The sequence below is a fragment of the Streptomyces sp. SAJ15 genome (assembly GCF_007595705.1).
Lineage (GTDB): Bacteria > Actinomycetota > Actinomycetes > Streptomycetales > Streptomycetaceae > Streptomyces.
The window spans coordinates 1-51,881 of the sequence record NZ_NISY01000024.1; the positions used below are offsets into that span (position 1 = coordinate 1).

Genomic DNA, 51,881 nt, shown 5'->3' on the forward strand with positions numbered 1-51,881 from the left:
GTACCGGGCATCGGGACGGGCCTGGTGCCGGACGGGGTGTTCAGCGTCTTCGCGCGTTTGCGGGGGCGGGTGGACGGCGCCAGCGAGAAGACCCTGCACGCCCTGGAGCGCGGCGGGCTGGCCGGGGGAGGGTGGGGTAGCCAGCCGGGAATCGTGCCGGGCGCCACCGCTGGCCGGGGGATCTGGCGGGGAGAGGCCCGGCGTGTCGCAGCCCGCACGCTGCTGGGCGCCGTGAACCTACCGGGCAGCGGCCCTTGAAGGTCGTGCCCGGGAGCCGGGGAGAGCTCGACGCTCTCACCCCCTACGCCGTCCCAACCGCCTCCCGCGTCCCGGAACACAAAATATTGACGGAACGTAACTGCTAGATCACCAGTTGTCAGGGGGTTTCGCCAACACCACGGTCTCGAACCCCTCGAAGAACCCCAGCAGAGCCGGATGACCGGCCGTCCGGGTCCCCTGCCTGGATCTGTTCTCGCTGCCCTGGCGCCGGCTGCGGTCCCCGCGCCCGCGGCGCCGCGGGCGGGCTACGGGCTGACGGGCGCTGGCAGCACGCGTTTCCTGGAAGGGCGCCCACGCCCGGCCTGCGAGGGCATCGAGGTCAGCATGGGAGGAGACCAGCAGGGCCAGTTCCTCCGCCCAGGCCCGCAGTCGGCACGGGTCCGGGCAGGCCACGTCGACCAGCGTCCAGTCCTCGCCGTCGGGCCCGCGATCTGCAGGCGACGCCTGCGAACCGTGTTGCGTTAGGAGCTCTAAGCGGGAAAGAGCGAAGGCGAGCGCTCGGCCCGCGGTAGCGCCGGTTGCCGCATCAGATGGTGCTGGTGCGCCTGCGCGAGCTGCAACGACGCACGACGGCTGCGGCTAACCAGACGCTACCTGCCGACCAACGACATCAACCGACAAGACAGTAACGAGAAGAGGTCTCACCATGTGGAACAAGTGCCAGCGCTGCAAGGGCGATGGAAAGTGCACCACCTGCGATGGCTCCGGCTACCGAGGTGTGTGGAAGTGCGACAGCTGCCGGGGCAGCGGCGACTGCAAGGCGTGCGACGGCCGCGGCTGAGCTGACCACCTTGGGATGACCTGCGCTCCCTGAATGAAGGGCTCCCCGCCAGCTCGACCGGCGGGGAGCCCCCAGGCTCGTCTCTCCTGTTCATCGGCGTCCACGTCGGCCGGGTCGAGCAGAGCGCGAACCAGCCCGCCGAAAGCGTGAGTCCCCCGGGGCCGGTGTGCCCGCTCCAGCTCCGTGACCAGCGAATACGCGGTCCTACTCGTGGGGCATCCGGGATTCCCCGCACCGGGGAGCCCTCTGCTCCATCGTCCTCGTCGTCCAGCCTGGGGGCGTCCGGGTCGCGCAGCGGGCGCAGGCCGCGGGCCGGGACGGACAATGCCGGTTTCAGACTGACGGGCACACGGAGGGCGGCGGACGACGGGGGATGGTTGTTCGCCCGTCCACCGGTTGCGGTCATGTTCTAATCGCCGGATGGCGAAGATCGAATCAGGGCTGATACGACGTTGGCTGAGCGGCTGGACCGTGGCTCGCTCCCTGCCCGAGGCCGAGCCGGTCGAGTCAGCTGGGGACGGCCTGCGGTCCAAGTGCGACCAACCCGGCCGTGAGGTCGAGGTGTTCGCGCTGCGTGCGGATGAGGAGCCCGAGTCCTTGGCACGGCTGGCGGCAGCCGTCGCCGCCGCGCAGCAGATCACCTGGCTCACGGTTCCTACGCTGCGCCCAGGCGCCGTCGAAGCCGTCGTCAGCGCTGCCGGACTGGAGTTGCTCCACCGGTCCGAGTGGTTCATGACGACCGATCTGACCGAGCACCCGCAGCACGCGCCCGCCGCGCCGTACGAGCGCGAGGTCCGCACGGAGGGAGCAGTCACGGTCGTCTCCCTCCATGGCCCCTCCGGAGAGGTTGCGGCGCGCGGCGCCATCGCCGTGGTCGGCGCCGATGCGATCGCCGATCGCATCGAGACGGACCCGGCGCACCGCCGACGCGGCCTGGGCCGCGCCATGATGAGCGCTCTGGCGGAGGCCGCCGTGGCCCACGGCGCCCGTACTGGTCTTCTCATTGCCAGTGAGGAAGGCCAGCGCCTCTACTCCTCCCTGGGCTGGCACCACGAAGCCGACGTCCTGATCGCCCAGGGGCCGGTGGTTCCCTCCAACAAGTAGGACGCCCCCGCTTCTTCGCCGCGGCCTCCGGGGTGACCATCGCCGTGTGCCCGCAGTCGGGCTGCTGAGGTCCCAGCAGCGGAACCATCCGCCGCGGCCGCCCGCACAGCTGCCCGACGACTCGCCCAGCAGCGTCGTCGCACTCTCACCGCCCAGCTCGCCGAGCTCAAGCGTCAGCACCGCGACGAGGTCCGGGCCCTGCGACAGGCCCTCGAAGCCGCCCAGAGCGAGAACCTCGAACTGCGACGCCGCCTCGGCCCCGGCATACCGCCCACTCCAAGACCGCCTGACACCGATCTCTTGCAGACGCGTCCGCAAGCGTTCTACCTGCACGAACGGCACCCGTTCACTCGTTTGCCCCGGATACCCTCTGCACCACCCGGTACATGGGCGCGGCGGTAACCCAGCTGCGGGTGAACGATTTCGACGTCCGCGACCAGGACGTGGCCCGCCTCTCGCCGTTCGTACGGCATCACGTCAACATGCTCGGCCGGTACTGGTTCCAGCTGCCCGACCTGCCTGGCGGCCTGCGCCTGCTGCGGGCCCCCGATACCGCCGATGATGGGTAGGAAGGTGCATCAGCATTCTCGGTGGCGGAATTGGTCGTGCGGCTTGGGCTTCGGGCCATACCGGGCACGGGGACAGTGGTGGACCTGGCTCAGATGCCGGGTCCCGGGTTCTGGCTGCCCGCGGCGGTGTTGTCGGTGCCGGTCTCGGTCGGCGGCGCTTCGACGGGGAAGAGGATCGGGCTGATCAGGTACTGCGTGCGGTCGGGTGATGGCTCGTTGGCCAGGTGGGGGGCGATTGCCTCCCGCATCCCGTCGATCATCCCGTGCAGTTCCCCAGGGCTGAGCCAGACGGCATGCTGCCGGTAGCCGACCTGGTCGGCTACCGGGTCGGCTGTGCCGCGGTCGAGATACGCGGTGAATTCGGCAGTCAGGACCGCCAGAGCGGCGGCGAATGCGCTGCGATGGTCGTCGAGCGAGAGTGAATTGGCCGTTGCTGTATTGATCCCCGCGCGGTCGCGGCGCAGCCGGTAGCGGCGCTCGACCGCGCCGCGCACGCGCCGCTCCCGGGCGACTTCCAGGACCCCGCCGGCTGCGAGTAGGTCGACGTGCCGGTAGACCGTGGCCTTCGAGACGTCCCGGATGCGGTCGCACAGGTCGGCGGTGGTCAGTTCCCTACCGCCGCGCATCGCATGAACCACTCGCAACCGCACCGGGTGGGCCAAGAGTTCGAAAGCATCCATCCCTCAATGATCTCACGTCATGCTACCGTTCGCATCCATTGAGAAAGGTTGTGATGGGATGCCCGACGGCTCTGCGACAGAGTCCATGACCGGCCCAGAACTCGCTTGGATGCCACCGCCCTATGCCGAGCCCGACCGCTTCAGCGAGCACGAGGTCACCATCGGCACCGGCCCATTGGCGGTCTCAGGCACGGTGAGCGTCCCCCGCGGGAAGGCGCCCGGCCCCGGCGTTGTGCTGCTCGCCGGTGGCGGACCGTTCGACCGCGACGAGACCAGCGGGCCGAACAAACCACTCAAGGACCTGGCCTGGGGACTCGCCAGCCGCGGGACGACGGTGCTGCGCTTCGACAAGGCGACATACGCCCACCGCGATGTGGCCGCGGCATCGGACCTGACGATGACGCAGGAATACGTACCGCATGCCGTCGACGCGATCGGCCTGCTCCGTAGCCACCGCTCGGTGGACCCCGAGCGGGTCTTCGTCCTCGGACACAGCATGGGCGGCAAGGTCGCCCCCGCCGTCGCCGTCGCCGCACCCACGGTGGCGGGCCTGGTGATCATGGCCGGTGACACACAGCCGATGCAGCACGCCGCTGTCCGCGTCGTCAGCTACCTCGCCACCGTGCTCCCCGACCAGTTCCCACCCGCGGTCATCGAAACCTTCCAGCGGCAGGCCGCCCTGGTCGACAGCGCGGAGCTCACGACCTCGACCCCCGCAGCGGATCTGCCGTTCGGGCTGTCCGCGCCGTACTGGCTCGAACTGCGTGACTACGACCCGGTCGCAATCGCGGCCGGACTCAGCAAGCCGATGCTCATCCTCCAAGGAGGACGCGACTACCAGGTCACCGTCGCCAACGACCTGGTGCGATGGCGGACCGGCCTGGCCGGCCACCCGGAAGCCGATATCCGTGTTTACGAAGCCGACAACCACCTGTTCTTCCCCGGCGCGGGACCATCCACCCCCGCCGAATACGGCACTCCCCAGCATGTCGACCCCGCCGTCATTGCCGACATCGCCCACTGGCTCAGCCACGGCCAGAGATGAGCGTTCGCGCCGACTGTGAGCCAGCGGTCGGCAGCCTCCTGCACCAGCACACTGCCGACCCCGCGTACCAAGGGATGTGCCCCGCTCGCCCTCGCGACAGCGCCGACAGGCCGGGTACCGCCGAATTCAACGCCTGTCGTCGCTCGGCGCGAGCAAACTGGTGACCTCGGCGATCGCCTCTGCGGGAAATAGCGTCGGACGATCTCCGACTTCTTGTGCCGCGACTTGGCCATGAGCATCAGCAGGCTCGCCCCTCTCTCGCCGAGGTGGGTCAGGCCGGAGTGCCGCCACTCGGGCAGATCCCAGCCCGTGCCCGGCCCACCACCGCGGGCGGTCTGTTTCGTCCACAGCATCCGGGCCTGCCCGTACGAAGTCCGGCGGGGTGAGCCGCTTTGCCCAGGCAAGGGCCGCGGAAGGCGACCGCCTGGCGGCGGCCAGCCTCCTGACAACCCTCCTGAGCGGCGCCCTGGCCCCTACCTCAGTGGGCGGCCAGCCGGTCGGCGCCGCACGCCGGGCACGCCTTCGCCCCGGGCCGGCGCAGCGCGCGGGCGGCCTGGGCGGTGGTCAGCTCGGCGGGGCCCTGGATGGTGAAACAGCTGGAGTGGTGGACGATCGTGCGCGGCGGCGCATCACGGGGCCGGCGGGGCTCCTCGACCGACCAGCGCTCGGCGTCGGTCTCTACCGGCGCCGGGGACTCGCTGGGCCGCGACGGCCGCCGCAGGCGCGGGCGATTGTTGCCACCGCATGGGTGCGTGGGCGTAGGGTTCCCATTCGTACATGCGTTGGTCGCGGTGGATGACGATGAGGTCGGCTGCGGTGCCGGCGGGTGCCGGGGAATAGCGGCGAGGGCCCTTTGGGTTCACCGCCTTCGGGCGTACAGTCGGTGCCTACTTGAAGGGGCACTCGCCACCACTGGCCACTGCCCCTTCTCTTTGTCCCGTTCACGGCAAGGTGTGCGGGCCCTACTGTTCTCGCTCTCCCGCCATCCGGCGCCTACTCGGCGACTCCGAGCACGGTGGCCGCGACGGCGCCGCGACGGACCCCGCCGGACGGCTACCGCCGCGCCATCGAAGCCCACCGTGCTGCCGCGCAGCCGTCTGCGCTCGATCACGGCAGGATAGGTCAGCGCTGGCGTGCTGGGCGCTGGGGCGGGTTCAGACGGTCCGGCATGTGGCTGGAGTGCTGCTGGACTGGGTACGCCTCCGCGTGCCACGTTTCGAAGCTGCTGGGGACCCGGCTTCGAGGAGGGCTGGAAATGCTGGTGACGGAGTTCAGCACGGAGGTCGTGGAAGCGCCGGAACGGTTCGCGCTGTGGAAGGAAGCCACAGCGCAGTTGCCGTGCAACCGGCTGCGGAGCAACGATCGCGACGACTTCAGAGCCAAGGTACGCGTTTTGGGCCTGGGCGAGGTCAAGGTGTGCGCGGCGGCCTTTCCGCATCTGGAAGTCATGCAGACAGCGAAGATGATCCGGTAGGCCGACCCCGAGGTGTATTTAATCAACTACTTTCTTGGTGATGGGAAGGGGACCTTCTCCCAGGCCGGGGTGACACGGCGTTGCGTGCCCGTGACGTCGTGGTGCTGGACAGTAGCCGCCCTTACCACGCCCAACGCCACAACCTGCCGGACGGCTTGTCTCAATTCACCGTGCAGTGTCCTCGCCAGATGCTGCCGCTGCCGGAGAAGACGGTGCAGAGCCTGCTCGCCGTCCCGATCAGCGGGCGCGGCGGCATGGGCGGAGTGTTCACCCGCTGGCTGGCCGACCTCAACGCGCGCGCCGGTGAATTGGCCCCCGCCGACATTCCCACCCTCGCCTCGGTCACCCTGGACCTCCTGGCATCCACACTCGCGCACCACCTGGACGCCGAGAAGGAGCTGACCCCCGAGACCCGCCGGAATGCCCTGCGGACACAGATCAACGCCTTCGTCGAGCAGCACCTCCCCAACCCGGACATGACCCCCCAGACGATCGCGGACGCCCACCACATCTCCCTGCGCCATCTCCAGCAGCTACTCGCTGAGCACGACATATCGCCGGCCGCCTGGATACGCCGCCGTCTGGAACGCTGCCGCCTCGACCTGGCCAATCCCCGCCTGAACGCCCGCCCGATCCAGGCCATCGCCGCTCGCTGGGGCTTCACCGACCCCACCCACTTCAGCCGCCTGTTCCGATCCACCTACGGGATACCACCGCGGGACTACCGAAACCTGCCACCCGCGCCGTGCGCGAATCGTCAACAACCCTGCGCGGAATGACAAGGTCAGCACTATGCCGCCCGGGCACTCTGGGTTCCGAAGGCCTCTCCATCAGGGGAGGGCCAGATGAGTCTCGACTGCCCGGAGCAAGGGCAGTCGTGCCTGCCGCTGCGAGCCGTCGGGATTACACGGCATGCTCCCGGCGTAGTGGCCTACGGGTTTGCGGCAGGCACTCCCACGCACACGTTGAAGGGAGCACGCATGATACTCCGGAAGCTCGTACCCGCCGCGGCTCTGGGCGCTGCGCTCATCAGTGGCTTCGCTGTTCCGGCGCAGGCAGCCACGACAGCAGACCACATCCAGAAGAGCAGTTCCTGCGCCACCTCACAGGCCGCTCGGGCAGCAGCCGCCGAGAAGATCTCCGAAGCAAAGACGCCATCTCCGACCGGTTGCCAGCCCGGCCCCCGCTGGCACTACATCGATGAGTACTTCTGGGCCAGCGACTGCGCCGAAGCCGGCAGCAACGGCATAGAGAGCGGTCATTGGAGGTCGTTCCGGTGCACGTGCGGTGGCGCTTTTTCGGACTATCAGCTCTGGGTGCGCTGACACACGCTCGGGAGCTCGACCCCGGTGCGGGGCTGGTCCTCGTTCCGCCACCGGCATCCCGCCGGATCAGCGAGGGCTGTCACGCCCCTGCGCCGCGCCACTACTGCCGTGCCCGCCTCGGATGCCATGGTGATCATGCTAGGGCCTGACCCATCGGACAGGCCCTGGGCGCCGGACGCGGTGTCCATTGCCTGGCGGAGCAGCTCCACGGTGGAGGCGATCGCGGCTGCCGTCTCCTCGTCGCCAGCCGTGTGGGATGCGTCCTCCAGCAGCACGACGGCGGCCTGGAGGACGCGACGTGGACCGGGACCGTGCGCAGCGCGGCAAGCGCCGCCGTGGCTTGGTCGGCCGGGGTGGCGCTGGCGGTCTGGGGAATTAGGGTGCTGACGCCGCGTCCGAGCGCGCGGGACTGCTGTGAGGGGGGCGTGGTCACGGTGCAAGTCTCCCAGCCCGGTGCGGGGGTGGGCGATGGGGTGCCGTAGCGCGGGTTCGTCAGCATGAACCGCAGGTCCGTGACAGACTCTTTCTCCAGACCCCGGGCCGCCGGCGGCGACACCGGGGCCGCTGCCGCCGGCGTGGTCACCGACCACGCGGCTACGACCCGGCGCCTCGGTCCCCACGTCCTACTGCCCGCCCCACTGAGGCGGAGCGGGCGTTGGCGTGGCGCAGATTCCGAGGCGGGGACGTAAAAACGTCCGTGTTCCCGGCCGGTTGCCGACCGAGAACACGGACACGTGTTCGGGGAATTACTGGATCAACTTTCCCTTGTCGAAGTCTTCGACAAGGCTCGACGCGAAGATTGTCCCGGCCAGCCATCCATCCTTGTCGGGCCCGTCGACCGGAATTACCAGCCGCCTTCGCGTGAGGGGTTCTGGAGCTCCCAGGCTGGTGACGATGGCTTCTGCCCAGATCCCGTGGGTGTCCTCGCGGAAGGTGATCTGCTGCAAGGCAAGAGTGCCTTCATCGGGTCCTCCTGCCAGTTGCGCCTCTACCTCGTCCTTGAATTCCCTGAGGTAGTCCGCGTAGGAGTGCAGCATATCTCTACTGTTTTCAGCATCCACAATCGTAATAGTAGGCGGTGATGATGCCGACAGGGCGGTGATCATGTGAGCGAGAGTCGACGCGCTCCGTGAAGACCACCTTCATCGCGTTCGCGTGGATGTTGCGGAAAGTGTGGCTTCGCAGCTTGCAGGTGATCTTGCTGCCCTTGGTTTCACACTTGCCGCGATCGAGGGTTGAATCGATGTCGGCCTTCATGTTCGACCAGCTGGAGATCTGGCCATCATGCCCGGACTCGATGTGGCGCTTGCCGAAACCGTCGATGCTCCCTGCGTCCTTCTGGCCCTCCCGGAGGGGTGCGTCTTCGCCATCCGGCCCGATGAACGTGGTGTAGATGCTCCAACTAATCGGGTTGGGATTGGTCGCTGCCTGCGCGGGCAGGGCGGATGCTCCTGCAGTGAAGATAGCTGCAGTTGCCGCGACGAGTGCTAAGCGTATGCGGGAAGTGCCGCGCATTGATTCCCCCTTGCGTCGTTACCGTCTTGTTTGCCTATTGGCAGCCCGAAACACCCTTTCAGCTGCACCAGCACAGGGAAAGTAACTATTGAGTCGTAACTGATGGAGCCTCTGCCTGGGCTCCTGTCGATAGGTTCGTCGAGGCAAGGCATGCTGACCAGGGGAGTTTACGTGGAGCGGAGAATCTGTTTACTCACTCTCGCCGAAACTGGAAATTTGCGGCTCGCCACGACTCGGCCATCGTCGACTCCGGTCTGTCCGTACTTCCTCCACGGCCTAGACGGCCAGGCTGCGCACCTGTTCTGCTACGGTGAGTGACCGATGCCTACCAGATCACTACCCTCGGGCGACGATCGCCGTCACCAGCGCGATCAGTAACCCCATGCCGGTCAGGCCGACGATCAGCGGCTGGGTCCAGTCGGGATGACGGTGTGCCAGGTAGACGAGACTGCCGAAAACGATCCCGCCGACCAGGACGAGCAGCAGGATGACGAGCAGTGTGAGCGTGGTCATTTGCGGAGGCTCCCCTTGCCTGCGATAGCACCTGCGGCTCGCCTCTCCCTGTTGACTGTCGGGCATCCGCGGCCGGCGGCACCGGGTGGAGGTCGTCGGCTCTGCCGCGGCGGCGCTGGTTCGCCAGCCACTTGGGCAGCGGCATCGGTGGATCGCTGAAGTGGAGCAGCCGGCGCGGGCCGGTCCGGGTCTGCTTGTGCTGTCCCTCGCCGCGGATGCGGAGAAGCTGGTCGCATCCGCGGCGGGCGGGGTCTTACCGGCTGGTTGAGGCGGCGCAGAGTTCGGCTGCGAGGTCGGGGTCGGGTCTGGGGATTTGGCCGAAGTCGTCGTCGTTGTGGACTTCCAGGCGCCCTACGGCGTCGGCGAGGGGGCTGTTGAAGACTTGCCAGCGGGCGCTGATCTGGGAGGTTGCCTCGGGGTTGAGGGCGCTGAGCAGGGCGTGGAGGTCTTCCAGTTCCTGGATGTCGGCGGCGGGGTCGTGGGGGTTGTCGGTGAGGTCGCCGTCGACGGGTGTGGGTGGGTGGTCGAACCTCCAGTCTCCGCGGTCTTCCCTGTAGAGGGTGGTGGCTTGGGTGTGCCATTGGCTGGCCAGGTGCGGTTCGGCGTGCTGGAGGTGGTGGAGGTAGAGGCAGTGGGCGGCGGTGACGGAGTCGGCGCCGGCGGCGAACTGCCACCAGAACTGGGCGGCCTCGTGCCGGTCGGCCAGGTAGAGCAGGCACGCGAACGCCAGCGCGCCCTGGGGTTCGATGGTGGCGCGGTCGTCGACGAGGAGGGCCATGGCGGCGATCGCCGACCGGTCGCGTACGACGTGGGAGGACAGGGCCTCCAGCTGGCTGGAGGCGCGTGCGTGCAAGGCGGTGCGCCGCACGGGCCAGGCGCCGCCGGCCAGGGCGTCGCGGTCGGCCGCGCCGCTGGTGGTGCGGATCCACTGGGCGCGCTGTTCCATGGCCGAGGCGCGGCCCCAAACCACGCGGCGGGCGATCCGGTCCAGCATTGCCCGCTCGTCGAAGTCGGCGTACTCCTCGGCCAGCACTTCCGCGCCTACCAGCGCCTGGTCGAACGAGTGCCGGCTGGGCTTGCGGTCCATGCTGCTCACACTCCCTCGTTCTCGTTCCAGTCGATTCCCAGCTCACGGGCCAGACGGCGGCGCGCTCCGCGGATGTGGGAGCGGACGGTGGCGCGGGTGATGCCCATGATGTGCGCTACCCGGGGTGTGGTGTAGCCCAGCACAAAGCGGAGGACGACCACGTCGTAGTGGCGCTCCGGCAGTCGGGCGATCGCGGCGTACAGGCCCAGTCGCGACTCCAACGACTCCATGCGCATGCGGGTCACGCCGCGGACCGCCGCGAACGCGGCGGTCTCCACCAGGGCGACTCCGCGGCCGCGCTCTTCGATGCGGCGGCTGATCTCTTCTTTCAGCGCCGCCATGGCGTAGCCGGCCACGCTGGGCTGCTGGAGGGCCAGGCCCCATTCCTGAGCCAGCTGGGTGAAGACGTCCTCCACCACCTGTTCGGCCTCGGTTCGGCTGCCCAGCTGGATGTGGGCGTAGCGCAGGTAGGCGTGTACGTGCTGGGAGTAGAAGGCGCGGAAGTCGACCGGCAGCACGGCCGCCAGGTCCTCACGCACCACCGGCTCTTCCCATGGATCAGGCTGATGCGTCGTCACAGGGCCGGCACCTCCGTACGCTCCACACCGCACCAGGCGGTCGCGGAGCTGAGGCTGTCTGTCATCTTGATCTTTCCTCCCCGTATGCGGGTCGGTGCCAGCAGCCACGCTGGCACCAGGAGCCCTGAACTCCCACTGCCAGCTAATCGGATCTGAACACGTAACGTGCACGAGGCGTGACGCAAAGCGCGCATGGGTCGCGGCACGCGCCCCCAGCAGGGGTCGCGCGCCCCGTATCGATACACGCACCCGCCCGCCGGCATCGCGAGCTACCCATGCCGACCTTCCGTTACCTGCGGCCCCGCTCACCCCTGTCGCCTAGTCCAGGGACCATCGCACCCGCTCGCTGTCGGGGCTGGGAGACTTCTCCGGTGACCACAGCCCCCTCTCAGCAGCCCCGTGACCGCGCGCTCGGCCGCGGAGTCAACAGCCTGATTCCGCAGGCCGCCACGACCACGCCAGCCGATCAGGCCACATCCGCCCTCGCAGGGCTGCGCACCGTCCCGGTTCATGTGGGTGTCCTGCGGGCCGCCGTCGTTCTGCTGGAGGAGGCCTCCCGTACCGCCGACGACGACACGAAAACCGTGATCACGTCCACCGTGGAGCTGCTACACGAGGCGATCGGTAAGACGTGCTCCTAGACCAGAAGATTCAGGTCAGGACTACAAGGCACAGGACCTGGGGTGGCGCGTTGTATCCCCGCAGGGCGCCTCGAGGTTCCTTGCCTGAACAGGCCCGCTCGGCTCACGGTGCCGCCCTGGGCTATCCCGATGCTCCGCCGGACGTCGGCATGACGCCGAGCTGCTGAAGGAAGCCAAGGAGGTCTTTGTCTGACCACTTTTCAGCTAGCTTGCCGTTCTCGATGCGATGAATCACCGTCGCGGTCATCGTGATCGGCTTACCGGTGGCAGGAATGCCCGGGAGATCCTTTTCATGTACTCCGCGGGCCGTCAGCCGAGTGACGACCTTGTCGCCCTCCGCGATCTGGTCTTCGATTGCGTGGGTTCCGGGTGTGGCGTCCCAGAACAGGCGGAACGCCTGCTTGAGCCCCTCGCGACCGGGTGCGAGACCTGGAAACGGTGGTGGCGAGTGGTCCTTGTAGTCTTCGGCCACGAGCTCGTCCATGGCATCCAGATGGCCCTCGTCAATCTCCTGGTAGAAGCGGCGAACCAGCCTCTTGTTCTCCTCTGCGGACACCGGAACCTCTCTACGTGTCGCTTCATGGCGCCGGAACAGCACATACAGCCCGGAGCGTCACCCATCGGCCCCATGTCCATGTCCATGACCTGCCGGCACACCGCGGACATTCACTCAGAAGCGGCTACGCAGGCGACTCCGCGCACCGAATGGCAGGCGACCGTTGCCTGATGTGGCGAGCAAGAGCTCGTCCAGCTCGACGCACCGGCCGCTGCGGACCGTGGCCGCCGACGACCCGGCCGCTGGGCGTCCGCGGCGTCGTCGTCCGCGCCGATCGTGACCGCTTCGCCCTGTGCGAGTGAGTAGAAGACGGTGCCGCTGATCAGCGTGTGAGGAGGCGCTCGGCGCCGCATGCCGGGCACGCCTCCGCCCCAGGGCGGCGAAGGGCCGCGAGGGCCTGGGCGGTGGTCAGCTTGGCCGGGCCCCGAGCGGTGAAGCACCCGTCGCGGTGGACGATCGTCCGCGGCGGCGCATCAGCAGAGCGGCGGGGCTCTTCGACCGACCAGCGCTCGGTGTCGCCGGCGGCGTCCGGCCGCGGGCGAGCGTGTCGGCTGCCGGTCCGGGCACGGGCGATCACTGCGGGGTGCCGCCGGAGCGGCACCCCTTCATACGACACGCCAGGTACAGGTGCCACATGGCTGGCGGGAGCGGTGAAGGTGACGTCCGCCGGCTCGGCCACGTCACGTCCACCGACCTCGGCGCCGGCCCACAGGGCCACCTCACACTCGTAGAACCAGAGCCCCTCCCGGCCCTGCCACCGACGCAGGAGTCGACCGGTGATCTCCTGCCCGTCAGGGAGACGGACACGCACCGGAGGCGCCGATGGACGGCCGACCTGGTCCTCGCCCTGCCCCGTCCCCGAGGGCCCGCGCATGACCGCTACGCCTCCGCGGCTTCGTCGGTCGGCTGCTCGTGGGCGTGTTTGATGGCCATCCTCGCCTCGACCAGGTCCGAGCCCGTCAGCTTGTTCCAGAGGGGATCGCATACGACGGCGACGGTCAGTTCCTTCTCGCGCCCACGCAGAGCGGCGACGGCCTGCTTCTCCTCGTCGGTCCAGCCCGGGGAGGCGGGGCGCTCGGAGCGGCCCCAACGGTCAGCCGGGTCGCTCCAGCCGTCGTGGGGCTCGACGGACCACGGCAGCGAGCTCAGCAGCGCGGACAGCTCGGCCCGGACCTGGTGGAGCTGGAGCTGGGCGTCGCGGAGAGCATCAGGAAAGTCGTACGTTTGAGCCACACCAAAATCATACGCCCGTTCGATTAAGGGCCGGCTCCCAACCGGTGCGACCGTCGACCTTCAAGCAGGTCTCACCGCCTCCACGTATGTGGACGCGGGCGTCTCGGGGTAGGCATTGGGGCGGGTTCCATTCGGACTAACTCCCCTATTTCGAGGGCTAGTTCGTCTCAGAATCCCCTGTTAGGTGTGATCTCACCATGGTGGGATCAACGTCATGAAGAGATTCACTGCGGTGGCCACCACGGTCGTGACCGCGGCGACCTTGCTGGCCGGCACTGCGCACTCCGCGCAGGCCCGACCGGGTCCGGACCCGATGCCTGACTGGGACAAGAGAGTCCACTGCCGGGAGGAGGACCCTGAGGGACGCGACATCGTCACCCGATGGGGCAATGGCGAGCTGGGCTGGAAGCACTTCACCTACCGCCACAACATCCGCAAATGTGGGATCCTCGGCGCGGCCATTCGAGGCAAGGTCGACCGCGACGACCACCACGGGCGCCTGGAATACGACGGCGTCGCCATCAGGACAGGGCCCAAGCCAGCGCAGGTCGATTTCGTTGTCATCGTCCAGTACACGCGTCGCACCAAGGACAAGAGGTACGACGCCGGTAAGGGACAGAAGATCGGCGTCGTCAACGCCTTCTGCCGTAACCAACCGCGCAACAAGTGCCCTGCTTGGATGAACGAGTGACCCACCTCGAAGACGTAGAGCAGCAGGCGGCCGTCAGCCGTCTGCTGCTCTACTACCTGAACGCACCTATCGCCGAGGGCTGCCGCCTGCGCGGAGTCCTGCCCGCCCCCGCCGCCGCACGGATCGCCGTCCACGCCGGCGACGACGAGAGCGGCGCCACCTTCCTCTACGAGATCCCCCACGACACCGTGGCCCCCGCCTTCATCCCCGGCATCCTGCGCACGGCATTGGCCGGAACCCAGCACTACAGCAGCGACGACGTCAGCACCGTCATGGGGATGACGCTCATCCGCCTCCACCCGGAGAAGATCACTCCGGCGCCGGAGCCCGAACAGGAGCAGGCGCTCACCGTCCTGCGCGCCCTGACCGACCCCGGCGACGACGAGAATCCCTTCCTCATCGGCTTCCTCATGAAGGGCCCCAACCTGCTGCGCCTGTACGTGCAGCCTCCCGGCCACTCAGACATCGTCGGGGCCGACATCCGCCTGACCAGCACACCTACCGCGCTGATCGCCTCGCTCCCCACCCTCATCGAGGAAGCCGAGCGGCATCAGCCGGCCCCGGACGATCCACACTGCGACCTGTCCGTGGACCTGACCAACTGGTAGGGCTCAGTGGAGGCGGCCTGATCACCGCCGCATGGTCGAGGCGGAAGGCGTAGAGAAGGGGCTCGGCCAGACGTCGCCCTCGCCGAGCCCCTTCCGCACGGGGGCTTGTCGCCCTATGCCGCGTCGTTGGCCAGCTTGACCGGTCGCTGTCCCAGGTTGACCACAGACCGGGGGAGATCCTCGAGCGAGGTCCGCGCGCCAGGCGGCAAAGAAGCCGCCAGCGGTTGATCCGGCGACCCGCGAAAGCGGCGGAACGGCAGGTCAGAGGACGGCTCCGGGAGCCGAAGGCGCTGTTCGGCGACGGGCGTCCCCGTTCGACGCCGAGCCAGCCAGCCAGGTCCGGGGCCGAACAGGCGGGGTACGGCCCCGTACGGGCGCGATATCGTGGAGGGCCTGATGACCACCGCACATGACCTGGGGGAGCCCCGCGTGGCCGAGGACCGCATCGAGCAGAACGAGATCGACGCGCTGACCCGGCGCGTCGAAGCGGTTGAGGACCGTGTCGAGGCGCTGCAGGTGCAGACTGGCGGCAACTTCGCGGCCGTCATCGAGGGCCAGGCCGCGCTGCGCCGCGAGGTTCGCGACGGATTCACCAAGGTCAACGCTCGCTTCGATGCCCTCGAAGAGAAGATGGACCGGAACCAGGCACAGATCATCGAGCTGCTGTCGGCGCTGGTCGGCAAGGACCCGAACGCCAGCTGATCAGCGCCACAGCCGCTGCGAGATCAAGAGGCGGACAACTTTGCACGTCACACCCAGGTCCTCAATGCCCTGCGCGAGACCCAGGTCGAGCACGGCAAGGTGATCGATACCCACAGCACGGCCCTCGAAGCGCAGAGCCGCACTATGCAGAATGTCGCCGAGCTCCTCGGCCAGCTCATGGTGGGACAGATGTCCATGACCGAGCAGCTGACCCGGATCGAGAGCCGGATCGGCGGGGCCGACGCTCAGAAGAAGTGATCATTTCGGTGACCAGCACCAAACGTCGGAGGCCCGGATCCGCGCGGATCCGGGCCTCCGACGCGTCTGGCACCGGGGCCTGCGCCGCAGCGGCATGGTGCCAGCAGCACTTCTGGCGGCACCGACCCGAGCGCAAGCTCATCTCACTGCGGCGGCATAGCTGCCGCGGAGCTGGAAGGGTTCGGTGGGAATCGTTCCCGCCGAACCCTTCTGCATGCCGCCCGGCATCGGCCGGGCGAAGAAGCCCTCCTTACCCGGTGGTGTCGAGGCGGGCTCGCCGGGCTTGGACGAGCTGGTGCCAGCGGGCGCGGACCGCGTCCTGCCCGTCGAGCCAGGCCGCAGGCGAGGGGTCGGGTGGGACGAGGCCGGCCATGTAGTGGGCGATGTCGACGTAGTACGCGTAGTCGCCAACCTGTGTGAGGTTGCGCAGGTGGGTGATGGAGTCGGTGACCGCGGTCTCGTCGGCGCGCACGGCGTGGTGGAAGCACAGGGCCAGTTCCAGCATGCCCTCGGCGGCGACGAGTCCGGCGACGTCGATCTCGGCCCGCAGGACGTGGGCGCGGTCTTCGATGTTGCGGTCGGTGCCGGCGTCCCGGACGAGGGCGGCGATCTTCGTGGTGAGGGTGGTGGCGCGCAGGTCGAGCCCGGTCAGGAGTTGCTCGGTGAGGTCGAGTTCGTCGTCGGCGAGGTCAGGGTCGGCGAAGGCGAGAGCGAGGGCGCGCTGGGCCTGGCTGGTGGCGCGTTCGCCGGCGATGCCGTGCTGCTCGGCCTCGGTGCGGGCGGCTTCGTATGCGGTGGCGGCGCGGTGCATGTCGCCGTGGGGCCACCAGATGTCGCCGTCGACGCGGTGGTGGCGGCCGGCCCAGCCGAGGGTGCGCGCGGCTTCGTGGGCGGTGGGGAAGTCGCCGTCGATGCGGGCGAGGTGAGCAAGTCCGCGGCGGGCGGCGGGCGCGAGGCGACCGCCGCCTCCCGCGACGAGTCGCATGCCGTGTCGCGAGTCGGTGCTGCGGCCGAGGTCGCGATGGGCCTTGGCGAGGTAGTAGATGGCCATCTCGTGCAGGTCGGCCGGGAGCAGCCTGGTGTTGACGACGGCGGCGAGCCGGCCGGCGGTCCGGTCGCGGTTTTCGTGCTGGCGGCGGGCGAGCGCGCTGAGGAGCTCCACCAGGGCACCTGCCGGTGTCTCCAGGCCGCCGATGACGCCGGGTCGTGCGGGTGGGGCGACCGGCTCCCATACGGAGTCGCTGACATAGGCCCAGGCGGCGTCGGCGAGCCAGCCGAGGTCGAGCCGGAAGTCGCGGGCCAAGGTCAGACCCTGGCGCAGGCAGCCGACCAGCAGCAGCCGGTTCCGCCCGGTGCTGGCGGTCCACTGCTCGCCGAGCGCGGTCAAGGCCCGCTCGGCGGCCTGGCGCCAGTCGCCGGGGCTCCAGCGGTCATCGGTCTGGTCGGCGGCATCCCGGACGGTGGAGCGGATCAGAGCGTGGAGATGGTAGGGCCACAGCCCAAACGGGTTCACCCGGACAAAGGGCCGCTCGATCAGCCGCATCGCCGGCGCCTCCTGCCGCAGGCCGGCTGCCCGGGTGGCCAGCGGCAGGTTGAAGGCGTCGAGCAGGCTGACCGCGCGCAGGACGTGCCGCTCGTCGGGGGTGAGGTCGGAGAGCGTGCGGGCGATCAGCGCGGGGAAGTCGTGGTCGAAGTCGGCCGGGGCCGGCTCGCGACCGGTGCGGCGGATCTCGAGGAACCGCGTCACCGAGAGGTCCAGGTAGAGGGGGAGGCCGTGGGAGCGGTCGGTGATGACCTGGCGGATCCCGCTGGCGATGAGCGGCTGGCCGCCGCGGGCGAGGCGGCGGGCGAGGTAGTCGTCGCAGTCCTCGGGGGAGAAGTCCCCGACCAGCACCTGCCGCCCAGCGCTCCGATGCGCGCCTGCCGTGGTCGCGGTACGGGTGGGTGGGACGACGGCTGAGGCAGCCAGGCCGGGCCAGTACGTGGGCCCGGCGTGGTCGAGCTCGTCATGGAGCTTGGGCTCGGCCCACTGCAGGCGGGACCGGCCGGTGACGACGAAGAACGCGTTCGGCATGAGCCACACCACGCGCTGGACCAGGCGCTCCAGGTCGCGGTTGTAGCGATCTCCGACATCCTCGAATGTGTCCAGCAGGATCACCGGCGTGACGCGCTTGTCCGCCGGGAGCTGGGCGAGCTCCCACGCGAGCAGATGCGGGTAGAACGACAGCGCGTCGACGTCCGGCTCGACTTCCAGCAGGTCCGCGAGCCGGGCACAGCGGGCCAGCGCCCGCACGGTCTGGCGCCGCTCGCGCAGGGCTCGGACGAGTGAGCCGGTGACCTGGCCGATCGCCGTGCCGACGGTGCCGGGCAGCAACAGGGCCTGGGCGACGTCGGCCATGGCGGACTGCATCTGCTGCGGCATCGCCTGTCCGAACCGGCCAGCCAAGCCGCCGCGGCGCAGGTACTCCTCCAGCGGCTCGCCCGGGTGCTGGTGATCCCAGTAGCGGCGCAGCGCCACGTCGAAGGCGGGCAGCGGGCGGCCGAGTTCGGCGAGCGCGGCCCGGATCGTCAGCACCAGCTGCTCGAAGTCGGTTCCGGCCGAACGGGCCAGGTCGATGCGGACGGGTATCAGCCGCTCCCGGGACCAGGCGGGCTCGCCCCACTGTGGCGGCCGCCGCTCTGCGGCAGCGAGCGCTGCCTCCAGTTTCCGTGACAGGGCCGTCTTGCCGATCCCGCCGACACCGTGGAAGACCAGCACGTTGTTGCGCGGGCTCTCCAAGTCCTCGACGTCGAAGGCGGGCTCGGCGGTGTGCCGCAGGTGCGCGACGAGGGCTGCGATGACGAACTCCCACTGCGCCTCGCGGTTGGTGAACGCCTCCACCGCCGTCAAGCTGCGGTCGTTGGTGCTGAACAGCGCCCGCAGATCCCGTTCCATCACGCCCCCTGGTAGATGCTCAACAGTCTCTAACTATGCCCGCCGCGTGTTGGCCTTCGGGGACAGTCCTGATCGGCGGCGCGGCCAGCAGCGGGCACTCCAGTCGGGCTCGTGGTGGTGCCGCAGCCCCGCACCGATAGGAGAATGGCAAGTTCCCTTTTCAAGATCAAAAAGGAAGGTGGCTACCATATGCCTGACGCTCAGGAGCCCGACTTCTCTCAGCTGGGAGACGGAGCCGAGACTGATACGGCACTGGACGCCGTGCGGGCGGTGGCGAACTGGTACACCCAGCAGATCGCCGCCGAGCGCCGCACCCCGCTCCCCGACGAGGAGCGGATGGAGGAACTCAAAGCCGCCCGGCAGGCCGCGCTCGATGACCAAGCGCGCCTGTACGCGGCAAGCCCGGAAGACAAGACCCGGATCGCGCGGGCCTACGCGGCCCGGCTCAAGGAGCTGATGGAGCCGTAGGGCCGACGGGGGAGCGGCAGCGGCCACGCCGTCGGGTGAGGCTGGTCGATCCGGGGCGGCTGCACTCGAGGGGGCATCAGCGGGCGTGCGAGCGCGGCGATGTCATCCAGCTCTCGACGATGTCGGGGCAATGCCCGGTGGAGCGCAGCGTGGAGCTTGAGGAACGCTGTGGCCTCCTGCTCGGTGTAAGGCCGCTGCCGCTCCGCCGCCAGCGCCCACGCCGCCCGCTGCCCGCCGCTTTGTTCCTGCCGGAGCAGGGCCTGGCCGTCGCGGCGGATCACGGTCACGGCCGTGAACGCCGGATGGGAAGCGGCCAGAGCGAGGCTGTCGGCCACACCACGGAAGCACTGGTCGTGCCCGGCCCGGGAGGTGAACCGGCCGCTCAGCCCGAGCTGCTGGGCCCGGGCGTACCGCAGCGCGGTCGCCAGCCGGCTGTCCGCCTCGCGCACAGCGAGGACGACGAGGTCGACTGTGTAGCCGTCGGCGGCGAATGGAAGCGCGCTCGCCAGCAGCTCCGGCGCGCTGCCTGGGGCAGCCTCGATGAGCACGTCGCCGCGTCGGGCTCGTACATAGGTCTCGGCTTCGGTGAACCAGGCGCGGTAGTCGGCGCGGATCGCCGCTCCGGCGTTTCGCGGGTCATCCCTCAGCAGTTGGGAGTAGTCGGGGTGCGAGGCCTTGAAGTCGTCGCCTACCAGCCGTGTTGTTCCCGACCGCATCGCCCGCCGGACCATGGTGGCGGCGTCCGTCTTGCCCGCGCCGGGCTGCCCGATCACGTACACCGCCCGCGGGTCGTCCCGGGGGACGATGCCGTGCAGGTACGACGGCGCGATCAGCTCCTCGAAGATCCACCGGTGTTCCTCGGCCGACAGCCGGTGGTAGTCCACGCCCGGCGCTCGCCGCCTGGGCTGAGCGATACGGCGGACCGGCTCGGCGAGAGCGGCGGCGCGCTCGGCGTCCCGCTGGACGGCCAAGCGCCGGTCCTCATCAGCCAGGTCGCGGTGTAGCCGCTGGTCGGTCCGCGCGAGCTGCCGGCGGAAGACGGCCGTCTCCCGGGCGGTCCACGGCCGCGACCGCTCGTAGGCCACCGCCTTGTTCGCAGCCGGCCGGCGGCGCCAGGCACCGCCGGCGAGCTCGTTGTCGTACAGTACGGTCCCACCCCGCCGGAGCACGGTAACCCTGTCGGCCAGCCGCTCTTCCTCCACGACGGTGAGCGTGGCGAGCATGTTGTGCGCGCAGGTGTCGTGGTTCTCCCACGACACGTACCGCCCACCCGCCTCGGCGGCGGCTTCGGTGAGGAAGCGGTCCAGGATTCCCAGCTGGCTCAGCGCCTCCGGCGTCGCGAGGGCGACCACCTCGACCTGGTAGCCGGCCCGGCGATATGCGGCCGCGGAAGCGCGCAGCTCGTCGGGGTCGGCGAGCGCGGACTCGACCACGGCGTCGAGCTGGCGAGCGCGCACGTACTGCTCAACGCTGGCCTGCCACCGCGTCGTGTCCGGCCGTACGCCCACGCCGGCAGTGCGCACGTCGGTCGCCAGCAGCATCGCGTACTGGGGGTGGGGAGCCTTGTAGAGGTCCCTGCCGATCCGGACGGAGCCGCCACGGTGGTCCAGCGCTGTCTGGACCAGATCGGCGATGTGGGTCTTTCCCGCCCCTGGCTGGCCACCCACGATCACGACGACCGGCCGGGCTTGGGGCACAGCGCGCTTGGTGGCGGCCGGAAGGATCACCCGATGCAGTACCTCGTCGCTCTCGCACTCGGACAGCACGACCGAGGCGACCGTCTGTTCTGTCATCAAGCCCCCGTTTCTTGATCACGACCGAGGTTAGCATAAAACCAGCCATAAAAATGTGGCAAGTCTAGGCGCAAGCTTGCGGTATGGTCTGGAGTGGAGGTGGAGCATGCCGACCGAGGATGAGCTGTTCGCGGCCGTGGACGCGCTGCTGGAGGGCGAGCCGGAGCTGCCGCCCCCGTTGGAGCGTGCGCGGCTGCGAGAGGCGGCCGGTGTCACGCAGAGCCGGCTCGCGCAAGTACTGCAGACGTCGACGCAAACGGTCAGGAACTGGGAAGCCGGACGCGCGGAGCCGCGGCCGCCGCGCCGTCAGGCGTACCAGCGGCTGCTGGACGGCTGGGCAGCCAAGTACCCGAACCCCGCTGACGCCGACCCCGAAGCGGCGCAAGTTCCGAAGACCTTCACCAGCCGGGCCTCGCAAGGGCAGCCGCAAAGGCAGGTGTCTCAGGCTGCGGCCATGGCGCCTGCAGAGAACACTCAGCCCCGCCCCGCCGCCGTTTCCGCCCCGACCGCCACATCACCCACCCCCAGGCCGTCGTCGACCTCGCGCCGACCGGGCGTGCAGAGGGCCGCCCCGGCCTGCACCCCGGCGCCCGTCGGCGCCTACCCACACGGTCCGCTGCTCGTCATCGACGCCGACACCGACCGGACCGTCACCGGCTACGGCATCGGCGGCCTGCTGCTGGACGTGCCCGCCAAGTCCCTGCCCGCACTGGTGGAGTGGACGCTCGCCGAGGCACGGCTCGGCACGGAGAAGCTGCACGGCTCCGGGAAGGACGCCGACCCGCTGCTGGTGCTCACCCCGGCGGCGTGCGAGCGGTACGGGCTGCCCGTGGAGCTGTCCGAGGAGGAGCGGCTCGCCGGGCGGATCCCGGAGAACCACAAGGTCGTCAAGCAACTCGACCGGGCCGACTGGCAACTCACCAAGCGCGGACTCGGGCCGTGGGCGCGCATCTACCGCCCCGCCCAGGGCCGCCGGCGGCAGTGCGTGCAGCTGTGCATCCCGTCGTGGCACGCCCTGGACGACCGCGCCTGGGGGCACGCCGCGCAGTTGGAGCCGGCGGAGCTCGCCCGAGTGCTCAACGTGTACGCGAGCCGGGTGATGACGCCGGTCGGCTCTACCGCCGTGACAGGCTTGGAGCTGATGACCGCACTCAACCCGCCGACCCGCGCGAGCGAGCCGGACGAGAACGGCAAGCGGCACCCGGAGCACCGGCCCGGCTCGCTCGGCGTGAAGCCGATGGATCCGGCGCCGTGCGAGGCGACCGACGGACACCCGGTCCTCGCAGATCTGCCCCGCTTCCACGTGCGCGGCCCGGAGGAGAAGCTGTTCGAGGAGGCGTACGACTGGGCGCGCGAGCTCACCGACGAGGAGTGCATGCGGCGCTACCTGGTCGGCATCGACGTCAACCTCGCCTTCGGCGCGGCCGCGAACGGCGCGGTCGTCGGTCTCGCGTCGCCGCCGGTGCACATCACGAACCCGGTCTTCGACCCGGCGCTGCCCGGCGCTTGGCTGGTCGACCTCTCCCACGTCGACCTCTCCCGCGTCCTGGTCGGCAAGCAGTGGCGCCGGCTCCAGGGCGACCTGCTGCCCAGCCCGTTCACGCCGACCGGCGAGCGCCCGACGGGACCTGCCTGGTACGCGACGCCGACCGTGGCGTACGCGGTGGAGCTCGGCTACGACGTCGCCCCGCTCGAAGCCTGGGTGCGCCGGGAGAAGGGCAAGTTCCTCGACGGCTGGTACAAGCGGCTGCGTGACGCGTACGTCCACACCATGGGCGACCTCGGCGTTGACGAGAAGCTGCCTCCGGCGGAGTTCCTGGCGGCGATGGACGGCTACAAGCAGCGTGACCCCGAGCTGGCGATCGTCCTGAACGCAATCAAGATGACCACCAAGGGCGGCATCGGCAAGCTGCGGGAGAAGGCCCGCGGTGGCGGCTGGCGTCCGGGGCAGGCGTGGCCGGCCCTCGCCCGGCCGACCTGGCGCCCCGACATCCGGGCGGTCGTCATCTCCCGCGCCCGGATCAACATGCACCGCAAGATGGTCGCCCTCGCCGCGGCGACCGGGCAGTATCCGGTCGCGATCCTCTCCGACTGCGCGGTCTACGCCGCCGACGGCCCCTCCCCGTTGGACGTCTTGCCGTACGACGGCGACGGCAAGACCGTGCCCGGATCGTTCCGGCTCGGGGTGTCGCCCGGGATGGTCAAGCACGAGGGCACCCAGACCGTGCTGTGGGGCGCGGAGGTGCACGAGCAGCTGAACAGCGACGGCAAGGTCGCCAACCTCGCCCGCTACATCAAGGACGGCCAGGTCACCGCCAGGGACAACGGAGAATAGGAGAGGGAGCCGATGGTCACGGTCGGGGAAGGGCTCGACAAGGCGGTCCAGGGCGCGTTCACGCGCCCCATCCCGAAGTCGGCCGGCGCCCAGATGCGCTACCTGGTCAAGCAGCACAAGGGCAGCACCAAAAGGGTTGCCGAGCTGCTCGGCATCACCCAGCGCACCGTCGAACGGTACGTGAAGGACCAGATTAAAAAGCCCCGCCCCGAGCTCGCCGCCCGCATAGAGCGGGAGGTCAAGAAGCGGTGGCAGCCGCAGGTCCGGGCCAGGGCCAAGCAGGCCGCGGCCACGACCGGCGGCATCATGATCGACACCCGCGCCCGCTTCGGCTTCACCGCCGCCCCCGGCACCACCGACGACGCCCGACTACGCCACCTCACCCTGGCCCTGCCCCCGCGCCACGCCGCCCGCCTCTTCGACGCCCAAGAGGCCGGGGCCACCGAGCAACGGCTGCAGCAGGTCGCCGCGGAGGCCTTGGGCGAGGTCTACTTCCGCGACAACGGCCGCCGCGCCCACGGCCTGGAGGTGGAACTCACCGACCTCGAGCACATCGAGTTCGAGCTGTAGGAGCCGCCCGTACGGGGCGAGCCCCGGACTGGTGTGACTGTGCGCTTCAGCTGGCGAGTGGGCGGTCGAGTTGGCGGACTGAGCACTCGCTAGCTGGCACACCTGGAAGGCTGAGTGTTCGATGCGGCTAGGCTGCACGGATGATCGTCCGCTGCCACCAAATCATCAGCCCCGCGACCGGCAAGGTTGTGCCGGAGCACCCGGGCATCCGGGTGGGGGCGGACTACCCGGTACTGGAGATCATGACCTCGGCGGACCGTGTGCTGCTGCGCATCCCCGAGCGGCTCGACACCAGTACCGACCGGGACAGCCCCGGGTTGTGGGACGCGGCGATGTTCACCGTCGTCAGCGAGCGGATGCCGAGCTGCTGGGTGGCCGCCTTGGAAGGCGGATCCCTGACGCTGGCGCCCCCAGAGTGGCAGCGTCCCGGGTTCTGGGAGGACTACTTCGATGCTAAACCGGCCGCGGTCGCCGAGTACGACCGGAGACGAGTGGAGATCATCACTCAGGCGTGACGAAGGTACCGAGTGCCCTCGGGCGGTCAGCGCTCAGCTCGCCAACTGAATCGCTCAGTCACAACTGGTGGTTGAGCCGAAGCACGATAGTTGTCACCAAGGCATGCGTCTTGTCATCGGGGCAGGCCGACGAGGCGCCTTTGGTTGACCATCGGGCCGTTGTGCAGCTCAGGCGACCGGCGGACCGCCGTAGCCGGTGACACCCACCATGCTTCGCGCGCTGCTTGTGGCAGCCAGCGTGCCGATCCGGTGACAACCAACGTGCTTCGCCCGAACGAAGCCGCAGGTCAGCAGGCACCTCAGGTGAAAACTATCGTGCTTCGGCTCGGTGGTCCGTCGGCTCGCCTCATGGCCGACGTTCGGCGCCTTGACGAGGTGGTGGGTGCCGTCGATCAGCGCGATGAAGTTGCGTTCACCCATGCTACGGCGTTTGCCCTTGCCCGCGGGGTGGGTGCGCAGGCGGTGGCACAGCCGGGTGCCTGAGCCGGGCCGCATGGCGATCAGCCCGGCCACCGGCAGGCGTCCTGAGCGGCGGCCGCTGACCGTCACGACCGGGGTGCGGCCGCGACGGCCCCAGGTGCGTCCTTTGGGCGGCCGGCGGGTGAAGCCCGCTGCGCTTTACCTCCGCCCAGGTCGCCTCCTTCCACGCGGTCACAGCCTGCTCGTCGCGCTCTGCGACCCTGCGTGCGAGCACCTGCGGGCTGAAGCCGAGCCGGTGCATCAACCGGGTGGCCCCGGAGACGCTGTAGGAGACGTGGAACTTCCGGCCGATCAGCGTGGCCACCCTCGCCGCCGTCCACACCTGGTCCTCCACCCAGCCGTTGGCGGCCGGGCCCTCATCGAGGTACGCGGCCAGTTTCTCCAGACAGCGCGGCGACAGGCGGCATCGCGATCCGCTCGGGCCACGGGAGACCAGAGCCTGCACACCACCTTCCCGCCACACCTGGTGCCACTGGTAGGCCGAATTCCGGCTCACCTGCAGGCGCCGTGCGCCCTCCGGCGGCTTGGTCTTCTGATCGAACAACTCGGCCGCCTGCATCCGTACCGACTCCCGACGCTGACGTCCCGCAGGGCTCAGCCCGCCCCCATCCGCATACCTCACACACCCACGGAATACAGCCACTACCCCAGACCCGGCAGGGACTTCAGGAGAGATCAGCCCGACGAGCTGAAGTCAGTAACGCGAGCTGCTGCCGCTGACCACCTGGCGACAGCTCTGCCGGGACATCGACCCCGGCGTGCTGCACCGGCTCATCAGTGACGAATGCTTGACGTCTGCTCAGGCCGCACGCCGCCTCGGCGTCAGCCATGACGCTGTCCGCTTCGTCCTGCAGGGGCAGCCAGCCCCTCCAGGGGCGGCGAAGAGTGCGAAGTGGGAGGAGGTGGGTGGGGCAAGTCTGGACGGCGGCCGGGTCCGGCATGCAGCTCATGATGCATGGCTCGCCGGGCGCCGCCGGGCAGCCCGGGCATATGCGGATGGCGTCGAGCAGCGGCTGAAGGTAGTCGAGGACCCCGCTGGCGTAAGTGAGCGGCGGAGGTGGCTAGGATTTTGGCGTGCCAAGTGCCTGTGCGGCTGAGTCGTGTGGGTCTCCGGTCTGGCGCCAAGTCGGGGTTCACGACGGTTGGTCTGTTGACGAAGCGTCTGGTGTTGTTCAACGGGAGAGCTGTCAGGAGCGGTGACCTCCCGCTTCAACGTGCGTCGTCCTGTCGCGGCTTGGTGGCGTGACGGTAATGCGGAGACGATGAGGGGGAGCGGTGGAGAGAAAGCCCGACGCACGCGTCGAATCATCAACGCGCGTGTTCGATGGCGTGGAAAAGCTGGGGTGGGAGTACATTCATCCGGTTCCTCACCCCCACCCACATCGTGACAATCCGCCGATACGGCATGATCCACCCATGCCCACCTATCGAGGAGGTGAACTCCCTCCACTCTTGGGATGTGTCTTCAGTGGGATGTTTTTTGCGGGGGCTCTATTTGCGGCACTGGGTAGCCTTGTTGTTGCTGCCGTGGCGTGGATCCCTGCCGGGATAATCCTCTTCATGCGCGTCGCTCCCTATATTGGATATAAGTGGAAAGTGTCGGGGGCGAAGCGGAAACAGGAAGAACTCAGAGCGGCTCACGAGGCCGCGTTCGAGCGTTGGAAGACGGATGTCCTCGCGCACGATGCCTCGGAGCGGCGGCGTGTCGACGAGGCGTTGCGGTGGTTTCCTGTTCATCTCGCATCCCGCCCGCGTCGGGTTGATGTCTATGGCGGCACGGCGGATGGGTGGGCGGCTCTTCTGGTGACTCTGGGGGCGTCTCTCCTCGCCAACGGAAAGGGACTGTGGCTCCTCGATCTCAGTCATCAGACGGTGGGGCGGGAGCTGGCGGCCTTGGCCGATCCGCGAGGGGTGCCGGTGGTGCGCGTGGAGCTGCCGTCGGCCTCCGCGCCGCCTGACCTGTCGTGGGGATTGTCCGCGGAGGAGCTGGCCGAGGTGCTGGCGGAGGCCCTTTCCACACTGCGGCCGGACGGGGCCGACGTTGACTTGCGCGCGACGGACGCCAGCATCCTGCACTCTGTGCTCGAGCGACTGGACGGGGCGGTTACCTTCGGCCGGATCGCTTCCGGACTGGAGGTCCTCCTGCGCGTCCACGAACCCGACCGCGCGCCGGAACCGCTGTCGGCCAGGGAGCTGGACAGTCTCACCACGGCCATCGATGTCGTCGGGAAAAGCGAGCGGATTCAGAACGAGCTGCGCTTCGTATATGACGTGACGCGTTTGCTGGCCCGCGCCCAGCAGAACCCCCTCACCCTCCCCGCCCCGGACCAGTGGCTGGCTCCCGGGCAGTTGACCATCCTCTCCACGCACGATGTGACCGAGCGTCGCAAGGACGTCATCGACCGCGTCGTCTTCTTCCTCATCCTGCATCAGCTTCGCCGTGGCCGCGTCCCGGCGGACGCCGGCACCTTGGTCATCGCCGGCGCGGAGCACCTGGGACACTCCGCTCTGGAATCCATGGCTCGCCAGGCGCGCGTCGCCGGCGTCCGTCTCATGCTTCTTATGGCGCATGTGCGAGAGGACATCCGGCCGCTTCTCGGAGGTCAGGACAGCGCGACGGTCCTCATGAGGCTGGGGAACGCCGAGGAAGCGAAAGCCGCCGCCGAATTTATCGGACAGGGACACAAATTCGTGATGAATCAGCTGACGCGGCAGGTAGGTGAATCACACTCCATGGGGCGATCCCACAGCTACGGCGGAGGTGATAGCGAGACGGGGGGATGGTCGACTAGTTGGCAAAATTCCGTCAACAGTTCGACTGGTAATTCCGTGACGCGCGGCGAGGCGGTATCCCGGGTCTATGAATTCGCGGTGGAGCCGACACAAATTCAATCGCTGCCGCCTACCGGACTCATTTTGATCGAGACGAGTCCGCAAAGCCGCCGCGTCGTGTTCGGCGACTGCAACCCTGCCATCACTCTCCTACCACACGTGGCCGATGCCCCACGGCTACCGGAGTAGGGAGGCGATCGCTGTGACGGACCACGGTGAGCCCAGCGCCCCTTCCAGCAAGGCGTCGATGATCTTAGAGGGCTTCCGGTTTCACCGGCTGCTGGACATCCCCCGGCAGGCTCCCGAAGACCAGGGGCCGGACCGTACGCCGGCGGAGTTGTTCGCCGCACTCGCCGCCGCACGGGCCGAGTTCAATGATCGCCCAGGTGCGGCACTGGCCGTGGTGTGGCATCGGCCCCCCGGCAGCCAGCAGCTCGATGTCCTGGTGGGAGGACGTCCCTTCGTACCGTTCGCAAGAGACCACGGCCGAGCTAGCGGCACTCGCGGCTACCCCCTGCTCTACCCGCCAGGTGCGGTGGCCGTGCCCGCCTATGTCCCCGACTTCGACAGCTTCACATCCTGGGCCCGCTGCCCGGGACAGGCGGATCCTTTGTGGACGCCGGCAGCGGACCGGCCGAAGGTCATGCGCGGCGGCTTCGACGAGCACGTCGGTCACATGCGTGATCCGTTCGCTTGGGTGGTGCTCGCGGAGCCGCTCAGCGACGATGCGCTGGAGAGCGAGCGCATGGCCCTGACCATGAAAGTCCCTGGGCTGAGGCAGCGAGAGAACTCCGAACTGGACCGTGTCGCACTCGAACGTGCCCAGGCCAGGTATCGGGAACTGAGCAGGGCGCGCCCCAGCGGGATGTGGAACATCCACGTCCTGGTCGGCTCATCTGACGCAACCACCACCCGTCGAGCATCCGCACTCCTGTGCAGCTCCGCTGATCTGGACGAGCACCCCTACACCCTCATACCCGGACCGCCGGTCGGAGATCTGGCACAGGCATGGCGCGCAGCAAGCACCCCGGCCGGCGAACCAGCCTCCCCCTTCCCTGCGAGCACCGAGCTGCTGGCCGCGCTGGCCCGTCCACCGCGCAAGGAACTGCCCGGCGTCCGCCACGTCGAGCGCGCCGACTTCGATGTCACCCCCGAATCAACCGGCGACATTGTGCTCGGCTCGGTTCTTGACGAAGCCGACCAGCCGATCAGTGCCCTGGGAATCAGGCCGGACACCCTCAATCGGCATGCCTTCGTCGCAGGCGCCACCGGCTCCGGAAAATCACAGACCGTACGGCACCTGTTGGAGTCCTTGCACGACATCGAGGTCCCTTGGCTGGTCATCGAGCCAGCCAAGGCCGAGTACGCGAACATGGCAGGCCGACTGGCCGATCGCGCAGAAGTCACAGTGATCCGTCCCGGCGCTCCCGATGATGTCCCGGTGGGCCTGAATCCGCTCGAGCCGGAGTCCGGGTTCCCGCTGCAGACCCACCTCGACCTCGTCCGGGCCCTCTTCCTGGCCGCCTTCGAAGCCACGGATCCGTTTCCGCAGGTTCTCAGCCAGGCGTTGACCAGGTGTTACCAGGAGATGGGCTGGAACCTGGCGCTGGGCACCCGCCGAGGCGTGCCAAGGGCACCACGCTATCCCGGCCTGGCGGACGTGCAGAAAGCCGCCTTGGAGGTCGTGGACAACATCGGGTACGGCAAGGAGGTCGCCGACAACGTACGCGGCTTCATCGACGTACGGCTCGGATCGCTTCGAATGGGCACTCCCGGGTGGTTCTTCGAAGCTCACCACCCCATCGACATGAGCAGCCTCCTGGACCGAAACGTGGTGCTGGAGATCGAAGACATCGGCAACGACCAGGACAAAGCGTTCTTCATCGGAGCGGTACTGATCCGGATCTACGAATACCTGCGAGTCCACCGCACCGACACCACCGGAGGCGGTGGACTGCGGCATGCCACGGTGATCGAAGAGGCGCACCGACTCCTCAAGAACGTCCCGCCGGGCAGCCCGGCCGCCCACGCGGTAGAGCTCTTTGCCTCGCTGCTCGCTGAGATCCGAGCCTATGGCGAAGGCATCGTGGTCGCCGAGCAGATCCCGTCGAAGATCCTGCCGGACGTCGTCAAAAACACCGCACTGAAAATCGTCCACCGGCTTCCGGCAGCGGATGACCGCGAGGCTCTTGGTGCGACGATGAACCTCACTCCCCAGCAGTCCCGGCACATCGTCGCCCTCCCCCCAGGCCGCGCGGCCGCCTTCGCGGACGGTATGGACCGCCCCCTGCGTATCGCTGTACCGCTGGGACTGGCCCGCGAGAGCACAACGCAAGCCACCCGATCCGTTCCCACCCTGACGAACCCGCACTCCGCACTGGGACATCTGGAGCGGCTCCGACCCCATACACTGCGCGAGATCAGCCTGGGCAAAGACCTGGCAGAGGACCCAGCCCTCACCCTCTGGATCGAACTGCTGACGATCGCGCATATTTGCGGCTTGCCCTCTCCGCGGCCCCACGCATCCTGGTTCGAAGGACTGCGGAACCGAGCGAACGAACGGATCCTTGAGTGCGCCATCGCTGCGCGCATCAACGCAGCCGTCGACGACCGGTCGGCAGGGCTATCGGACTTCTATCCGCCGGAGAATCTCCTGGAGCACCTGACAGCCTCAGCGATGCGTGTCCTGGCCGGAGGCAGCACCTGTCCACGCGGTGAAGTCCAGTGGCAGGCAGGCACCTGGCGCTGGGCAGACGTATACCGAGCACTCAAGGCGGCCGACACGTCGAGCGAAGCCCCCCACCCCGACACGACCGTATGGGCCGCCCGCGGGCTGCAGTTGCCGGGCCGCACAATCGCAGAACAACTGGAAGCCTGGAAGGCACACCCTGACACCTGGCGCCCCTCAGAGACCACGGTGCGAGGCGTATCCATGACCTGGAGCCAAGCGTGTGATGCCCTGCACAACGCGAGAGAGCCCCAAGAGCGGCTGAATAAGGCAGCTTCCTTCCTCCAAGCGCCCTGGTGGCCACTGAAGTCGTTTGTACGGGCGGTAGCCACAACAGGCGGGGAGAGGACATGAGCGCGGACGGACCCGCAAGGCCGGTTGAGCAGGAGGTCCCGAGGGCACCCGACAACGGCTCCTCCCAGGGCGACGACGGACCCGACCACACTGCAATGGAGGATATTGATGCCGCAGACTCCTTCCGTGGTGACGTCGAAGGCGACAGAGACAGCGACGACGCGTCGCACGGCCCGGAAATGCCGGTCATTGGAGAGACGGAGGAGCCGAAGGGGGAGGCCGACGACGACGGTGCGCCGGCGGAGCCGATCGACAGCGAGTATCCAGACCATGAGGAAGCGGGGCACGCGGCGGCAGGGGATATGGATGCCCTAGGTGACGCTGATGATGACGCTCGCAAGGGTCATGTATGGGACTATCCGCTGGCATCAGAGGACCTGCTGTCCGACCCTGCAGACGATGGATCCGCCATCGGGGGAGACCTGGATGAACAGGGCGGTCCTGGCAAGCCGTCTGCTGAAACCGCGGTTGCCGTTGAAGGGTCCTCTCCGCCGGAGATGGCGGGTGATGAGGAGCCGACCGCGCAGGAAGAGGCGAGGGATACGGCCCCTCGTGATGCACCCGCAGAACATTCGGGGCCGGATGATGGCTCCGCAGCTGTACGAGGCAGGGACGACTCTGCTGAAGATCCGCGCCCAGAGCAGACCCCCACTGCCGGCGAGCAGGTAGCACCTGGCGAGGCTCCTGAGCGGCAGGGGGATTCGGCGCTCACGTCCAGAGAGGCCGGGGAGCAAGCCGAACCCCCCGCCATTGACACGGGTGGGCATCGCGACGACCTGACCGGCGGCCACGGTACAGGAGAGCACGAAGATCACACCGGCGATCATTCCGGTGGCCAGAAGGACGACGGCGAGGCAGAGGGGGCGAACGAGCCTGACGCATCGTCGGAGGAGGACGGCGAGGCCGGCGATCCGAAGTCGGGGGATCGGTCGGAGAACCCGCTGGCCGACGTGGCCGAGGCCCTCGGCGAGCGGTATCCCGAGGTGGCTTCGGTGATCACCAAGCTCGGTGCGGACGATGCGAACAGGCTGAACGTGATCGAGAACCTGAAGGACCCTGAGGGTGGGGGCGAACGGACCCTGGAGATCGTTCAGGAGCTCGCCGTGGGGGAGACCCTGGAGGGGCGCTCCTTGGAGGAGTACAGGTCCGAGAACCCCGGGCGCGGCCCCCTGTTCGAGCCCGTGGAGCATGAGGTGAACCACGCTCCCGACGGGACGTCCCGCAAGAACGCTTACGTCGAGCAGACCAAGGTGGACGACTCGGTGCGAGCCCTCGGAGCCGCCATCGAGGACAGCGACCGCGCCGCCCTGGACGACTACGGCATGAGGCTGCAGAACGAGGTGGAGCCAGCCGTCTACGAAGACGTGATGAGTCTCCTTGAGGAGGCTGGCTGCGCCGACGACGCCGAATTGAGCATCCGCACGAAATCTGCAGACGGCCTGGTCGACAAAGTGAAACGAATGACAGAGGGGAGCGAGGGCAGGAAAGCCCGTCCGGATTACGAGATCGGGGACGTCATCGATGCCGTGGGTGCAAGAATTACCGTCGATGACACCGCCCGGCTCGAAGCCGTTCTCGAAAAGGCCAAGGAGCACTTCGGTATCGGCGAGGACGGGCGCCTGCTGGAGGTCGAGAACATGTACGCCCAGCCCAAGAGCGGCAATCCGAGCTACCGCGTCATTCCCATGGTCGCAGCCATCGAGGTCGGCGGAAAGCCGTACACGTACGAACTCCAGCTCACGACGAAGCGGGCTTCCGTGGCCGCTGACCTTGAGCACAACACCGTGTACAAGCCACATATCGAAACGACTTCAGAGGAACGCGATGTGATGCGTAAAATGCAGGCAGAAGCGGCGGCGTTGGATCAGGAAGAAACTCGCAGGAGGTACCCGTGACAGATGAGACAGGCCCGAAGTTCGTCATGATCTCGACGTTCCGCAGAAGGAATGCGGACGGATTCATGCTCGCGGCTTTCGTCATCGACGAGAGGGAGTGCGAGTCTCCTGCGGAAATGAAATCGATCAGGAACGAAGCCCTCACTGAGATCCAGCGCCGACGCATCGTCGGAGAATTCGAGACCCGCAGGGCGAAGGCCGACGAGCTGCCCTCGACCCTGCCTCGGTGGGGGGAATACAAAAGGCAGCTGGAAGCTGCGGATCAGGAGTCGTCTTGACCCATCGGGTGTTCGGCGCGTGGCACGACTGGGACACCGCCCACCGGCAGTTGGCGGTGCTCGCTCCGGAGGTTTCGGCGCAGCGCCTCGGGGAGGCCGTCGCGTTCGCCGAAGAGGCCCATGGGGATCAGAAGAGGCCCGCTGGCGAGCCGTACGTGGAGCACCTCCTGGAGGTGGTGGAGATCCTTGTCTCGGGCGCGGGTGTCCGCGACGAGGACCTGCTGGTGGCGGCCGTACTCCACGACGTCGTTGAGGACACCGGCCGCACGGCCGGGGAGGTCGGTCAGCGGTTCGGCGCCCGGGTCGAGGAGTGGGTGGGGTGGGTGACGAAGCCGCACCCCGAGGCCCACGAGGATCCTGCGGAGGTGCGTGACCGCTACCTTCTGAGCCTGCGTTCCGCCCCGCCGGAGGTCGTGCTGCTCAAGCTGGCGGACCGGTTCAGCAACGTGCAGCGGCTCGACACGCACCCGCGGCCGGAGAAGCGGCGTTCCTACTACCGTGAGACGTGCCGCCACCTGGTACCCCTCACCGCGGGAGTCCCATGGTTCGAGGCGGCCTTCGAGGAGTGGCGGGAGTTCTACCGCCACCTAGAGGACGAGGCGCCCGCGGCGACGGCCTGACCCCGTCGCCGGCGCGGATGCCACTGGCGGGCCCGCAGCCATGCACGCTGCTCCGCCCGGGCACTGGCCATGGGGGTCGTCACCGCGGCGTCCGACCCGGCGCAGCGTCGGCACCGTGCTGGACTTCATCGCCTGGTTCGATCGGACCTGGAAGCCGGAGCAGGACCAGCAAGCCGATGCCGCATGAGGAAATGCCATCGAAGTGAGACGGAAACAGCGGGACATTCGATGAGACAGCAGCACGAGCAGCAGGTCGCCACGGTCAGGGATGACAACGGCGGCCGGAACCTACACATCAAGGACGGCACCGTCACCGACGTCGACAACGGAGAGTAGGAGTAGGCGATGAGCCTGCTCGGGGACGGCCTGGAGGCCGCAGCGCAGAAGGCTTTCACCCGCCCGGCGCCCAAGAGGGGTCCCAGTAGTTCTCGCGGGAAAAACAACGCTAAGGGGCTTCCGGGCGTCTGACCTGCGCTGATGTTCTGCAGATCACTTATCCCGTTGCCGGTCCTGTGCAGGCTCGTTGGGCTGAGCGGGTGATGGTGTCGACGGGAGGGGCGGGGTAGATGGCGACGCGGGTGTTCTCCGATGAGGAACTGGAGGCCCTGCGGTCGTTCCCGGCTGTCGGTAAGGACGAGCTGATCCGCTACTTCACCCTCACCCCGGCCGACCGCCACCCTGCCCTGGCTGGGCTTCGTCCCCGACAATGTGCCCGCCGCGCCGGCGGCTGCGGTCGGCCGCCTGGCCCGCCAGATGGGGCTCGCTGCCGGTGATCTGGCGGGCTACGGCGAGCGGGAGCAGACCCGCACCGACCATCTGCGCCAGGTCGCCGAGGATCTGGGGTGGAAGCAGCCAAAGGCCATCGAGCACAAGGAGCTGGATGAGTTCCTGCTGGCCCGTGTGATGGAGCACGACTCCCCGTCACTGCTGTTCCGCCTGGGCTGCGAGTACCTGCGCTCGGCGAAGGTGATCCGGCCCGGTGTGGTCGTGCTGCTGGAGAAGGTCGCCACGCCCGGGTGGCCCACCTGCTGACCGGCGAGCGCGCCCGCGGCCTGGACAAGCTGCTAGTCGTCGATCCGGGCTTTGCGGCCCACGCGGCTGCACTGGCTGGGGACCGGGCCCGTGCAGGCGTCGCCCAACAGCGTGGGCGGCGAGGTGGAGAAGCTGGTGTTCCTGCGCGGCCTTTAACGCGCACGCCCTCGACCTGTCCGCGCTGCCCGCCGAGCGCCGCCGCCACCTCGCCCAGATCGGCCGGCGCCTGACCGCGCAGGCCCTGGAGCGCCGGGAGGCGAACCGGCGCCATCCGATCCTGCTCACGCTGCTGGCCCAGTCCGCCGTCGATGTCCTGGACTCCGTCGTGCAGCTCTTCGACCAGACGCTGTCGGGTTCGGAGTCGAGGGCGCGGATCAAGTTGCGCGACGAGCTCGCCGAGCGGGCCAAGCTGTCGGAGGACCGGCTGACCCTGCTGGACGAGATCCTGCCGGTGCTCGCCGATGCCGGTATCCCGGACAAGGCGGTGGGGACGCTGCTGCGTGGCAAGATCGGCATGTCCCGGCTGATCGCCGCCAACGCCGGGGCCACCGTGCGGCTCCCGCGCGACCACGGGCACCTGCGGCTGCTCGAGGGCTCCTGGGAGGACCACGGGGCCGAGTTCTGCCGCCTGGTCGGCAAGAGCCCCGACCCGTCGGAAGCCCTGCCGCTGATCGGACGCCAGGTCCGCCAAGCCCTGGGCTCCGAGCAGACCATGCGCGGTCGACAACCGGGCCGTCCGCCGCACTGGCCGCATGATCTTCTGCCAGCTGTCCAGCCTGACTCTCCGCCCCGGCAGCGTGATAGATGCACCTGTGAGCCTCATCAACCGAGGAGTTCAAGGACACCTGCTTGAACTCCTCGGCGTCGACGAGACACGACCCCGCTGGCTGGGGACCTAACTCCCTATGTGCGAAGTCTCCGGCTAGCAGGAGGCCCGGCAGAAGCGCCGGGCCGATCCGGGGTGCGGCCCGGGGTCCCGGAGCCAGCTATGCCGCGCTCGGCGGGGTTGACTGGAAGTGGCGCCGGCGCGCGCGGAGGAAGGGCACCGTGCTGCTGAGCAGGACCAGGAGCAGGACAACCACGCCCGCGGGGGTGAGCTGGACCGTCACCTGCAGCGTGGTGGGCAGCACGGCCACCGCCACGCCCGCGACGGTCAACCGGTTACGCGTGCCGAAAAGCAGGGCGATCGCGAGGACCCCGGCCCACAGGACCCCGGCCCACAGCGGGCCGGTGACGCTGAGAACGCCCAGCGTAAAGGGGTAGTACATGTCGACGAGCTGCACGCCCGACACCAGGACGGCCGCCAGGGCGGTGGTTCCCATGATCGTGCGGCGTTGTGACAGGGAGGAACCGAGCAGATCCCTGGGTGCGGTGAGGACGACGGCGCCGGTGAGCAGCGGCACGGCCAGTCGGATCACTGCGATCGAGGGGGTGTTGTGGAAGCCGGAGGAGGCGAACGCGGCCAGCAGGACATCGGCCAGGCACAGCACCATCGCCGGCACGACCAGTGCACGGGCTACGGTCCAGCGCCCGGTCCAGACAGCCGCGAGCGCCGCCAGCCAGAGCAGCGGCGTGAGGCCCGTGTTGGCCAGGCTCAGCACATTCGTGGGCGAGGACGCCGGCAAGGTCCGGACGCCGGGGGCGAAGAGCCACAACAGGCCCGCCATGAAGCTACCCGTCGCCACGGCGACAGCCAGCGGGGCCGCCTGCGCCAGGACCTGACCCGCCATCCGGTCGGAGCCCAGGCCGGTGCGCCGCCGCAGGCCATGGCCGGCGACATCGAGCGCCTCGCGCAGCCGATCGAGCGGGCTGGCATCCTGCGTCGCCTCGGCATAGATCGCGGTCAACTCGGCTTCGTGCTCAGCGCGGTAGGCGGCCGGATGGAGGCGCAGCGCCCAGCGGAACGCGAGGGAGCTGTGCTGCTGCGTCATGCCAGGGCCCCCTTCGGGCGGATGGCGTAGGCGCGACGGGCGGCCAGTCGACGCTCCGCCTCGGCGACGACAGCACGCAGCCGCTCCGTCTCGGCGGCCAGCACGTCTCGGCCGGCCTCGGCGAGGGCGTAGACCTTGCGCGCCCGACCGTCCACGACCTCCTCGCGCTCGACCCGGATCAGGCCCTGCTGGACCAGCCGGTCCAGCGCGCCGTAGAGAGTACCGGTGCGCATCCGCACACGGCCCTGGGAGATCGCGTCGATCTCCTGAATCAGTCCATAGCCGTGCCTGGGCTCGTCGGCCAGGGCAGTGAGCAGGAGCAGCGTCGGCTCCTGAAGCGGTCGCTCATTCATGCCGCCTATATATATCAGCGACCGGCATATGTTGTCGATCGATTCATCGCTCTGCCGCCCGGAAGCCCGATCCGCTGCCTGAGGGCCTGGCCGCTGTGGCGGCGGCACGTCAGCGGGCTGATATGCCCAGTACCCGATCGCACAGATAGTCGCTGGCCGGCTGCACCTCAGCGCCGGATTCGTCGACTACGGCATACGGCGGCGCTCCATCCGGGAGCGCAACCGCGCCGCCCACGCCAGGCAGTACTCGACGACCACGCAGAGCTCGTCACGGCGCTCGCGCTCCTACCACCAAGCGCACGGCGAACGGTAGCGAGGCCACCAGCCCGGCGGGCGAGAAAGTGCAGTCAACAGGTCATCCACACCAGGCCATCAGGCCCTCACCCATTTCACGATCGCACGTCAATGATCGCTGTCACCAACCTCCGTGGACAGAACCCTTTCCTCACTAAGCTGCGGATGTTGCCCCGTTACGCGACCACGCTGCTGCAGGCCCTGCTCGTGCTGACCAACACCGAAGTCGCACGCTGACGGGCCCGGCAGACGATCTTGGGCACGGACAACCGCCCCGACCAGTACGAGCATCGCTCACTCACACCAGCCCCAACGACCTGCGGATTCGAAGTTGGTGGATCCTCACTGGGACGACCTGCTGCGGCTCGCGGGGTCTTTGAAGTACGGGCACGCCACCACCTCGCTCGTCGTGGGCAAGCTGTCGGCGTCCTCAAGGCAGAACGCGCTGGCGGCCGCGCTGAAGGAGTACGGCGCCATTCGCAAGACGATCTACGCGGCGAAGTGCTTGTCCGATCCGGCCTACCGCCGCAAGATCGCCCGCCAGCTGAACAAGGGCGAGTCGCTCCACTCCCTGCGCCGCCAGCTCCACAGGCCAGAACCCGCAGGCCGTCCACGGGCAGATCGTCGCGTTCGTCGACACCCTGGTGGCCACCGGCGTGCTCATGGACACCGACTGTGCGTCCCGGAGGAGGTGGTGGCGGTGACGGTCATGGTCCCCTCCGCCCGGCCCACCGCGCCGCGGCCAGACCGGCTGGTCGCGGCCGTCGCGCTCGCGCTGTCCCTGGCGATGAGCTGGTGGCCCTTGCGCTGGCAGATCGCCACCGTGCGGCTGCTGCGCGGCCTTCCGTACGCGCGCCTGGCCCGCGTCGAGGCCCTGTATGCGGCGGTGCTGGCGGTGAGTCCGGCGTGGTGGCCGGGCCGGATCGCGTGCATGGAGATCAGCCTGGCCACCGTCATCGCGACCGCCCTGACCGGCCGCCAGGCCCGCTGGGTGCTCGGCGCCCGCTTCCTGCCCGACGCCGCACACGCCTGGGTCGAGGTCCCCGAAGGGGCGGTCGGCCGGGACATCGGCGACGCTGCGGACCGGCCGTGGATGCCGGTCTTGTCGGTGCCGTAGACGGCATCTGGGGCTGCCGTGGTCCGGGGCCGGCGCCGTGCCTCCCCGCCCCGGACCACGGCCTCACCCGAACGAGTGAAACCCGGGCGTCGTGGTTGGCATCCGGTCTGGGTGACCTGGGCCGATGAGGGAGATGCGGAACAATCCCGTTGCCCGGCCGCCTGGTCCGGCTCCCTGATGGGGCTCGTGAGTTCTTCCGTATCCCCGCCGCCGACCGTCGCCGCCGCGGGCCAGCCGCCCGTGATGCGCCTGGCCTCCGACCGGCACTTCGAGGCAAGCGTCAACCTGTCCACATGGGCCATAGCGCGCCGGCTGCCCCGCACCCTCACCGAGGCGGCCCGGCTCGGCTGGCGCACCGACCACCGTGCCCTCCTCGCCCTGCTCGCCTGCCAGATCGGCGCCGCCGCCCTCACCGCGACCGCGCTCGCGGCCACCACCCGCGTGCTGGCCGCCATCTTCACCGGCGGCGACATCGCCGCCGGCCTGCGCGAGAACCTGACCGCCGTGGCGGTCCTCACCCTCGCCGCCTCCGGCCGCTACCTGCTGGATGCCGCCGCCCGCGCCGCTGCGGCCCGACTTGCGCCGCAGGCCGTACGCGAGGCGGACCTTCAGGTCATCACCGCGGCCACGGCCGCCGAGCTGGTCGCGTATGAGGACCCGGACTTCGCCGACGCCCACGCCGCCGCCTCCGACGGCGCGGAGAAGACCGGCGACCTCATCCGCGACGCCCAGCTGCTGACCTCCGCCGCAGCCCAGATGGCCGCCGCGGCGACCGTCGTCACCGTGCTGCACCCGGTCATGCTCCCCCTGCTCGTCGCCTCCGTGATCCCGTGCGCCTGGGGCGCGGTGCGGGGGGCGCGGATCGAGCACGCCGCCCACCACCGCAATCTCGCCGACTCCCGGCTCCGCAACGTCTTCCGCTCGTACACCACCGAGCGGAACACCGCCGACGAGGTCCGCGCGGGCACCATGACCGGGTTCCTCATCCGCCAGTACCGCATCGTCTCCGGCCGCCTGGAGGCCGAACAGCTCAAAGCCACCAGGCAGGCCCTGGTGGTCCAAGGCATCGGTGACGCGCTCACTGCGGTTGGCACCGCCACGACCTGGGGTGTGCTCGTGCTCCTGGTGGCCACCGGCCGCATGGAGCTCGCCGCGGCAGGGACCGCCGCCCTGGCCGTAAGGACGTCCGGCACCGCGCTGGCCACTACGGTCCGGGCTGGAGCCCGGCTCTTCCGCACCTCCCTGTCCCTGGACGACTGGGCCCGGTTCCTCGCCGTGGCCAAGCCGTGGACCGCCCGCCGCGGCTCGGCTCAGGTCGCCGAGGACGGGCCGCAGGTCATCACCGCCACGGACGTCTCGTTCACCTACCCCGGCGCCAACCGGCCTGCGCTGGACGGCGTCAGCCTGGATCTCAAGCGGGGTGAGGTCATCGCCCTGGTGGGCGAGAACGGTGCCGGTAAGAGCACGCTCGCCCGCGTGCTGACCGGCCTGTTCCTGCCCACGGCGGGCTCGGTGCGGTGGGACGGCGTGGACCTGGCCGATGCCGCCCCAGACGGGGTGCTGTCCAAGGTGGGGTTGGTGCCGCAGGACTACACGCGCTGGCCGCTGGCCGCCCGGGAGAACATCACTCTCGGCCAGCCCCGCCCCGAAGGCGACACGGCCGTGCACGCCGCCGCTGAAGCGGCCGGCGCCGACAGCGTCATCGCCGCCCTGCCCCACGGTCTGGACACCTCTCTCGCCCGCTCCTGGTGGGGAGGGCACGACCTGTCGGGCGGGCAGTGGCAGCGCGTCGCCGTCGCCCGAGCCTTCCACCGCGACGCCCCTGTCCTGGTCATGGACGAGCCGACTGCCGCGCTCGACGCCCGTGCCGAGCACCGGATTTACACCCGGCTCAAGGACCTGGCCGCTGGCCGGGCCACGGTCTTCATCACGCACCGGCTGGCCAACGCCCGCCTCGCCGACCGGATCGTTGTCCTCGACCAGGGCCGCGTGTCCGAGATGGGCACGTACGAGGAGCTGATGGACCAGGCCGGGGGCTTTTTCGAAATGGTGAAGTTGCAGGAAGACCGGGACTGATTCCGGTCAGGGCCGACCAGGGCAGTGATGAGCTTGCCGCTGCCTTGGTCAGGCGCCCGAGGGCCGCCTGCGTCTTCTCGGCGGCGCCGCGCGGCCCGATGCCTGTGCCCCACGGCCTTGTTGAACTCCGCGTCGAACCGTTCGCGTTCGGCCTTGGCCAAGGTACTTCAGCTGCGCGGGGGTGGCCGACTCCTTCTTCGACTTCGCGGCGCGCTCGCGCAGGGCGCCGTAGTAGGTGTCGTTCTCGGCCTTGCGGTGGGCCTCGGCGTGCTCGCTGCGGTCGATGACCCGCACCGACTCCGTCCAGCCTTCGCCGGGCTTGCCGGTGACCGCCTCCCACAGCGCGTTCGCGGTCAGCGCCGCCTCGTCGACGCCCTCGGTCAGTCCAGGGCCGGTCAGCGCGACCCAGCCACTTCCGGACTTCACCACGGTGAACCCGGCAGGCTCGGCGTGCTCGGTCACCCAGTTCAGCCCGCACCCGCAGTGCGTGGAGTGGTAGCGGCCCCACTTCGAGCCCGGCGCTTCGTAATTTCTGGCCGCCGCCTACGCCTCCGCCACCACCGCCCGCACCGCGGACCCGAAGGAGTTCCTGGCATGAACGACTCTCGGCTCGCTCTGCTCGGCGGCGAGCCGGCTGTGACGGTCACGGACCCGCACTTCGTGTGGCCGCCGATCGAGGACGCCGACCGGCGCGCGGTCGCAGCCCAGCTGGAGACGGCCGTCTCGATCCCCGACCGCTCCTGCATCACTGCTGACCTGGAGGACGCGCTCGCCTCCTACCTCGGAGTCCGGCACGTCGTGACGACCTGCACCGGAACGGCCGCGCTGCACTCGATGTACGCGGCCGCCGGGATCGGCCCCGCGATGAGGTGATCGTCCCGGCTCTGACCTTCCACGCCACCGCGACCCCGCTCTTCCACCTCGGCGCCCACCCCGTTCTCGCCGACGTCGACGACCGCGGCCAGCTCGACCTCGATGACGCCGCCCGCCGGCTGACCGCCCGGACGAAGGCCGTCGTCGCGGCGCACCTGTGGGGGCTGCCGCAGAACATGGACGCGCTAGTGTCCTTCGCCGACACGCACGAGCTAATACTCTGCACGGCCAGTACAACAAGCGGTGCCGCCGCGAGATCCCCGCCAACCACCCACTCGCCCGCTTCGCCATCACCGGTATGGGCCTGAAACTGCGCATCGATCCCCTCGCGGCTGCACTCGCCCACACCCAGCTCACCCGCCTCGACAGTCACCTGGCCGGACGCCAGCACGTCGCGGCCCGCATGTGCGCCGCTCTCGACCGCGTGCCGGGCATCCAGCTACCGCATGTGCCGGCCTCCGCCTGGCCGTCGTGGTACGCGCTGCCATTGCGCTACGAGCCAGCCGAGCTCGCCGGGCTGCCACTGGCACGGTTCCTCGACGCCGTCCACGCCGAAGGCGCCACCATGGCGGACCAGCCGGGTTCGACCTGCCCCCTGTGTACCCATCCGCTGTTCCATGCCCCCGGGGCCTACTCCCTGGCTACGCTGGCAGTCAGGGCCCCGACGTCGGCGACTTTCCGGTGGCGGAGTACGTGCATGCCACCACCTTCAAGCTGCCGGTCTGGCACCGCGAGGAGGACGCCCACCTTGCCGAGGCCTACACCGCAGCCCTCGCCAAAGTCGCCTCCCACGCCAAGGACCTGTTGTGAGCTCCCTCGACACCGCTCTGCTCGAAGACCTCGCCCGCGCCGCCGAACGTGACGGTATGCCAAGACTGTCGTGGGCGCCGTCATCGCCGACGCCGACCGCAAGGTCCTGCTGCTGCACCGGCCGGCCGACGACTACCTCGGCGGGCTGTGGGAGCTGCCCTCCGGCGGCGTTGACACTGGCGAGTCCCTCATCGAGGCACTGCGGCGCGAAGTCGCGGAGGAGACGGCGCTGACGGTCACGTCCGTCGGCGGCTACCTCGGTCACTTCGACTACCGCTCCGGCAGCGGACGCGCCACCCGCCAGTTCAACTTCACCACCACCGTCGCGGGGGAGACGGTCACGCTCACCGAGCACGACGCGTATCTCTGGGCCGGCCGCACCCAGCAGAACAAAGCCTCCAGCGCCGTCCAGGCCGTTCTCGACACCTGGCGCGACCAGGCAGCCTGACAAAAACCCGAGCCTCAAACTGGGCCTCGGCCGCCCTCTCCCAGCAGCGGCCGAGGCCCGCCGCTGTACGGGGCCGATGCCCGTGCCCGGGGCGTACGCTGACGCTGCACGGACTCGCCAGGGACCATCTGGTCGAAGTCGCGGAGCTGCCCCAGGAGCTCGTCGATCCGCTGTATCAGCCGGGTTCGTCGGCCATCAACGTGAAGGCCTCCCGCATGAGCCGGTCAGTGGCACCGGGCCGTTCAACCAAGGAGTCGAAGAGGTCGGCGAGCAGCCACAGTGCGTAGGTGTGCACCATGGCCTCTTTTGGCGGGATTGTCCCAAACTGGTCGCGCCACGCCACCGTATCCATACCCATGACTGCGGCCATGAGAACACCAGCGACCATCGGTACCTGAGCTGGGTCGGCAGTTTCAAACGAGGGGAGCTTACGAATCACGGCCGGGATCAGATCGCTCAACGGATCAAGAGACCCCTCCTCCCGGCTGTCCTGCTGGCCGATGATGTGCGAGGTCAACACGCCAACCAGGAAGACCATGCCTCGGGACACTTCGTCCCGCCCGTAGGTGTCCATCACCGCTTGCACACGCTGCTGCGCCTGCCGACACTCCTTCTCGGATGTGCGCCTTTCTAAGATCCGGTACGAGTCCCACGCCGCGCGGACCGCCTCGCCCACTACTACGCCGTCACTGGTCATGCGCTGACCGTAACGAGTCGATGGAGTCAGCAGAAGAGCGCACCGGCAAGAACCCCAGTGCAGCCTCCATCAGAGGTGCTGGCCCATCCACAAACGCGGCTGAACGACTGGTCCATCCCGCAGTGCCTCCGCCAGGTCGTCAAGCCAGCGTCGTCCGTGCGAGCCTCGGCGCGCATCTGTGAGCGATCGGCGAGGACCTCGAGAACCGTCTCGCGGCCGCCCTCGCCCTGTCTCACCTGCGACGGCTGGCCCGACCGAAGCGCAGCTGGGACAGCTTTGCCTCAGTCAGAGTCGCTTGGGTCGCTTGAGTAGCCCTCTGGCGACATCAGCGACTGAACGCCAGCGACTAGCTGGGGGCTCAGTCACTGGCCGAGTTTCCACAAACGTGCAGGTCAAAGACTTCTTCTGGGTGCAGTAGCGACTGAAGCGACCGAGGGATCCGTATATGAAGACATTTCCGTGCGTGCGCGTGCGTCATATATAGAAACCTTCAGTCGCTTCAGTCGCTGATCGAGCGACCTCACCCCTGTGACCTGCATCTTTCCCAAGCACCACAGAGCAGCGACTGAAGAGCTGTGAGTCGCTGACTACGTACGCCAGTCGCTGACTTCGCCTGTCTCGCCAGTCGCATCGTTGACACGGAACCCGCGTACAGCACCCAAGTCCACACCACCCCACAACCGCTTCGCTAGTCTGTGTCCGTCGTTGAGTCGCTTCGGTCGCTGGAGAAGGAGTCACATGCCCGCTGAGCTGCGGTTTCCCGCCAGCGACTCAGCCCAGCGTCCGATGCAGTCTTCAGTCGCTGGCGCTCAGTCGCTGACGACCGCCCTGTGGTGTGCGAGCCGGGGCTGGCCCGTCCACCCGCTCGCCCCTGGTCGCAAGACGCCCGCCGCCAACTGCGACACCTGCCGCCAGCCTGGCCACACGGCAGCTGGATGCTCCTGCCTGCCGGCAGGTCGCTGGTGCCACGGGTTCCACGCCGCCACGCTCGACACCGCACGCATCAACGCCTGGTGGGGCACCCACCCCGCGCTTGGCGTCGGAGTCGCGTGCGGCCCGGCCGAACTGATTGTCATCGATATTGATGCCCACCGTGCCGCGTTGCCCGGTCGCGATCGGATCCTGCCCGGTATCCCGATCGGTGACCACATCAACCTGACCGGCCTGTCCACGGGCTTCCACACCCTGGCCGTGCTCGCCGCTCTGCGCCAGCAGCCCAGCCCAGCCGAGGACACCAGCACCCTTCGCGTACGCACTCCCTCCGGAGGCCTGCACATCTGGTACCGAACTGACCAGCCCCGCCGCTGGCTGTGCTCCGCCGGCTCCAGCGCTGGTCGCGCCCTGGCCTGGCAGGTCGACGTGCGCGCCCACGGTGGCTACATCATTGCCCCCGGCACCATCACCAGGGCCGGTACCTACACCGCCCTGCCTGGCGCGACGGAACCCGCTCTTCTTCCGGGGTGGCTCGCTCACGACCTTCAGCGCACCGGTCACCTCCAAGCACCGGCCGTCCCCACGCCGCGCCCGGTCCCGCCCAGGGCCGCGCAGGCCGTCATCGCAGCTGGCGGCGATAACACCCACGTGCGACGGACTATCAACTCAGTCCTGGAGGGTGTGACCGACTGTGGACGGATCAGCGAGGGTGCCGGCTTCTCGAGCACCCTCAACCGTGCTGCCTACACCCTCGGCGGACTCGTCGCCGCCAGCCTGCTGCCGCGTAGCGAAGCGGAAAGTCTCCTGCGCGCCGCTGCGGCAGCCGCCCGCCCGGGGCAGGAACGGCGAGCCGAGCAGATCATCCGCAGCGGCCTCGCCGCGGGCACACAGCGACCCCTGCACCCCGGGAGCCGCACGTGACGACCCCCGGCAACGACAACGTCCTGTTCGAGTTCAACCCGCAGGCCGTCGCGGAAGCGATCCTCGCCCAGCCGCCCACCACACCCCTGCCTGCGCAGGCCACGGCCCCCACCACCAGCGGACAGGCCACCGCGGCCGGGCTGCTGCCGGACACCCTCACCGACCGCGGCAACGCCAAGCTCTTCGTCAAGCTCTACGCTAACGACTACCGCCACGTCCCCGGCCTGGGCTGGTACCGCTGGGACGGCACCCGCTGGCAGATCGACGAAGACGACACCGTCCTGTGGGCCGCCGGCGACCTCGCCGAAAGCATCGCCCCCACCGACCCCCGCGGCCTCTACACCACTCAAGCTCTCCAGCAGCACCGCCGCCGAGCCCTGTCGACCTCCGGCATTAACGCCATGCTCACCCAGGCCAGATCCGCGCCCGGCATGGTCCTCAACGCCGCCCGCCTGGACGCCGACCCCTACGCCCTGTGCACTCCTGACGGCATCGTCGACCTGCACACCGGCCTTCTTAAGGTCCCCGACCCGAACAAGGACTTCCACTCCCGCTCCACCACCGTCGGCCCCCAGCGGCTCCCCACCCCGAGGTGGCACCGCTTCCTGGCGGACACCTTTGGCGACGACGCCGAGGGCCAGGAAATGGTCAGCTTCCTGCAGCTACTGCTCGGCTACTCCGCCACCGGCGACGTCGGTGCCCAGGTCATGCCTTTTCTCTTCGGCGCGGGAAAGAACGGCAAGTCCGTCCTCCTGGACGTGCTGATGAAGCTGCTGGGCGACTACGCTGATGCCGCCCCGCCCGGTTTCCTCATGGCTCGCCCGTACGAAGGCCATCCCACCGACCTGGCCGAGCTCCACGGCCGGCGCGTCATCGTCTGTTCCGAGGTCAAGCCCGGCGACAAGTTCGACGAGGCCCGCGTCAAGCTCCTCACCGGTGGCGACCGGATCAAGGCCCGCCGGATGCGGCAGGACTTCTTCAGCTTCGAACCCACCCACAAGTTGTGGCTCCTGGGCAACCACCGCCCAGAGGTGGGCACCGGCGGGTTCGCCTTCTGGCGCCGCATGCGCCTGATCCCCTTCGAACGCGTCGTCCCCGACGACCGCAAGATCGACAACCTGGCCGACATCCTCGTCACCGAGGAAGGCCCCGGCATCCTCACCTGGCTCATCGACGGCGCGCGCCGGTACCTCGCCGGCAGCAAAGACCTCACCGGCCCTGAGCGCGTCCGTATCGCCACCACCGCCTATGCAGAGACCGAAGACCACACAGGTCGCTTCTTCGACGAATGCTGCACCCGTGACCCCGACCAGCGAGTCGAGCAGGCCAGCCTCTACGCCGCCTACAAGACCTGGTGTCAAAATGAAGGAGCCACCGCCATCTCATCCCGCGCCTTCGCCCAACGAGCCCGCGAGCTGGCCGGCCTCGCCTCGCCCAAGGAGATGATCCTGTCCAACTCGCGCAAGTACTACCCGGGCATCGGACTGCTCGCCGACGAGGAGAGGGCATGAGCTCCCTGATCACCGAAGACGAGATCAGCCACGAGACCGAACTCGTCTGGCTTGAGGACACCTCGAACCTCGACTACGTACGCCAGAGCCTGGACCGGCTGCCCACACGCCGCAGCAAACCCGCCTACCACCGCGACGGCCGCATGATCGGCTACGCCCTCCTCGGCCCTGCCGCCAAGCCCTCCCGTTCCTCCGGAACCTTCCGCCGCCGCGTCTTCTGGCTACTGCCCCACGACCGCGACAGCGACCCAGAAGGTCTGTACGCCACCGGCGCCCCTGCTGAAGCTGTTGACCCGCGCACCCTGAATCCTGGAGTCAAGGGCAGCAAGACCGAACGGTCCGAGGGAGGGCCGCCCTCCACCGCAATGCGCGAACTGGGCATAACGCTCCCGCTCTGACTGCCTGCTCCTGCCAGCGCTAAGGGGCGCCAGTGACGCCCGCTTCGCACAACAGTGCCGCTGTGCGATTTTCTGATCAGCCATTGTCAGTGGTCGCTGCAACGCTCGCCGCAACCCCGGCCCATGCCGTGGTTGCGGCAAGACGCCGCTTTCCCATCGCAGCGAGGAGAGACGCAGTTGACCACTCTGGAACCGACCGTGGAGCAGGCAGCCGCAGTCGACGCGTTCGCCACCGGTACCGACCTTGTTGTGCAGGCGGGCGCTGGCACCGGCAAGACCTCGACTCTCGAAATGCTGGCTGCATCTGACACTCAGCGCCTTGGCGTATACGTCGCCTTCAACCGAGCTGTCAAAGAGCAGGCCGCCCGGCGCTTTCCGCAAACCGTGAAGTGCAGCACCGGCCACGGGCTGGCCTACGGAGCCGTTGGCTATCGCTACCGGCACCGCTTCGGTGGCGCCCGCACTCCAGCATGGAAGACCGCAGAGCTCCTTGGACTGAGGGCCAGCCTGACCATTGGTCAGTACACATTCACGACCGGCAACCTTGCCTACATCGTCAAGGAGACAGTGCTCCGGTACTGCCAGTCGGCCGACCGAGAGCTGTCCGAGCACCACGTCCCCAAGCAGCGCGGCGCGGAAGACCCCCAGACCCACCGGGTCCTGGCCAGCGCGGTGGTGCCCTACGCGCAACGCGCATGGGACGACCTGCAGCGCCCCAACGGCGAAAAGCTACGAGTCGAGCACGACCACTACCTGAAGGTGTGGCAGCTCACCGACCCCTACATTCGGGGCGACTACATCCTCCTCGACGAGGCCCAGGACACCAATCCAGCCCTTGAGTATGTCCTCAAGCTGCAACGTGACCACGCCCAGCTCGTCCTCGTCGGCGATTCCGCCCAGCAGATCTACGCATGGCGCGGCGCCCGTGACATCATGGCCGGCTTCGAGGGCACCCATCTGACTCTGTCGCAGTCCTTTCGGTTCGGGCCCGCCCTCGCCGCCGAAGCAAACCAGTGGCTGACTCTTACCCGCTCCCCACTGCGGCTCACCGGCCACCGGGCAACGCAGACCCGAGTCGCACCGACCGACAGCCCAGAAGCCATCCTGTGCCGAACCAATGGCGGAGCCATGGCCGAGGTCCTCCACCAGATGGACAAAGGCAAGCACGTCGCCATGGCTGGCGGCGGAGAAACGCTGCGAAAGTTGGCTGTGGCCGCCCGCGACCTCAAATCAGGGAAAGGCACCCGTCACCCGGAGCTGTTCCTGTTCAAGTCCTGGGGCGAGCTCCAGGACTACGCCGAGAACGACCCAGCAGGCGCAGACCTCCTGCCCTGGGTCGATCTCGTCGACGACCTCGGCGCCGAAGCAGTCCTGGAAGCCGTCGACCGCCTCGGTGCCGAGAACGCATGCGACGTAACGGTCTCTACCATCCACAAGGCAAAGGGCCGCGAGTGGTCCTCTGTACGGATTGGCGAGGACTTCGCAGAACCCGAGCCCGACGTGCTGGGCCGCCCAGGCCCGATTGCTGTCGGCGAGGCACGCCTGGCCTATGTGGCTATCACCCGAGCTCGCCACCGCCTCGACGTCGGCGGCCTGGGATGGTTCAAGTCACACCCCCAAGCCTTGGAAGCTCAAACTAAACTGATTGCCGAAAGCGACTGAACGCCCTGCTGCGCACGCTGATCCGCACCAGGCTGCGAGACGGGGTGAGGGCGAGGGGGTGAAGTGCTGCCGGCCGGTCGTGCGAGTCCGGCCCGGAGACGGTCCTCGCGGTTAACGGGCTGCAGTCCGAGCACACGGCGCTGCGCCCGTGCAGCCAGCCCCAGCGAGCGCAGCAAGCGCCGCCGCTACGCCCGGGCCTGCGCGTGCCGATGTCGTTTCACCGTCCCGACCAGGATCGGCAACGCCAGCGCCGCCGCGGCCCGGCCGTGCCCAGCGCTGACCCCGTTGGCCCGCACAGTCGGCGTCTGGGCTGGTGTCCACCGCCGTTGGGGGCCCGGTGGCGGCAGCATCGGCCGGACAGCTGGTGTGAACTCTGATCGTCTTCGGTCCACACCTGACCTAGATCGCTCCGCAGCCTGCTGACCAGCAAAAAGAACGCTTCGTTGAATCGTCCTACACGCGCGCGGGGAGCTTCACGCTTCGACGCCCCGGCCAGCAAGGGGCTGGGCGGGGCGTCTACGTGGACCAGGTGCCGCAAATCCGGGCAGATCGGCGGCGAGTTGCGCGACTTGCGCAGGTTCCCCGCGTGCGCACGTCCGGGTCTTGGCTCAGCGACCGGCGACGATCTCGTCGGCGATCTTCGCCACCAGTGCCGTGTTGGCGTCGGTGTCGTGGCTGAGGGGCATGGTCAGGTGGGGTACGGCGGCGAGGTATTCGGCGAGAGGGTCGATGTTGGTCGTGGTGGTGGGGGTGAGGCCGAAGATGTCGGGGTACCGGTCCTCGGTCCCCGCGGTGAAGAAGTCGCCTTCACTCAGGGCACGGGGTTCGTCCAGGACGCCGGGGCTGGCCTGCGGGCTCATGCTGGGGAAGAGCAGCCCGGCCGAGATGCGTCTTCAGGGACAGCGTGTCAACGCGCGGTGGACCTGTGACTTCGTCGCCCACGACCCGGCGCCTGCGCTCGCCCGGATCGCGGCTCCGGTCCTCTCGATCACAGGTGGCGGCGATCTCCAGGTTCCGCCCGAGGATGTCGACGCCATCGGCCGCTTGGTGCGCGGCCCCTTCCAAGGGCACGTCGTGGCCGACCTCAACCATCTCTTCCGGCCGGATCCGCGATCGCTGGGCCCCACAGGCTACCGAGGGATCATCGCCAGGAGAGGGAGCGAAGTGCTCCCCAGGCGGTCAACAGAGCCACCGCGAACACGGTGATGTTGCCGATGCTGTGGGGATATTCACCTCGGGTGACATGCACGACCGCGCCGCCGGCCATGACGCAGGCAAGGCCCGCCGCGGCGACCGGGGTGAGTATCGGGGCGATGTTCGTGGCGCGGGGAAGGATCAGTCCCACCGCACCAAGTACCTCCAGTACTCCGATCGCTTTGATCGTCTCGGGACGGAAGTCCACGACCCACGGCATGAGCGGGACCATGTCATCCGGGGACATGAGCAGCTTCATCCCGCCGGCGGCGGTGAACAGTACGGCGAGGAGGGCCTGGGCGACCCACAGGACGACGGGCACGGCACACTCATTCCATAAGTGAAGGGGACCCTGCGGTTTGGTGTGAGGCTCAAGCTACCAGAACCGCAGGAGTACCTTCACTTGTAGGATTCAGGCCATGGGATCCGAGCAGAGCCGAAGGCTGCGCAGGGACGCCGAAGACAACCGGCAACGCATCATGGCGGCTGCTCGCACGGTGTTCGCCGAGCGCGGGCTGAGTGCGCCCCTGGAGGACGTCGCGCGAAAGGCGGAGGTCAACATCGCCACGCTCTACCGGCGTTTCCCCGAGCGGGAAGCTCTGATCGAAGCGGTGCTGGCCGACCGCATGACCGATCTGGCCCGCCTCGCCGAGGAGGCGATGCACACCCCCGACCCCTGGGAAGGCTTCAAGGGCTTCGTCGAGCGCATCTGCGCCATGCAGGCCGCCGACCGCGCCGTCACCGAGGCCTTCACAGCCTGCTTCCCCGACTCACCGGCGATGGAAGAACCACGTTCCCGCGCCATAGAAGCTCTTGACGCCCTGATCCGGCGCGCGCAGCAGCAGCACCGCCTGCGCCCCGAGATCACCAGCAGCGACGTCATCCTGTTCCTGATGGCCAACACCGGCGTGCTGTCCTCCACCCGCCACGCCGCCCCCGGCGCCTGGCAGCGCCTGGTCTCCCTGCTGCTCGACTCCTGCCGCCCCGACGGGCCCACGTCGCCGCTGCCGCCCGTTCCCGGCCCCGAGGAACTTCACGACGCGATGCTCGCAGCACGCCCGCGTCGCTGATCGAAGACCGTTACGCCCCGGCCGGGCGGTCCCGTGCTGCGCGCGCAGGCCCTGTTCGCCGCCTGCGGGGGCGGCGTCCGGCCGGGGCCGGAGGCCAGCGGCCCTCGGCCGGCCCTGACTGTCTATTCTCCGGCCGGCCTTCAGTAGGCGGTGTCCTTCACCGTTCACCGGGTCCTGGGCAGCATTCCTGACGAGGAAGAGCGGTTCGCCGCGATCAAGAAACTGCCTGCGGGGAAGAGCCGGTGGACGGTCGACGAGGCCAACCGGCTGGTCGGGCGCCAGGTCGAGCACCCGGAGACGCCGCAGGAGAAGATCACCGGGATCCACTCCCTGGCCTGGGGCGAGGAAGTGGCCGCCGCGGTGACCTCGGACTTCCTGAAGCGGCCCACGGTCGCGGCACGGGTGCCCGAGAGCGAGAAGGTCCGGGTGGTGGAGGAGTTCACCCGCGATGAGGCGGTGGCGAGCACAGCGGTCACCGGCCTGCTGCGGCGGCCGGACGTCGCCTTCAGGGCAATGAGCGACGACATGGCCCGCTTCCAGGTCAATGGCGCCCAGAACGAGCGCCACCGTCAGGCCCGCGAGGACTTCGAGCGCATGGGCCCGGTCGCGCTGGCCGAGAGGCGCATTGACCGCACGGTGGAGTTCCTGGACCTGGTGACCGGCTGGGCCGCCTCGACGAGGCCGGGGCGCTCCGGCCGGTGGGCCGCAGTACGCCGCTTCGGCCGGACGCGGCGCGCGACCTGGCCGAGCGGCTGACACCAGCAGGGCCCCGGCACCCGTGGCAGGGCGTCCGGTTCACCACCTCGTGGGGGTCGCGCACCCCGCTCGACGTCGTGCTCGTCGACCCGGAGCTGGTCGCCGAGATCACGGTGGACACGGCGCAGGAGCGCGGTTCGTGGAGACACCCGGTGCGCTTCGCCCGGCTCCGTCTGGACGTCGCGGTCACGGACGTCCCGCCCTTCGGTGCGGGCGCCGAGCCCGCCAGCGGCTGACCGCCATCCCGCTGCTCCCGGCGGGGTGCGGCGTCATGGGCCGGTGAGGATGTCGTGGGTGCCGATCCGGTGCCACACGATGTGGGGGAGCCCGGCGACCTTCTCCCCGCCGTACGACCACGTGGCG

At 68.9% G+C, this 51,881-nt stretch carries 51 protein-coding genes and 5 pseudogenes; 35 read left to right on the forward strand and 21 right to left on the reverse strand.

Features of this window, described 5'->3' with window-relative positions; genetic code table 11:
- The 3 genes and pseudogenes from CD790_RS35070 to CD790_RS33115 all read left to right on the forward strand — a co-directional run.
- The coding region (locus tag CD790_RS35070) for a hypothetical protein (protein WP_186319382.1) at window positions 1–258 on the forward strand (258 nt) is incomplete at its 5' end.
- A 1,222-nt stretch (window positions 259–1,480) separates the two neighbouring features.
- Window positions 1,481–2,164: a GNAT family N-acetyltransferase gene (locus CD790_RS33110; protein ID WP_144387102.1), complete on the forward strand. Its 684-nt coding sequence runs from the start codon at window positions 1,481–1,483 to the stop codon at window positions 2,162–2,164.
- A gap of 368 nt (window positions 2,165–2,532) precedes the next feature.
- Window positions 2,533–2,733, forward strand: a pseudogene (locus CD790_RS33115) (Tn3 family transposase); the annotation flags it as partial.
- Window positions 2,734–2,822: 89 nt separating this feature from the next.
- On the opposite strand, the gene CD790_RS33120 reads toward CD790_RS33115, so the two are convergent.
- Window positions 2,823–3,413, reverse strand: a complete 591-nt coding sequence (locus CD790_RS33120; protein ID WP_144387103.1) for a helix-turn-helix domain-containing protein — start codon at window positions 3,411–3,413, stop codon at window positions 2,823–2,825.
- Between the two features lie 109 nt (window positions 3,414–3,522).
- On the opposite strand from CD790_RS33120, the gene CD790_RS33125 reads away from it, so the two are divergent.
- Window positions 3,523–4,458 (forward strand): S9 family peptidase, encoded by a 936-nt coding sequence (locus tag CD790_RS33125; RefSeq protein ID WP_260868078.1) that lies wholly within the window; start codon window positions 3,523–3,525, stop codon window positions 4,456–4,458.
- A gap of 126 nt (window positions 4,459–4,584) precedes the next feature.
- Here the strand turns inward: CD790_RS33125 and CD790_RS36460 are convergent.
- Window positions 4,585–4,868, reverse strand: a pseudogene (locus CD790_RS36460) (site-specific integrase); the annotation flags it as partial.
- 68 nt (window positions 4,869–4,936) lie between these two features.
- Window positions 4,937–5,296 carry a DUF6233 domain-containing protein gene (locus tag CD790_RS37060; RefSeq protein ID WP_222108343.1) on the reverse strand — a complete coding sequence of 120 codons (360 nt, stop codon included), beginning with the start codon at window positions 5,294–5,296 and terminating at the stop codon, window positions 4,937–4,939.
- Between the two features lie 417 nt (window positions 5,297–5,713).
- Between CD790_RS37060 and CD790_RS36465 the strand changes: the two genes are divergently transcribed.
- The 3 genes from CD790_RS36465 to CD790_RS33140 all read left to right on the forward strand — a co-directional run bounded on the left by CD790_RS36465 (window position 5,714) and on the right by CD790_RS33140 (window position 7,257).
- Window positions 5,714–5,932: a hypothetical protein gene (locus CD790_RS36465; protein WP_260868079.1), complete on the forward strand. Its 219-nt coding sequence runs from the start codon at window positions 5,714–5,716 to the stop codon at window positions 5,930–5,932.
- 80 nt (window positions 5,933–6,012) lie between these two features.
- Window positions 6,013–6,711, forward strand: coding sequence for a helix-turn-helix domain-containing protein (locus tag CD790_RS33135; protein ID WP_260868080.1), 699 nt, complete (start codon window positions 6,013–6,015; stop codon window positions 6,709–6,711).
- Window positions 6,712–6,912: 201 nt separating this feature from the next.
- Window positions 6,913–7,257, forward strand: a complete 345-nt coding sequence (locus tag CD790_RS33140) for a hypothetical protein (protein ID WP_144387105.1) — start codon at window positions 6,913–6,915, stop codon at window positions 7,255–7,257.
- 746 nt (window positions 7,258–8,003) lie between these two features.
- Here CD790_RS33140 and CD790_RS33150 read toward each other — a convergent pair.
- From CD790_RS33150 to CD790_RS33165, 5 genes are all read right to left on the reverse strand, one after another.
- Window positions 8,004–8,294 carry a hypothetical protein gene (locus CD790_RS33150; protein WP_186319383.1) on the reverse strand — a complete coding sequence of 97 codons (291 nt, stop codon included), beginning with the start codon at window positions 8,292–8,294 and terminating at the stop codon, window positions 8,004–8,006.
- Between the two features lie 13 nt (window positions 8,295–8,307).
- Window positions 8,308–8,772: a hypothetical protein gene (locus CD790_RS33155; protein ID WP_144387107.1), complete on the reverse strand. Its 465-nt coding sequence runs from the start codon at window positions 8,770–8,772 to the stop codon at window positions 8,308–8,310.
- A 336-nt stretch (window positions 8,773–9,108) separates the two neighbouring features.
- The gene (locus tag CD790_RS35075; RefSeq protein WP_186319384.1) at window positions 9,109–9,285 is read right to left on the reverse strand and encodes a hypothetical protein; all 177 of its coding nucleotides are present in this window, start codon (window positions 9,283–9,285) and stop codon (window positions 9,109–9,111) included.
- Window positions 9,286–9,538: 253 nt separating this feature from the next.
- Window positions 9,539–10,381 (reverse strand): hypothetical protein, encoded by an 843-nt coding sequence (locus CD790_RS33160; protein ID WP_144387108.1) that lies wholly within the window; start codon window positions 10,379–10,381, stop codon window positions 9,539–9,541.
- Window positions 10,378–10,950: an RNA polymerase sigma factor gene (locus CD790_RS33165; protein WP_144387109.1), complete on the reverse strand. Its 573-nt coding sequence runs from the start codon at window positions 10,948–10,950 to the stop codon at window positions 10,378–10,380. Before CD790_RS33165 ends, CD790_RS33160 begins: the two co-directional genes overlap by 4 nt.
- Window positions 10,951–11,321: 371 nt before the next feature.
- Between CD790_RS33165 and CD790_RS33170 the strand changes: the two genes are divergently transcribed.
- Window positions 11,322–11,591: a hypothetical protein gene (locus CD790_RS33170; RefSeq protein WP_144387110.1), complete on the forward strand. Its 270-nt coding sequence runs from the start codon at window positions 11,322–11,324 to the stop codon at window positions 11,589–11,591.
- 121 nt (window positions 11,592–11,712) lie between these two features.
- Here CD790_RS33170 and CD790_RS33175 read toward each other — a convergent pair whose 3' ends face one another.
- The 3 genes from CD790_RS33175 to CD790_RS33180 all read right to left on the reverse strand — a co-directional run bounded on the left by CD790_RS33175 (window position 11,713) and on the right by CD790_RS33180 (window position 13,380).
- A complete protein-coding gene (locus tag CD790_RS33175; protein WP_144387111.1) occupies window positions 11,713–12,147 on the reverse strand; it encodes an ester cyclase in 435 nt (144 codons plus the stop codon).
- A 322-nt stretch (window positions 12,148–12,469) separates the two neighbouring features.
- Complete coding sequence (locus CD790_RS37065; RefSeq protein ID WP_399218648.1) at window positions 12,470–13,132, reverse strand: DUF6233 domain-containing protein; 663 nt, start codon at window positions 13,130–13,132, stop codon at window positions 12,470–12,472.
- A complete protein-coding gene (locus CD790_RS33180) occupies window positions 13,027–13,380 on the reverse strand; it encodes a hypothetical protein (protein ID WP_144387112.1) in 354 nt (117 codons plus the stop codon). The genes CD790_RS37065 and CD790_RS33180 overlap by 106 nt, the downstream gene beginning before the upstream one ends.
- A gap of 214 nt (window positions 13,381–13,594) precedes the next feature.
- Here CD790_RS33180 and CD790_RS33185 point away from each other — a divergent pair, with 214 nt between their 5' ends.
- The 3 genes from CD790_RS33185 (at window position 13,595) to CD790_RS33195 (ending at window position 15,381) form a co-directional block, all read left to right on the forward strand.
- A complete protein-coding gene (locus CD790_RS33185; protein ID WP_144387113.1) occupies window positions 13,595–14,071 on the forward strand; it encodes a hypothetical protein in 477 nt (158 codons plus the stop codon).
- A complete protein-coding gene (locus tag CD790_RS33190) occupies window positions 14,068–14,679 on the forward strand; it encodes a hypothetical protein (protein WP_144387114.1) in 612 nt (203 codons plus the stop codon). The genes CD790_RS33185 and CD790_RS33190 overlap by 4 nt, the downstream gene beginning before the upstream one ends.
- 396 nt (window positions 14,680–15,075) lie before the next feature.
- On the forward strand, window positions 15,076–15,381 hold the full coding sequence (locus tag CD790_RS33195) for a hypothetical protein (RefSeq protein WP_144387115.1): 306 nt from the start codon (window positions 15,076–15,078) through the stop codon (window positions 15,379–15,381).
- Between the two features lie 508 nt (window positions 15,382–15,889).
- On the opposite strand, the gene CD790_RS33200 is transcribed toward CD790_RS33195, so the two are convergent.
- The gene (locus tag CD790_RS33200) at window positions 15,890–18,574 is read right to left on the reverse strand and encodes an ATP/GTP-binding protein (protein WP_260868081.1); all 2,685 of its coding nucleotides are present in this window, start codon (window positions 18,572–18,574) and stop codon (window positions 15,890–15,892) included.
- A 189-nt stretch (window positions 18,575–18,763) separates the two neighbouring features.
- Between CD790_RS33200 and CD790_RS33205 the strand changes: the two genes are divergently transcribed.
- Window positions 18,764–19,042 carry a hypothetical protein gene (locus CD790_RS33205; RefSeq protein ID WP_144387117.1) on the forward strand — a complete coding sequence of 93 codons (279 nt, stop codon included), beginning with the start codon at window positions 18,764–18,766 and terminating at the stop codon, window positions 19,040–19,042.
- Here the strand turns inward: CD790_RS33205 and CD790_RS33210 are convergent.
- On the reverse strand, window positions 19,006–20,835 hold the full coding sequence (locus tag CD790_RS33210; RefSeq protein ID WP_186319385.1) for a zeta toxin family protein: 1,830 nt from the start codon (window positions 20,833–20,835) through the stop codon (window positions 19,006–19,008). The two genes, CD790_RS33205 and CD790_RS33210, sit on opposite strands and share 37 nt — an antisense overlap.
- 106 nt (window positions 20,836–20,941) lie before the next feature.
- On the opposite strand from CD790_RS33210, the gene tap reads away from it, so the two are divergent.
- The 3 genes from tap to CD790_RS33225 all read left to right on the forward strand — a co-directional run bounded on the left by tap (window position 20,942) and on the right by CD790_RS33225 (window position 24,255).
- Complete coding sequence (tap, locus tag CD790_RS33215) at window positions 20,942–23,170, forward strand: telomere-associated protein Tap (protein WP_144387118.1); 2,229 nt, start codon at window positions 20,942–20,944, stop codon at window positions 23,168–23,170.
- A gap of 12 nt (window positions 23,171–23,182) precedes the next feature.
- Window positions 23,183–23,740 (forward strand): telomere-protecting terminal protein Tpg, encoded by a 558-nt coding sequence (gene tpg / locus CD790_RS33220; protein WP_144387119.1) that lies wholly within the window; start codon window positions 23,183–23,185, stop codon window positions 23,738–23,740.
- A 140-nt stretch (window positions 23,741–23,880) separates the two neighbouring features.
- Window positions 23,881–24,255: a hypothetical protein gene (locus CD790_RS33225; protein ID WP_144387120.1), complete on the forward strand. Its 375-nt coding sequence runs from the start codon at window positions 23,881–23,883 to the stop codon at window positions 24,253–24,255.
- Window positions 24,256–24,423: 168 nt separating this feature from the next.
- On the opposite strand, the gene CD790_RS36470 is transcribed toward CD790_RS33225, so the two are convergent.
- Both CD790_RS36470 and CD790_RS33235 read right to left on the reverse strand, forming a co-directional pair.
- Window positions 24,424–24,675, reverse strand: a complete 252-nt coding sequence (locus CD790_RS36470; protein WP_260868082.1) for a hypothetical protein — start codon at window positions 24,673–24,675, stop codon at window positions 24,424–24,426.
- Window position 24,676: 1 nt separating this feature from the next.
- Complete coding sequence (locus CD790_RS33235; protein WP_260868083.1) at window positions 24,677–25,294, reverse strand: winged helix-turn-helix domain-containing protein; 618 nt, start codon at window positions 25,292–25,294, stop codon at window positions 24,677–24,679.
- A 1,001-nt stretch (window positions 25,295–26,295) separates the two neighbouring features.
- On the opposite strand from CD790_RS33235, the gene CD790_RS33240 reads away from it, so the two are divergent.
- The 7 genes from CD790_RS33240 (at window position 26,296) to CD790_RS35080 (ending at window position 35,327) form a co-directional block, all read left to right on the forward strand.
- Entirely contained in the window at window positions 26,296–27,756 is a 1,461-nt protein-coding gene (locus tag CD790_RS33240) for a hypothetical protein (protein WP_144387121.1), read from the forward strand.
- A 13-nt stretch (window positions 27,757–27,769) separates the two neighbouring features.
- Complete coding sequence (locus CD790_RS33245) at window positions 27,770–30,649, forward strand: ATP-binding protein (RefSeq protein ID WP_260868084.1); 2,880 nt, start codon at window positions 27,770–27,772, stop codon at window positions 30,647–30,649.
- Window positions 30,646–32,544, forward strand: a complete 1,899-nt coding sequence (locus tag CD790_RS36475; RefSeq protein ID WP_260868085.1) for a hypothetical protein — start codon at window positions 30,646–30,648, stop codon at window positions 32,542–32,544. Before CD790_RS33245 ends, CD790_RS36475 begins: the two co-directional genes overlap by 4 nt.
- Window positions 32,541–32,822 carry a hypothetical protein gene (locus CD790_RS33260; RefSeq protein WP_144387123.1) on the forward strand — a complete coding sequence of 94 codons (282 nt, stop codon included), beginning with the start codon at window positions 32,541–32,543 and terminating at the stop codon, window positions 32,820–32,822. The genes CD790_RS36475 and CD790_RS33260 overlap by 4 nt, the downstream gene beginning before the upstream one ends.
- Window positions 32,819–33,442 carry an HD domain-containing protein gene (locus tag CD790_RS33265; protein WP_260868086.1) on the forward strand — a complete coding sequence of 208 codons (624 nt, stop codon included), beginning with the start codon at window positions 32,819–32,821 and terminating at the stop codon, window positions 33,440–33,442. The genes CD790_RS33260 and CD790_RS33265 overlap by 4 nt, the downstream gene beginning before the upstream one ends.
- 687 nt (window positions 33,443–34,129) lie before the next feature.
- Entirely contained in the window at window positions 34,130–34,474 is a 345-nt protein-coding gene (locus CD790_RS33275) for a DUF4158 domain-containing protein (protein ID WP_399218661.1), read from the forward strand.
- A 325-nt stretch (window positions 34,475–34,799) separates the two neighbouring features.
- Complete coding sequence (locus CD790_RS35080; protein WP_186319386.1) at window positions 34,800–35,327, forward strand: hypothetical protein; 528 nt, start codon at window positions 34,800–34,802, stop codon at window positions 35,325–35,327.
- Window positions 35,328–35,460: 133 nt separating this feature from the next.
- Here CD790_RS35080 and CD790_RS33285 read toward each other — a convergent pair whose 3' ends face one another.
- Together CD790_RS33285 and CD790_RS33290 are read right to left on the reverse strand one after the other, a co-directional pair.
- On the reverse strand, window positions 35,461–36,405 hold the full coding sequence (locus tag CD790_RS33285; protein ID WP_144387124.1) for a hypothetical protein: 945 nt from the start codon (window positions 36,403–36,405) through the stop codon (window positions 35,461–35,463).
- Window positions 36,402–36,758 (reverse strand): PadR family transcriptional regulator, encoded by a 357-nt coding sequence (locus CD790_RS33290; protein ID WP_144387125.1) that lies wholly within the window; start codon window positions 36,756–36,758, stop codon window positions 36,402–36,404. The genes CD790_RS33285 and CD790_RS33290 overlap by 4 nt, the downstream gene beginning before the upstream one ends.
- A gap of 405 nt (window positions 36,759–37,163) precedes the next feature.
- On the opposite strand from CD790_RS33290, the gene CD790_RS36485 reads away from it, so the two are divergent.
- The 3 genes from CD790_RS36485 (at window position 37,164) to CD790_RS33305 (ending at window position 40,245) form a co-directional block, all read left to right on the forward strand.
- A complete protein-coding gene (locus CD790_RS36485; RefSeq protein WP_260868087.1) occupies window positions 37,164–37,289 on the forward strand; it encodes a hypothetical protein in 126 nt (41 codons plus the stop codon).
- 52 nt (window positions 37,290–37,341) lie between these two features.
- Window positions 37,342–38,169 (forward strand): lasso peptide biosynthesis B2 protein, encoded by an 828-nt coding sequence (locus CD790_RS35405; RefSeq protein WP_260868093.1) that lies wholly within the window; start codon window positions 37,342–37,344, stop codon window positions 38,167–38,169.
- Between the two features lie 177 nt (window positions 38,170–38,346).
- The gene (locus tag CD790_RS33305; RefSeq protein ID WP_399218657.1) at window positions 38,347–40,245 is read left to right on the forward strand and encodes an ATP-binding cassette domain-containing protein; all 1,899 of its coding nucleotides are present in this window, start codon (window positions 38,347–38,349) and stop codon (window positions 40,243–40,245) included.
- Between the two features lie 48 nt (window positions 40,246–40,293).
- Here CD790_RS33305 and CD790_RS33310 read toward each other — a convergent pair whose 3' ends face one another.
- Window positions 40,294–40,707: a hypothetical protein gene (locus tag CD790_RS33310; RefSeq protein ID WP_144387126.1), complete on the reverse strand. Its 414-nt coding sequence runs from the start codon at window positions 40,705–40,707 to the stop codon at window positions 40,294–40,296.
- Between the two features lie 132 nt (window positions 40,708–40,839).
- On the opposite strand from CD790_RS33310, the pseudogene CD790_RS36490 reads away from it, so the two are divergent.
- The 3 genes and pseudogenes from CD790_RS36490 to CD790_RS33320 all read left to right on the forward strand — a co-directional run bounded on the left by CD790_RS36490 (window position 40,840) and on the right by CD790_RS33320 (window position 42,376).
- Window positions 40,840–41,426: pseudogene (locus CD790_RS36490) on the forward strand (aminotransferase class I/II-fold pyridoxal phosphate-dependent enzyme).
- Window positions 41,339–41,563 (forward strand): annotated as a pseudogene (locus CD790_RS37070) (DegT/DnrJ/EryC1/StrS family aminotransferase); the annotation flags it as partial. The pseudogenes CD790_RS36490 and CD790_RS37070, both read left to right, overlap by 88 nt.
- A 435-nt stretch (window positions 41,564–41,998) precedes the next feature.
- Complete coding sequence (locus tag CD790_RS33320; protein ID WP_260868089.1) at window positions 41,999–42,376, forward strand: NUDIX hydrolase; 378 nt, start codon at window positions 41,999–42,001, stop codon at window positions 42,374–42,376.
- 175 nt (window positions 42,377–42,551) lie between these two features.
- On the opposite strand, the gene CD790_RS33325 is transcribed toward CD790_RS33320, so the two are convergent.
- Window positions 42,552–43,073, reverse strand: a complete 522-nt coding sequence (locus CD790_RS33325) for a hypothetical protein (RefSeq protein WP_144387127.1) — start codon at window positions 43,071–43,073, stop codon at window positions 42,552–42,554.
- Between the two features lie 738 nt (window positions 43,074–43,811).
- On the opposite strand from CD790_RS33325, the gene CD790_RS33330 reads away from it, so the two are divergent.
- The 4 genes from CD790_RS33330 to CD790_RS33345 all read left to right on the forward strand — a co-directional run bounded on the left by CD790_RS33330 (window position 43,812) and on the right by CD790_RS33345 (window position 48,498).
- Window positions 43,812–44,927: a bifunctional DNA primase/polymerase gene (locus tag CD790_RS33330; RefSeq protein ID WP_144387128.1), complete on the forward strand. Its 1,116-nt coding sequence runs from the start codon at window positions 43,812–43,814 to the stop codon at window positions 44,925–44,927.
- The gene (locus CD790_RS33335) at window positions 44,924–46,438 is read left to right on the forward strand and encodes a phage/plasmid primase, P4 family (protein WP_144387129.1); all 1,515 of its coding nucleotides are present in this window, start codon (window positions 44,924–44,926) and stop codon (window positions 46,436–46,438) included. The genes CD790_RS33330 and CD790_RS33335 overlap by 4 nt, the downstream gene beginning before the upstream one ends.
- Window positions 46,435–46,836 (forward strand): DUF6009 family protein, encoded by a 402-nt coding sequence (locus CD790_RS33340; RefSeq protein ID WP_144387130.1) that lies wholly within the window; start codon window positions 46,435–46,437, stop codon window positions 46,834–46,836. The genes CD790_RS33335 and CD790_RS33340 overlap by 4 nt, the downstream gene beginning before the upstream one ends.
- Window positions 46,837–47,013: 177 nt before the next feature.
- Entirely contained in the window at window positions 47,014–48,498 is a 1,485-nt protein-coding gene (locus CD790_RS33345; RefSeq protein WP_260868090.1) for a UvrD-helicase domain-containing protein, read from the forward strand.
- 608 nt (window positions 48,499–49,106) lie between these two features.
- Here CD790_RS33345 and CD790_RS33350 read toward each other — a convergent pair.
- Both CD790_RS33350 and CD790_RS33360 read right to left on the reverse strand, forming a co-directional pair.
- Window positions 49,107–49,358, reverse strand: a complete 252-nt coding sequence (locus tag CD790_RS33350) for a hypothetical protein (RefSeq protein ID WP_144387132.1) — start codon at window positions 49,356–49,358, stop codon at window positions 49,107–49,109.
- A gap of 281 nt (window positions 49,359–49,639) precedes the next feature.
- On the reverse strand, window positions 49,640–50,014 hold the full coding sequence (locus CD790_RS33360; RefSeq protein ID WP_144387133.1) for a DoxX family protein: 375 nt from the start codon (window positions 50,012–50,014) through the stop codon (window positions 49,640–49,642).
- A gap of 97 nt (window positions 50,015–50,111) precedes the next feature.
- Between CD790_RS33360 and CD790_RS33365 the strand changes: the two genes are divergently transcribed.
- The 3 genes and pseudogenes from CD790_RS33365 (at window position 50,112) to CD790_RS35085 (ending at window position 51,754) form a co-directional block, all read left to right on the forward strand.
- Window positions 50,112–50,762, forward strand: a complete 651-nt coding sequence (locus CD790_RS33365) for a TetR/AcrR family transcriptional regulator (RefSeq protein WP_144387134.1) — start codon at window positions 50,112–50,114, stop codon at window positions 50,760–50,762.
- A gap of 150 nt (window positions 50,763–50,912) precedes the next feature.
- A pseudogene (locus tag CD790_RS33370) lies at window positions 50,913–51,518 on the forward strand (DUF6192 family protein); the annotation flags it as partial.
- A gap of 77 nt (window positions 51,519–51,595) precedes the next feature.
- Window positions 51,596–51,754: a hypothetical protein gene (locus CD790_RS35085; protein ID WP_186319387.1), complete on the forward strand. Its 159-nt coding sequence runs from the start codon at window positions 51,596–51,598 to the stop codon at window positions 51,752–51,754.
- Window positions 51,755–51,881: the final 127 nt, after the last annotated feature.

Bases quoted from the DNA above. Each gene is read 5' to 3' on its own strand.
- CD790_RS33285 (WP_144387124.1), bottom strand. From the start codon at position 36,405: ATGACGCAGCAGCACAGCTCCCTCGCGTTCCGCTGGGCGCTGCGCCTC.
- CD790_RS33150 (WP_186319383.1), bottom strand. From the start codon at position 8,294: ATGCTGCACTCCTACGCGGACTACCTCAGGGAATTCAAGGACGAGGTA.
- CD790_RS33185 (WP_144387113.1), top strand. From the start codon at position 13,595: ATGAAGAGATTCACTGCGGTGGCCACCACGGTCGTGACCGCGGCGACC.
- CD790_RS37065 (WP_399218648.1), bottom strand. From the start codon at position 13,132: ATGCGATCCCCTCTGGAACAAGCTGACGGGCTCGGACCTGGTCGAGGC.
- CD790_RS33340 (WP_144387130.1), top strand. From the start codon at position 46,435: ATGAGCTCCCTGATCACCGAAGACGAGATCAGCCACGAGACCGAACTC.
- CD790_RS33125 (WP_260868078.1), top strand. From the start codon at position 3,523: ATGCCACCGCCCTATGCCGAGCCCGACCGCTTCAGCGAGCACGAGGTC.
- CD790_RS33350 (WP_144387132.1), bottom strand. From the start codon at position 49,358: ATGAGCCCGCAGGCCAGCCCCGGCGTCCTGGACGAACCCCGTGCCCTG.
- tpg (WP_144387119.1), top strand. From the start codon at position 23,183: ATGGTCACGGTCGGGGAAGGGCTCGACAAGGCGGTCCAGGGCGCGTTC.
- CD790_RS35075 (WP_186319384.1), bottom strand. From the start codon at position 9,285: ATGACCACGCTCACACTGCTCGTCATCCTGCTGCTCGTCCTGGTCGGC.
- CD790_RS33195 (WP_144387115.1), top strand. From the start codon at position 15,076: ATGACCACCGCACATGACCTGGGGGAGCCCCGCGTGGCCGAGGACCGC.
- CD790_RS33240 (WP_144387121.1), top strand. From the start codon at position 26,296: ATGCGCGTCGCTCCCTATATTGGATATAAGTGGAAAGTGTCGGGGGCG.
- CD790_RS33305 (WP_399218657.1), top strand. From the start codon at position 38,347: ATGGGGCTCGTGAGTTCTTCCGTATCCCCGCCGCCGACCGTCGCCGCC.
- CD790_RS33120 (WP_144387103.1), bottom strand. From the start codon at position 3,413: ATGGATGCTTTCGAACTCTTGGCCCACCCGGTGCGGTTGCGAGTGGTT.
- CD790_RS33235 (WP_260868083.1), bottom strand. From the start codon at position 25,294: ATGCAGGCGGCCGAGTTGTTCGATCAGAAGACCAAGCCGCCGGAGGGC.
- CD790_RS36470 (WP_260868082.1), bottom strand. From the start codon at position 24,675: ATGGGTGAACGCAACTTCATCGCGCTGATCGACGGCACCCACCACCTC.
- CD790_RS36465 (WP_260868079.1), top strand. From the start codon at position 5,714: ATGCTGGTGACGGAGTTCAGCACGGAGGTCGTGGAAGCGCCGGAACGG.
- CD790_RS33365 (WP_144387134.1), top strand. From the start codon at position 50,112: ATGGGATCCGAGCAGAGCCGAAGGCTGCGCAGGGACGCCGAAGACAAC.
- CD790_RS36475 (WP_260868085.1), top strand. From the start codon at position 30,646: ATGAGCGCGGACGGACCCGCAAGGCCGGTTGAGCAGGAGGTCCCGAGG.
- CD790_RS33200 (WP_260868081.1), bottom strand. From the start codon at position 18,574: ATGGAACGGGATCTGCGGGCGCTGTTCAGCACCAACGACCGCAGCTTG.
- CD790_RS33290 (WP_144387125.1), bottom strand. From the start codon at position 36,758: ATGAATGAGCGACCGCTTCAGGAGCCGACGCTGCTCCTGCTCACTGCC.
- CD790_RS33325 (WP_144387127.1), bottom strand. From the start codon at position 43,073: ATGACCAGTGACGGCGTAGTAGTGGGCGAGGCGGTCCGCGCGGCGTGG.
- CD790_RS33225 (WP_144387120.1), top strand. From the start codon at position 23,881: ATGATCGTCCGCTGCCACCAAATCATCAGCCCCGCGACCGGCAAGGTT.
- CD790_RS36485 (WP_260868087.1), top strand. From the start codon at position 37,164: ATGATCGCTGTCACCAACCTCCGTGGACAGAACCCTTTCCTCACTAAG.
- CD790_RS33205 (WP_144387117.1), top strand. From the start codon at position 18,764: ATGCCTGACGCTCAGGAGCCCGACTTCTCTCAGCTGGGAGACGGAGCC.
- CD790_RS33330 (WP_144387128.1), top strand. From the start codon at position 43,812: ATGCCCGCTGAGCTGCGGTTTCCCGCCAGCGACTCAGCCCAGCGTCCG.
- CD790_RS33155 (WP_144387107.1), bottom strand. From the start codon at position 8,772: ATGCGCGGCACTTCCCGCATACGCTTAGCACTCGTCGCGGCAACTGCA.
- CD790_RS33110 (WP_144387102.1), top strand. From the start codon at position 1,481: ATGGCGAAGATCGAATCAGGGCTGATACGACGTTGGCTGAGCGGCTGG.
- CD790_RS33210 (WP_186319385.1), bottom strand. From the start codon at position 20,835: ATGACAGAACAGACGGTCGCCTCGGTCGTGCTGTCCGAGTGCGAGAGC.
- tap (WP_144387118.1), top strand. From the start codon at position 20,942: ATGCCGACCGAGGATGAGCTGTTCGCGGCCGTGGACGCGCTGCTGGAG.
- CD790_RS33140 (WP_144387105.1), top strand. From the start codon at position 6,913: ATGATACTCCGGAAGCTCGTACCCGCCGCGGCTCTGGGCGCTGCGCTC.